Source organism: uncultured Romboutsia sp. (assembly GCF_958366745.1).
Taxonomy (GTDB): Bacteria; Bacillota; Clostridia; order Peptostreptococcales; family Peptostreptococcaceae; genus Romboutsia; species Romboutsia timonensis.
Genome location: NZ_CATXCO010000001.1, coordinates 1 through 57,671 on the forward strand (window position 1 = coordinate 1; position 57,671 = coordinate 57,671).

A 57,671-nucleotide genomic window follows, 5' to 3' on the forward strand; every position below is an offset into this window, starting at 1 on the left:
CAAGAGCCTTGAAGAATCTATTTACGAACTTTTTTAAGTTCGACTACTATAACTAGCACAAGGAGTTTATTAATAATTTTTTTAAAAAAAGTTTTTACAAAATAAAATATATTTTATGAAAAAAGTAAATATTAAAAGAGTATCTTATCTTTTATATTATAAGATACTCTTTTAATATTTTATTTAAATCATAAATGTAGCTCCATCAAGAGATTGGAAAATTTGGAAGTTAGGTTTATTACCTAAGCCATAGAAACTATACACCCTTCCAGGATTTATAGTTACTCTTATTTGCCTAATTAATTGACCATTTTCATTTAATAATACATCTACTTGATATGTTTTAGGGTCTACATCTGTATATGGAGTTACTTCTTTATACTCAACATCCTCTAAAACCATTTCTTTATCTAATAGTATATCTACTGGTCTTCCATTTGGAACTAAATGTATAAATCTTGCCCTAGATTTATTACCTGTTGGTGTTTCCATTTCTTCTTTTATTTGTAGTATTTCTATTGTCTTATCAGACTCACCTGTAATTGCTATAGTAATTAGTTCACCTGGACTAACCTCTATAGTTCCTGTAACAATTGGATTTTCCTTTTGATCTCTTGGAAAAACTTCTACTGTATATTTTCCTTCTGGTACATATACATATGGTGTAAAATCGGTAAATTTAATATTATAAAAAAATGGATTTCCATTTAAATATATATCTACGGTATCTCCACCTACTACTGCATGTAATCCTCTGACTAAAGAGTAATTTTCGTTGAAATTTCTCACTTTGTATCCCCCTTAAGTTTAAAATATCATACTACTATCATAATATTAACCATTTGCCTTTTTGACTCTATTTAAATTCTCTATATATCTGTATCCCTTATTTCTATTTCTGTACCTTCTGGAGCCTTTATTTTAAATAATTTTTCACCTTCAACTTCATATACAATTTGTCCATTTTTTAATTTAAAGTCTGTATACCCCAAATTCTTAATTCTATCGTATTCTTTTTGTACATCATCAACTAAAAAACCTAAATGTACAGGTCCTGCATTTGATGAACTCCATTTATGTAAAGTGTCATTAGATTTAGCAGTTTGTAACTCTATCATAAATTCGCCAAATTTTATCCAAGTATTATAATCTCTAGTATGGAAATCTTTACTCTCTCTAATCACTTTAAATCCTAGTACATTTGTATAAAAGTCTAATGATTCCTTATATTTATCAGTTTGTATACACACATGGTGTAACATTTTTATACACATTTTAGTTCTCCTTATAGCTTTTTTATCATTTATTTTATACACATAGTAACAATCATTTTGTTATTATGTGTATAATTTTATGTCTAATATTAATAAATCATATCTTATTTTTATTATATAGTTTAACCCGTTTTAATAATTAAATATAATTATTGAAAATACTAAAACCTAAAAATATACATTTTTCATATGTAAAAAACTTTATATAGTAATTTCAATATAATCAGCAAAATAACTAGAACAATAGTTTAATTTACTTAAGTCAGATCCTCTATCTACTTATACAAAAAAGTTGCTCATTTCGAGCAACTTTTTTATTATCTATCTTCATTTGTAACATTAAATACGTAAGGTATATTTCTATAATAGTCTCCGTAGTTTAATCCGTATCCGACAACGAATTTATCCTCTATTTCAAATCCACAGTAATCAGGTACTAATTCTACCTTTCTTCTGCTTGGCTTATCAAGTAATACACAAGATTTTACACTGTTAGGATTTTTAGCTTTTAAATGATTCATAACGTGGTGCATAGTAAGTGCTGTGTCTGTTATGTCATCAACTATTAATACATCGTATCCTTCTAAGTCACAGTTAACATCCGATACTACTTTTACATTTCCTGTACTTACTTCTCCATGTCCGTAACTTGAAGTAGTCATAAATTCAATTTTAACTGGTACAGTTATATTTCTTACTAAGTCTGCACAGAATATGAAGCTTCCCTTTAATAAAGATACTACTAAAAGTTTTTTTCCTTCATAGTCTTTAGATATTTGAGCTCCTAATTCTTTAAGTCTTGATGCTATTTGCTCTTCAGAACATAAAACTTCCCACTTTTTAGTTTCTATATTCATAGTTTAACCCTCCACTAATATGATGATATTATTCATTTTATAGGAGATTAAATAGTTTTGCAAGATAATTACTTAACCTTGTTCATATCATCCATTACATTTATTATAACCTCATCTGTGACTGTCATTCCTTTATCACTTACTCTACCTAAATTTTGTATACTTTCTTCTACACTTGAACCTACTATTCCATTTTTAGATGGTACGAAACAATTTTGATTTGCAATTATAGCACTTTGTACTGCTGCTGATGCTGCTGATGCTAATTTTACTGCACAACCAGATTTAGCTCCATCACATATCATACCACTTAAACTAGCTACTATATGTTCCATAGCTCCTTCAACTTTCTTTATGTCTCCACTCATTAGCCACGCTATAGCTGCTGTAGCTCCTGTTGATGCAGCAACACCACATCCACATACGGCAGATAATCTACCAGTATAGTTTTTAACATACGCTGTTACTAAGTGAGATATTGCTAATGCTTTAGCTAATTTTTCATCAGTTTGTGGGAATTTTTTATTATAAGCAACTATTGGAAGTATAGCTGTTATACCATGGTTTCCACTACCATTTGAACTCATAACTGGCATTTTTACCCCTGCCATTCTAGCATCTGCCGCAGCTGCTGTTATCATCATAGAGTTATTTAATAAATCATCTCCAAGTAATCCATCTTCCATAGACTTCTTTATTCCGTATCCTACACCTATACCTACTTTATGATTTAATCCATAATTAGATATTTCTTCATTCATAGCTATTCCTTCTAATAAGAATTCTATATCTTTAAAATCTAATTCATCTACATTTTCAACTAATTCTTTTATAGTTATTGTATCTAATATATTTTCTTCATTTTCAACTGTAATTGCTACTTCTACTGGTTGTTCTTCATCTAATAGTACCTCTCCATTAGCTTCTAAATAAACAAAATTATCATGCTTTGTTCTTATTACAACTTTTGAAGTTCTTGTAGCACCTTGTAAAGAAACTTCTATATATACCTTTTCCTTAGTATCAGCAGGTGATATATCTATCGGAGTATTATCCATATACTCCTCTGCAAGCTTAACTTCTTCTGGTGTTAAAGTTTCTAATACCCTTAATCCATTTTCAGAGTGTCCACCTATAAATCCTAAAGCTACTGATATCTTAAGACCTAATCTTTCTGTTCCTGGTATTCCTACGCACATTCCATTTTTATATACATTTGGACTAACTAATACAGAGTGTTTTACTATTTCTTCCCCTAATAATTCTTTAGCTTTCGCACAAGCTAGTGCTACAGCAACTGGCTCAGTACATCCTAATGCTGGTTTTACCTCCGCATTTAATATATTAACTAATTGTTCTTTTACATTTCTCATAATTTTATCCCTCCAAAATATTTTTGATATATTTATATCAAGCAATAATCATGCCAACTTTTTATTTTTAATATAATTTTTATGACATTTAGTTATAAAATAATAGTTTACTGCATCTAAATTCAGAAACTTAATATGTGTAATATAGTTATTTAAAGATTTATCTAAATTTGTCATAAAAAAATATTTTTATTTATTAATTTTATTTTATACAAAAAATAAATTTTATGCATTATTAAAATTATATATTTGTATCAAAATGATAAAAAAAAATCTCAAAATGATATTTTGTCTCATTTTGAGATTATGTTATATTTATCTAATTTTCGATATAAAGTAGCTCTTGATATTCCTAAAGCCTTAGCTACTAAATCTTTATCCTTTTTATAGTCCTTATATTTATTTAAGGCTTTTATTATCTCTCTTCTTTCTAGTTCATCCAAAGTTTCTATATCTTCAATCTCCATCGATACTTGATTTTTTGGCTTTTGCTTTATTTGGCTTGGTAATATATCAACGGTAATTCTATTAGAGGATGACATGTTTACACTATATTCTATTATATTTTGTAGTTCTCTAATATTGCCTGGCCATTTATATTTTATTAAAGTTTCTAATACACTTTCATCAACATATTCTACATCTTTATCAAGCTTTTTAGCATACTCTTTAACCATAAAATCTATCAATAAAGGTATATCTTCTTTCCGTTCTCTTAAACTTGGTAAATTTATAGGTATAACATTTAATCTATAGTATAAATCTTCTCTAAATAATCCATTGCTGACCATATTTTCTAGATTTTTATTTGTAGCCGCTATTACCCTTACATCTATTGATTTATTTAAATTAGATCCTATTTTATTAAGTTCCTTTTCTTGTAGAACTCTAAGTAATTTAGCTTGCAAGTGAAGGCTCATATCTCCTATTTCATCTAAGAAAATAGTACCTTTATCAGCTAGTTCAAACTTTCCTAAATTTCCCCCCTTTTTAGCACCAGTAAATGCTCCTTCTTCATATCCAAATAGTTCACTTTCTAGTAAATTATCTGGTATAGCAGCGCAATTTACTGCTATAAAAGGATTCTCACTCCTTTGACTGTGGTTATGTATAGCTCTCGCAAATAATTCTTTACCTGTCCCACTTTCTCCTATTATTAATACAGTAGATGTTGATTTTGATGCCATCAATGCTTCACTTTTTGTATTTTTTATAATTTGACTTTCTCCTATTATATTATCAAGCATTATCTTATATTCTTTATTAATTTTATTATAATTTTTTATAGCATCCTTTTTATCTATAAAATCTATAACATATCCCTTAAGTTCATTATTTAATACTATCTTATTTATATTATATATTCCTCTTAAAGTATACTTTCCTTTTTTATAATAAAAACTATAGGATTTCTCTTTTTCAAATTTATTAATCGGTGTTGCTCCCATAAAATCTAATATGTTAAAAATATTTTCACTACATACTGGATTACTTAATTTAAATATTTCTTTAAACTTCGAATTATATCTATCTATGTTTCCTTTCACGTCAATAGATACTATAGCCTTATCCATACTGTCTAATAATGTTTCTAGCTTTTTCTTTTCTAGCTCTAATTCATAAGCTTTAATCTGAGCTTTTAATTTATTAGATATTAAGTCTGCCATTTTCCCTAAAAAGTTGATAAGGTTTTCATGATCTTTATTTATTCTATCTGCTTGCTCACTATCAAAAGCTATAAGACCTATTACTCCATATGATTTTCCTTCACATACTATTGGGCAACACATTTCCGAAAACTCTCTACAATCTGACCTTGAGTAACATTCTTTACATATTTCATTGCAACTTGGGTCAGTTATTAATATATTTGATTGTTCAATTATTGATTTTTTAAAGGCTGAGTATCCATTAACCTTTTTTCCGATTTTTTCTACATATATACCAGTTCCAGCAACTCTTACTAAATTCTCATCAACTATAGTTACATCTATTTCTAAAACAGCCTCTATAGCTTCTGCTATTTTTTGTATTTCATCTTTTATATATTTTAGAGTTATCATAGTTATTTATCCTTAATTTTTTTTAGGTTAAGTATTTCTTTAATTTCTTTTAATAATACATATATTTTATTTAATGTAAATTGAATAGACATAAGTACTATAAAAAGCATAACTACTATTACTAAATTATAATTTATTGTCATAAGTATATTTTCTCCTATTTTATTATTTTAAATATAAAAGACCAGGTAAAACCTAGTCTTTATATACTATATTACTATCTATTTCTCTTACCTATATAAATATATCTTTCGTTCTCTATTTCCTTCATTATTCCTTTAATGTTGACCTTTGAAAATAAATCAATGATCTCATTAGGGTAGTGATAATTTATATTTTCACCACAAAGTTTATGCTTTAGATTCTTTAATTTAACTTTTATGTTCTTTAAATTTAAATCTTCTAGTATAACTTCTCCGTTTACTTTTAATACTCTATTTATTTCACTTATCACTCTCTCACTGTCAGTTGTATGATTAAAATGATCTAATATAATTACTTTATCAAAATATTTATCTTCAAATGGTAAAAACTCTAAGCTACCTTTTACAACATTGCAATTAACATTTTTTATTAAAGAATAACATATATCCTCATAACAAGTATTTTCTAGTATTGTAACAGAAACTCCGAGCATTCTTAATCTGTTACCTAAGTTACCTATATCTCCAACAAGTAATATATTATTACCTATAGTATACTTTATCTTATCTAAAAAACAAGTTATATCATCAGAAGTATCTGTTAAATCCGCATTAGGCTCATAATTGTGATATAGTATGCTTTTCACAGTTCTCCCCCTCTTTATTTTATCATTTCATAAAATAAATTATAATAAATTGGAGGTAACTATTCAATAGGTAAATTCTAAGGTAAAGAAATTTTAATCATTATTATTTTCTGACATTTTTTTAATCGTTGAAATAGAAACTTCATACGCAACCTTCTTAATTGGTTCTCCATCTTCACGTTTCTTTTCATACTCTCTACTTTGTACTCTTCCCCATATTTGTATTCTATCACCAACTTTTAAGCTCTTAGCAAATTTTGCATTTCTCCCCCATACTATTGATGGTATATAATCAGATTTGTTATATGGTCTATTTATAGCTACTAATAAATCAGTTATTTCCCTTCCCAGTGGAGTTTTTCTATATATTGGTTCTTTACATACATATCCATCTAAAAATATGCTATTCGGATCTTTATTATCTTCTTCTTCTTGCTTTATATCTCTTACGAATATAGTTAATACTAGTCTATTTTTATTATCTATATTTTTATTGTAAGATCTTAATTGTCCTGTAACTTTAACCAATTTATTTTCATTTAAATCTACTTCTTCTAATAATCTCTCTGATATAGTTATAGGTAAAACATCATATGATTCACTAAGTCTATTTATTTTTATTTTTGTAGTATAAAATTTTTCTCCAAATATTTCATGACTAAATTGTAAATTATTTTCTATCGTCCCTTTTAAATTAACTATGTTAGTATCTTCTTTTACAGCTATCATTTTTATCCCCCCAAAATTGTTAATTAATATCTTTTTATCAGAATTTTTAAATCTATATAATAAATATATTTATATATAATATTTTTTATTACAACTTACTTTTTTATTTTTTGAACACCATTACTATCTACAGTATAATTATCTTGATATATTAATTCTGATACTGGTACCATTTCATAATTCTCTTCTTCTAATTTAGTCAATATATCATCTAAATAATATTTCACACCATTTACATTTGCATGAAATAATACTATAGATCCTGGCTGTGAACTTCTAACAACTCTATCTATTATATGGTGTGATCCTATTTCCTTCCAATCTAATGAGTCTATATCCCACTTCACAACTTGATAACCCAATGACTTACATATTTCCATAGTTTTATCATCTACCTCACCAAATGGTGGTCTATATAAACTTACTTCTTCTCCAACTAACTTTGATATTTTATCTGTAGTTAACTGAATTTCTTCTACTATATCCTTATCTGATAAAACTGTAGTATTTGAATGGGTATTGGAATGATTTCCTAATTCATGACCTTTACTATGTATCTTTTTTACTAATTCTTCATTGTCATCTACCCAACTTCCTACTAAAAAGAAAGTTGATTTTACATTATGTTTATCTAATATTTCTAAAATATCATCTATATTATTTGAACCCCAAGCAACGTCAAAACTCAGGCTTATTTTTTTATCATCTGTATCTACCTTGTATATAGGCATATTTGTATCTCCCTGCTTATAACAAACGTATCTTATTCCATAAACCATTCCAAATAGCAATACCATGGTTAACATTAAAAAAAATACACTTGAAAATAAAGATTTAGTTCTACCCAGTTTAAATTTCATATTACACCCCCCTTTAAAAAATCATATACTAAAATTTATTTTTTTAATTTCAAAAAATTACTATAAAAATAAATTATTTATTTGGGCAACTTAAAAGTAATCTTAAATAAAGGTGGTGTATTTTATGTCAAATATTAGAAGTGAATTTGGTAATCTTAAAGGTCATCAAGTAGAAACTGCAAGGAAAACTCTAAAATTTGAGAATAGGCACTATTATAGAGAAGCCCATGGAATACAAGATGGGATACGTAAGGATAAAAAATTAAAAATGGATAAAAAATATTAATAGTTTTTTAAACTTATGTATATTTTCTAAAATTTAAGGGAACATTATAAACAACAACACAAGATGTTGTTAACTATCATCTAAGGAGGAAATTTACTATGTCAAACAATAATAGAACTGTAGTTCCAGAAGCTAAGGCTGCTTTAAACCAAATGAAGTTAGAAATAGCTAACGAAATAGGATTAGCAAACTACGATACTGTTGACAAAGGAAACTTAACAGCTAGACAAAATGGATATGTTGGCGGTTATATGACTAAAAAATTAGTTGAATTAGCTGAACAACAAATGGCTGGTAAGTAGTATAGTAGATTTTGACATCTAAGTAAAAAAGGCTACCAATTGGTAGCCTTTTTGTTTCTAAAATAAATAAAATTTCATGTATCTTAATTACTATCGAATAAATTTTTATATAAATTTTTAATCAAAATAAAAAATTAAACTTAATTATTTAGAATAATTATTACATAAAATATACTTATAATAATATATAAATTCTACTTTTATTTTTATATATTTTAGTTTAATATATTATATAGAAATAGTTTACGGAGGATGATATTATGTTTGAAAACTCATCTGAAGAATTAGCTTCTCATAAGCTTTTAATTTTATATATTTTAGATAAAATTAATATGGATTTAACTAATTCTCAAATAACGCAAGTTGTTCTAGAAACTGAAATGATGAATTATTTTTCTCTTCAACAGTTTTTATCTCAGCTTATGGAATCTAAATTTTTAACTACATATAAAGAATCTGATAGAGAATACTACTCTCTTACTCAAAAAGGACTTGAAATTTTAGAATACTTTTTATCTAGAATTCCAGAAGATCTTACTAAGAAAATAGATGAGTATGTTGCTCTTAACAAACAAAGTTTACTATCTGATACAGAAGTAAAATCCAGTTTTATTCAACAAAATAATAATGAGTTTATTGTTAACTTAAGAGTTATAGAAAATCAATCTAACTTAATAGATTTAAACTTAAATGTTTCTTCAGAGAAACAAGCTCAACAAATCTGTAATAATTGGAAAAATAATGCATCTTATATGTATGCAGAAATTATAGACTTATTAATAAAGGAAAATCACTAAGCCTACATACAAAGTATTGTTGTAGGCTCTTTTCCTACTTCTATATTTTTTATCAATGTATTGTCTGATGTGTTATATACCTTTATTAAATTATTTTTAGTATCTGATATAAATAATAATTTATAATCATTTGATATCTGAATTCCTTGAGGATCTCCATCTATATTTATATAATCTAATACTTTTCCAGTGTCATAATCTAATATCATCACTTTTTTATAACCCATATCTGCTACATATATTTTTTTAGCTTCATAATTAAAACAAATTTGAACAGGCAATAAAAACTCATCTATTATCTTTATTATTTTTAAACTTTCTTCATCTATTACTACAACTTTTCCATCTAGCGTTGACGTATATATTTCCTTTTTATTTCTATCTAATTTTACATGCCATGATTTAAAATCTGTATCAATTTTTTTGCATATACTTTTACTTATTGTATCTATACAAATTATAGAATTTATACAAGCTACATATAACCTATTATTAATAGAATCTATATCAAATCCATGTGGCATATTATCTACACCAATTACACCTATAGGGTTCGATGTTTTTACATCTAATATATATATACTATTTGAATCTTCATTTGATATAAATAATTCGTCATTACATAACGCTATATTAGTCAATTTCCCTCCAATAGATATATTATCTATAATTTTTCCTATAGATAAATCAAGTACATATAACTCACCGTCTAATGAGCTTGGTATATATGCTAATTGCTGTCTATTATCTATACAAAAGTTATGTGGATATATATTTTCATCTAGCTTTATATCTCTTTCAAATTCCAAAGTTGAGTAATCTAGTATACTAATGCTTCTTGATAGATAGTTAGAAACATATACCTTCAAGTAATCACCCTCCCTCCTACAATATATACTATAGAAATATATTAGATATAGTGCTTGTATTATGCATTTCTTTTGTGTATCATTATGTTAACTATATTATTATAATTAGGAGTTTGTTTTATGAAAATTACATTTAAACCTAGTGGTGTTTGCTGTAGAGAAATGTCTTTCGAGGTTGATGATAATAATATCATAACTGATATCGATTTTATAGGAGGGTGTCCTGGTAATCTTTTAGGACTTAAAAGTTTAGTAATTGGTCAAAATGCACATGATGTTGCTAATAAACTAGCTAATATACCATGTGGTGGAAAGGTTACATCTTGCCCAGATCAATTATCTAAAGCTATAAACGAAAACATAAAGTAAATACTAATATTAAAAATATAAATTGAATATTTATACAATTTTTCAAATTTATATTTTAAATACTAAAATAAAAAAGGTGGTTGATACCACCCTATTTATTTTAGTAACTCAACATTATCATATCATTTAATAATGTTCTAACTGTTCCTATCATATATAAAGATCCTGCACTTATGATTATATCGTCTTCTTTTGCATTTTTTAAAGTATAGTTTACTGCCTCTTCTATATTTTCTTTAGATATAACATTATCTACATACTTGGATATTTTTTCCTTTAAAATCTCACAGTTCATTGCTCTATCATTATCTGGCGTAGTTGTTATTACCTTATCAAAATAAGGCATAAGTATTTCTAAAACAGCATCTATGTCTTTATCTTCTAACATCCCTATTAAAAGAGTTGCTTTTTTACCTTTAAAGTTTTTTTCTATTGCTTTAGCTAAAGATCTTGCTCCGTCTTCATTGTGCGCTCCATCTATTATAAATGTAGGTCTATTAAGTATTTTTTCTATTCTACCTGGCCATCTTGTATTTATAAGTCCACGTCTTATATCATCTTTATTTATATTTAAGTGTTTTAATTGATTTAAAATCTCAATTGCACTTAAAGCTAGTACAGAATTGTTTACTTGATGATCTCCTATTAATTTTATTTCTAAATCTTTGTATCTTTGTCCTATTATAGTACAGTCAAATACTTGAGAATTTATGTTAGATTTCTTTATATTTATATCATCAAATTTTACTTCTATGTATTTTGCATTCTTTTCTTTACATATGTCTTTTATTACATTTTTAGCTTCATCACTTTGATCATAAACTACAACTACTCCATTTTCCTTTATTATTCCAGCCTTTTCATAGGCAATTTTAGCAACTGTGTCTCCTAGTATTCCTACATGGTCTAAGCTTATAGATGTTATAACACTTAAATCAGATTTTTTTATTATATTTGTAGCATCATATCTACCACCTAGTCCAACTTCAAGAGCTACAAAATCAACACCTTGTTCATAATAATAGTAAAATGCCATTGTAGTTACTATTTCAAATTCAGTTGGATAACTATACCCTTCTGATACCATTTGTTCTATTTTTTCTTTTATCAAAGTAACTATTCTAGCCACATCTTTTTCTGGGATATTTTCACCATTTATTCTTATTCTTTCTGTAAAAGTTTCTAAATATGGAGATGTATATAATCCTACTTTATATCCAGCTTCTTTTAGTATGCTAGTTATAAATGAACATGTTGATCCTTTACCATTAGTTCCTGCAACATGAATTATATTTAATTTATCTTGTGGATTTCCTAAAAGTTCTAATAGTTTAGACATATTATCTAAACCTAGCCTAATTCCAAATTTATGAGTTTCTTCTATATATTTTAATGATTCTTTATAATCCATTTTTCCTCCCTTAAGTGTTTTACTCAGATAATGTATTATATAATTTATAAGTTTTCTATACATTTTATTATAGTATATTTTTATAAGTTTTGCATTTGGTGTATAAAAATGTATAATGTATATAGAATATATTTTATTGGGAGGATTTAATGGAAAGTACTTTAAAATTTGACAAAACTAATTTAAAACTTAGAATAGTATTTTTCTTAGTTGGACTTCTTATTATGGCTCTTGGTATCTCTATTATAGCTATTTCTAACTTTGGAAATGGACCTTGGGATGCTGTAAATATTGGATTAAGTGAGAAAACAGGCTTATCAATTGGACTATGTATGAATATTGTTGCATTTATACAAATAATTATAGGTGGAATAATTAGAAAAGAATTTCCTAATATAGCCACTATGATAACTTCTATATTTTTAGGATTATTTGTAGATTTCTGGATGTTATTTTTAGGCAATATTGTTATAACTGAAACTTTAATGAAGTTTTCAGTATTTATTTTAGCTTTACCTATAATAAGCATAGGTATATCTATATATTTAGTATCTAAGCTACCTAATACTCCACTTGATTACTTTATGTTAGCAATAAAGTCTAAGCTTAACTTATCTTTAATGATGTCTAAGATTACATCTGAATCAATCGGACTTGTACTTGGATTTATTTTAGGTGGTACTATTGGAATTGGTACAATTATAATCATTTTAGCAATAGGGCCTATGATTCAATATTTACAAAAACCATGTAATTATGTATTTTGTAAATTATCTCAAAAAACAGAAGTAACTGCTGCATAAATTACGTGTATTTTGGTTTATTTTTATATAAAAATAGCAATTACATTAGAAAATTTTCATCTAATGTAATTGCTATTTTCAGTTAATAATATATTTATTGAGTTTAATAATAAAATACTTATTTACTATTAAAATCTATATTATAATTTATATTCCAAAATGAATTATATATTTATTTTCTTCTTTCGCTTGATTAGCTAAATAAATCAAATCTGTATATTCTAATTTATCTTGTAATAATAAGATTTTTATTAATATATCCATTGATTCAGGTGGTATAAGTGTAATACCACAATATGCAAGACCTTTACCTGGATTTTGAAGAGTATGCCAATAACAATCTAATTTTTGTAAATCTATTAAAATCGGTTCAATAAAGTTATCATCAACTACAATACAATCATATTTATTGGGTTCATATTCATCAAATCGTTCTTTATTCATAGGTTGATTTTGCATAATTCCAAATTCATGATTTGCCATATAATTGCCTCCTAAAATTTTATTTAAATCATACTTTATATATTAATTAGTTATTTATATATTTTTCAAAAACATATCCAAAATCTTTGTTGTTGTATTCATTTCTTATATTCTGCATCCAATTAAAGTTAAAATTCGTTAACTCCTTTACTATTTCTGATGCATTTCCTTGTAGTGAACTTCTTGATATTGCTTCATTTGCCATCTTAAGACTATTCATACCATCTTCAATAGATGTACTATTTTTTCCTTGTATTCTTCCTATCTCAACTAATGCTTTATATAAATCTTTCAATTGTTCTAATTGTTTTTTATCAACATCTATACTAAATGAATTATTTCCAAAACTAAATTTTATTTCTATATCTAAATCTATAGTACCTGCAGTTTCTAATGTTACTGAATGTACTTTTTCATAGTAAAAGTCATGTCTCTTTACTACCCTTTTTTTACTTACTGCACTATCCCCATCTACATGTAATAAGCCTCTATTTGTGAATACATACTCATCTGATTTTGATTTTATTACGAAATAGATTTTCTCCCCATCTTCATTCATTATGTAATCATCACCATCAACTTTGTCAAAATCCTTAGGCGATATTATTTTTCCTATATCTGATAATCCTAATGTATCTGCTGCCATTTTTCCAAATAAATTTCCTGCCATTTTACTCCTCCTATTTTTAATAACTTAATACCTCTAACTTATTATATCATAATGAATTTAATCATTTTTATTGTGATTTATGTCAACTGGAATTTGTATTTCTGTAACAAATTCATTTATATCTTCAGTTTCATGAATATCAATTTTGTATATTTCTATAGGGTCAGATATAATTTTATATCCCTTTTCTTCTATATATTTAAACATCTTATTAATATGATGTTTATTATTTTTATACTCCCCTTTATATGTTAATGTCAAGTAATACCCTTCATTGAATATAATATTATAAATTTCTTCTTCATCTTCTAAAAAACAGAACACCGACTTAAATTCATTATATATACCTTGTTTTATTTTATCTAAGCAGAAGCTAGATCCTATGTTATTGTTTCCTAATATGGCGAACCTATTTTCATAATCTTTCTGTAGTTTTTGTATTAGAAAATCAAACTCTTCATCTTTCGTTATATTAGCATTTAATTCTAATGCCTTTCTTTTATTTATATACACTAGCTCTATCTCGTATAATTTTAGATTTTTTAACTCATAACTTATAGTATCTAGTCTCTTCATAATATTTTCTTTATAACTTAAGAGCTCTTCTATTTTTTCATCTATTAAACTTATTTCTGTATTTAATATCTCCTTAGTACTCTCAATATTTCTATCATCTAAATATTCCTTTATCTTCTTCATTGGAAAGTTTAAACTTCTAAGTTCTTTTATTAGGTTTAGTCTCCATATATCAGATAACTTATACATTCTATATCCATTTTTATCTCTAAATGGCTTTAGTATTCCTATATCTTCATAATACATAAGTGAATCTCTACCAATACCATATATTTTTGATATTTCACCGATTTTATAATAATCTTTCATAGTTAATTATTCTTCTCTCCCTTTATTTATGCATAAAGCTATGAGTATAAACTCATAGCTTTATATTATTCATATATAATTTCATCATCTATTTCTTCTATATTATCTTTATTGTCCTCATCATCTTTATAAATTATACTTATAATTTTTCCACTTATTGTAACTGCTATTATTGAGAAAAATACTTGTTTTATATCTAAGTAAACTAATGACATTAAAAGAACTATTGCATCTGTTGCTAAATAAACATGGTTAACTTTTAGTTTAAGAAGTTTATTACCTAAAAGAGCTATTACATCATCGCCACCAGAGGCTCCTCCTCCTCTAACTACAAGTCCAACACCAACTCCTACACCTATACCAGCTAATATACTTGCTATTAACATGTTATTTGTAAAACTCGGGACTAAAAAGCCTATTTTTTCCCATATCTTATAGGTAGATGAGAACGTAATCGTAGATAAAATAGAGTATAATAAAAATTTCTTTCCAAAGAATTTTGATCCTATTGTAAACAATGAAAAATCTATTACTACACTAGTTATTGATGGTGATATATTAAAAACATGCTGTAATAATAATAATAAGCCTAAAACTCCACCTTCTGTAACATTATTTTGATAATTAAAGTTATAACTCCCAAATGATAAAATTGTTGCTCCTATTATTATTAGCAATATGCTTTTCAATGTTCCATTTTTTATATACCGCAAAGTATCACTCCTAATATTTATTATTTATACATAATATTATATACCTTAGTATAATACCAATGTATATAATAAATTTTTATTTATATTTATTAATACTATTAAAAAAATCCCTAGCTAAGATATATTTATTATACTTTAGCTAGAGATTTATATGTTTTTACCCTAAATTATTTTATTTTAGCTTCTATGTTTGCTATTCTTTCAAGAACTGAATTCATCATTTCTTCAAATTTAGCTTTTTTAGCTTTTTCTTCATTAACTAAGCTTTCTGGAGCCTTAGCTAAGAATCCTTGGTTTGAAAGTTTTCCGTTAACTCTCTTTATTTCACCTTCTAATTTAGCTTTTTCTTTATTTAATCTGTCTAATTCTTTAGAGAAGTCAACTAATTCATCAAGTGGTATAAATATCTTAACTCCTTCTATAACAACACTTACTGCATCTTCAGGTATGTTGTTTTCATTATCAACTATTTCAACAACTGATGCAGATGCTAATGTTACAAAGTAATCCTTACCTGCTTCCATAGCTTCTTTCTTTTCAGCTGTAGGAACTATTATAACCTTAGCTTTCTTTGATGGTGGTACATTCATCTCAGCTCTTACGTTTCTTATGTTTCTTATACCATCCATTGTTAAGTTCATCATTTCTTCTTCTTTAGCCATGTTATCAGCTTCGTTATAGTGAGGGAACTGTGCTATAACTATACTTCCTTCTACTGTTGGAAGGTGAGTGTATATTTCCTCTGTTATAAATGGCATATATGGGTGAAGAAGTTTTAATATCTTCTCTAATACATATGTTAATGTGTATAAAGCAGTTTGCTTAGCAAGCGTATCATCAGAATATAATCTTGGCTTAACTATTTCTATATACCAGTCACAGTATTCAGACCATGCAAAGTCGTATATCTTTTGAGCAGCTATTCCAAGGTCAAACTTATCCATGTTGTCTGTAACTTCTTTAACAACATTGTTTGCTCTTGATATTATCCACTTATCAGCTAAAGTCATATTAGCTTCAACTGATTCTCTAGTTACACCATTCATTATCTCTTCATCTATATTCATGAATACAAATCTTGATGCATTCCATAATTTATTTGCAAAGTTTCTAGCAGCTTCAACTCTTTCCATGTAGAATCTCATATCATTTCCTGGTGAGTTTCCTGTAGCTAACATGAATCTTAATGCATCTGCTCCATATTGGTCTATTACTTCTAATGGATCTATACCATTTCCTAAAGATTTACTCATCTTTCTACCTTCAGAGTCTCTAACAAGTCCATGTATTAATACATGCTTGAATGGAGTTTCTCCCATACAGAACATTCCTGCAAATGCCATTCTTACTACCCAGAAGAATATTATATCGTATCCAGTAACAAGTACACTTGTTGGATAGTAGTAATTTAATTCTTCTGTATTATGTGGCCATCCTAATGTTGAGAAAGGCCATAATGCAGAAGAGAACCATGTATCAAGTACATCTTCATCTTGTTTGAAGTGAGTATGTCCACACTTACATTCTTTTGGCATTTCTTTAGCTACTACTACTTCACCACATTCTTGACAGTAATAAGCTGGTATTTGGTGACCCCACCATAATTGTCTCGATATACACCAATCTCTTATATTTTCTAACCATTGAGTATAAGTTTTATCAAATTTATCAGGAACGAATTGTAAATCCTTATTTCTAAGTATTTCTAAAGCTGGTTTAGCTAATTCATCCATCTTAACGAACCATTGATCTGATAATCTTGGCTCAACAACAGTTCTACATCTGTAGCAAGAACCTACATTGTGGTTATGGTCTTTTATCGCTATTAAGTATCCTGCTTCATCTAAGTCAGCTATAAGTTGCTTTCTGCACTCATATCTGTCCATACCTTCGTACTTACCAGCTAACTTATTCATTGTTCCATCTTCGTTCATTACATTTATCTTTTCAAGATTATGTCTTTGACCTACTTCAAAGTCATTAGGGTCGTGAGCTGGAGTCATTTTAACTGCTCCTGTACCAAACTCTAAATCTACATAATCATCAGCAACTATTATAAGTTCTCTACCTATTAAAGGAAGTATAGCATGCTTACCTACCAAATGCTTATATCTTTCATCTTCTGGATTTACAGCTATACCAGTATCTCCTAACATTGTTTCTGGTCTAGTTGTAGCTATTTCTAAGAATTCATCACTACCTGCTATTGGATACTTTAAGTGATAGAACTTTCCATCATGTTCTTCATGTTCAACTTCAGCATCTGATAAAGTTGTTTTACAATCTGGACACCAGTTTATTATTCTATTTCCTCTGTATATCTGACCTTTTTCATAAAGTTTCACAAAGAACTCAGTAACTGCTTCGTTACATCCTTCATCCATTGTAAATCTTTCTCTATCCCAGTCACAAGAATCTCCTAACTGTTTCATTTGGTCTACTATTTTTCTACCAAATTCATTTCTCCAGTCCATAGCTCTCTTTAAGAATTCTTCTCTTCCTAATTCGTACTTTGTTTTTCCTTCTTGTTCTTTTATTCTTTCAACAACCTTAACTTCTGTTGCTATAGAAGCATGGTCAGTTCCTGGTTGCCATAATGTTTCATATCCATCCATTCTCTTCCATCTTACAAGTATATCTTGTAAAGTATGGTCAAGAGCATGTCCCATATGTAATTGTCCTGTTATATTTGGCGGTGGAAGCATTATTGTAAATGGCTTCTTATTTGGGTTTGGCTTAGATTTAAATAATCCATCTTCAACCCACTTTGAATATAATCTTGATTCAAAGTCTTTTGGATTATACGTTTTTGGTAAATTAGTATTTTCCATTTCATTTCCTCCTTAGTTTTATGTAATAAATTACTTTGTTTCATATTTATTAGTGAAATCTATTTTACTCAAATATATTGAGCATAAAAAAGAGCTTTTCATCCTATAAATAAGGACGAAAAGCTCGCGTTACCACCTTAATTCCATGCTTATATATTTATTATATAATAAATAATAAAATCATGACTCTCAATAGATTTTATCGATTCTCACCGTCTAAACTTACTATTATTTCAGTCTAGAAACTCCGAAGCTACCTTCTGTAAACCTATACTTGAAAAATTTTTCAGCCTACGAATTTTTCTCTCTTTTAGTAGTATTTACATACTCCTCTTCATCAACGTCTTATATTTAATTTATTTCTTAATTATATCTAATTAACATTATTATTGTCAATTATTTATGATAATATATCTTATTTTGAAAATATATATTTATAAGTTTTTATTCCAAAAATTCATAGCCTCTTTCTCTTCTGTTATCGGAAGTATTTTATATCCTCTTTCTTTTAATATCATTATAATACCATCTAATGCTTCAACTGTTTGCTCTTTCTCATGTACTAATAAGACTAATTCATCTTTATTTCTTCCATTTAAAAGAACATTACTTACAATATTATCAGTTGTAGATTTCCAGTCTTCTGTATCTAAATTCCAATCCCATACTAAAAATCCATTTTCGACTAATATTTTATATGATTCTTCTGGAGTATTTGGTTTACTTCCATATGGAATTCTTATTAAATTTGAAGTTTCACCCGTTATTTCTTCAAATGTATTCCTACATATAGAAAACTCCTCAAGTGTAGATTGTGGTGTCTTATATAATGTTTTTACATCATGACTTACACTATGAAATCCAGCTCCATGTCCTTCTTGTTGTATTCTCTTAACTTCGTCTTTATATGTATTCATATTTCTATTTATCATAAAAAAAGTAGCCTTAACATCATTTTTATCTAGTATATCCAATATTTGATTTGTAAACTTTGACGGTCCATCATCAATAGTTATATAAGCTACTTTATCATAAGTTATATTGCTACTTTTCACTGAACTTTCTAAGTCTTGATTAATTATTTCAGTTATAGTCCTAGTTTTTATAGTCCTATAAACCTCATTATTATAATAACTTACATCTTCTTTTAAAAAAATTTTTTTTAATACTAATGAACATAGTACCATTATTAATAAAGAAATAAATATTAATTTTGAATTCCCCTTAAAATTGGCTTTCATCCCCCAACGCTCCTTCTCTAACTCCTAAAACTAATTGCATCTTGTATATTTAAAAATATAGATTAAAAATATAAGCAATTTGTTTTTACTTATTTTTCCCATAAAAATTCTATTCTCTTTAAAAATAGTTATGCTAATTATTTATTAAACATTCTTAATTTCTAAGTTATTAACATTATGATTATTGATTTGATACAATGTTCTAATATAATTTCTCATAAAAAATACAGTACATCATAAATCTATACTTTTAAGACTTATGATATACTGTATTTTCAATCTATATTTTTTAATCTATCTATTATATTTATTTCTTCTAATATCTTTGATAAATGATAGTTGAATACTGGACTTTTTTCATTATCTATCTTCCAATTTAAAATATCTACATTATACATTTCTTTAATTTTTAAATAATTATCATTATTTATATATATATCTTCATCAATAAGCTGTATAGATTTAATATGATGATTTATTGATTTATATAGTAAAATCTCATTTTCTATTATATCTATATTTACTTGATTTTTAGTATATTTCATTTCATCAACTAACTTTTGATATATCGTCTCTAATTTACTAATTTTCTTTCTTAGTCTCTCTCTATCGAAAACTCCATTATTTATTATTCCAGATTTAATACACTCTCCTACAATTCTCCTAGCATTTTTTAAGCTTTTATCAGTTATTTCTAAGTAATCAGGTCTTGCTAATACATAATTTATAATTACACCTATAACAACGCCTACAGATGTGTCCATTACTCTCTGTATAGAATAATAAGCTGGGTTTGAATCTATAATGCCTAAATGTATAGATAAGAACGTGACACTAGAAACTATTATTCCAGAATTTATCCCAAGTGCTGTACAACTATATATAGTAGTCATTATTCCAATACCAGCTAATATAGGGTTACCTGGGCTAATCAGTACGCATAAAAAACCTACTAATCCACCTATCATCGTTCCCTTTACCCTATTAAATCCTAACTTTAAAGACCCTTTTACCGTATCTTGTACTGATGCTACACACCCTACGCCTGCAAACATTGGATTTTCCACTAAATACTGTGCCAATAATGTACAAAGAGAAACAGCTATACCTGTTTTAACAGTTCTCATACCGATCTTCTGCAACTTCACCTTGTTTCCTCCTAATGATATAAATACTTTGTCAACTATTTATTTTACTATAATAATATAAATAATTCATTTAAATCTTAATCTTTAACAATTTTTTCATGTTTATATATCCTAATATAAGAAGTTTACAGCAAATATAAAGAAGCAATTAAGTATTTTTTAGATAGAAAATATAAATATTATGTGAAGTATACAAAATTGAGAGTTTTATCGAAAACTCATATGAAGGTTAGCCTTATTTTCTTATGCATATGCCTAAAAAATTGACTAATTTGATGTATAAAGATACATCCAGTAAGTTGAGTCTAACTTCTATATTTAGTATCTTATAAATAAAAATCTTCATAAAAAAAGAAATAGCCATTTTATGCAAATTAAAAATGGCTATTTATCTACAATATAGCTAAAAAAATACTATAATAGTATTTTTATTACTTTTCTACCGTACTTTTTAATATATTTATATAATTTAACAAGTCTGATATTCTTATTATTGCTTCTTCTTTAAACTTACTTATATTATATCTTTCGCTTTCCCATACTTCCTTAAAGAATCTTTTAAATATATTATCTAACCTATTATCTCTTATTATTAGATATTTATTTTCATATTCTGAGTATTCATCAAAATTTCCTTTTATAATATTAATATTTCTAGATAAATAAGCTGTTGGATTTTCCTTATTTTTAAAATCATCTACTAAATTTCCATTTATCAATTTTATATCAATATCTTCATTTTCTTTAAGAATCTTTTCCATATACTCTATATGCCTTTGCCTTTGTTTTAAAGATAAGGTTATGGTTGTATTAAAGAAACTTAGTCTACCATTAGATATATATTGTCTAATAGCATTTTCGTACATAAGTATTTGTATATCTGATTTATATATAGCATTTTGAAGTATAGCATCTATATTTTTTAATTCATCAACTATTTCTTTTGATTCTCCAAAGACTATTTTACCTATTTCTAAGAATAAATCTGATGGCATAAATAATTCACTCATATTTCCTATCAACCATCTTAAATCTCTTCCTATCATATATTCTATATAATTCTTTTCTAATATAATCTCTCTTGGATTTTTTTCTAAAAATGTAATTCTAGACCTAGTCTCTATCATTTCTTCAAGAGATTCATATATATCTTGTACTACTTTCGGATCTTGTGAAACATTTGTAAACAAGCATTGTTTAGTATCTGTATATACAGTATAAGTAAAGCTATTTTCTTTTATTACTGATGTTAGTGAGTATTGAGCATGTTTACAACTATAAAATGTAAAGTTAATATTTGAATAAATTTTAATCATATTCATAAGTAATATTGTATTAAAAATTATATCCTCTGCATTTTCATCAAAACTTATTAAAAATCTAATTCTTACATTTTTCATTTCTGTTTTTATAGTAGAACCACTTCTTATTCCTGCAATATGAAGTTTATCATCTTTTCCTAGAGAAAATAAATCAGCTAATAAGATTACATCATTTTTTATTTCTTTTTTAGTCAAATCTATAATCTCTTCATCTAAATGTTTCTTTAATAATCTTGGTTTTATATATAATAAACTATTACATTGCTCTGTATTTTCTTTTCCTACTTTGATATAATTTTTATTAGCTTTCTTCTGACTACTAAATAAATATGATTCATTAAGCATATCTTGTATATACTGTATTATACTTTCATCACTACTATACTTATTTATATCTAGTTTATAATACGCTAAAATTTCACACTTATGTATTTCTGTTGCATTATCTACTACAAATTTAGCAGTCTTCTCACAAATATTTTTTATATTCTTTGATGCAGGAAGCATTGCACCACTTATCCACTTACTTATATAAGATACGTCATATCCTAATTCTTTTGCTAATGAGTAATTCTTTTGACCTGAAAATTGTATCAATTTCTCAATATTTTTACCAAATTCCATGTTTACCATATTTGGACTCCTTTGATTTGAATATACAACTTATATATATGTATAATAACATACTTTCATACAAAACCAAATATTGAATACTTATACATACATTGAATCAGTTGAGTCAATATATATCAATTGATTCACATTTCATCAGTTGTTGTCGAATAACGTCGTATGATAATATGTATATATTGTCTAAATTTATTTAATTTTGCTTAATATAGTTAAATTTAAAACACAATAATTTATAGGAGGATGATATTGTGGATAAGAAAAAAATTATATCTAGTACAATAGTATTTTTCATTACAACTTCTATTGTTCTATTATTTTCAGGTATATTTGGAGGAGAAAACGTATTAGTTGGTGTTCAAGGTACTGCAGCGGTATTATTTCTTTTAACTATTGACTTCAGTCTAAATCCAGTTAAAAACACTATATATTTTGTACTTCTTGAATTGACTATTGGTTTAGCTGCATATATAGCTTCTTTAAATCCTTACTTAGCAATAATAAGTACATTTTTAATGATGTTTTATATATTTTATACTTTCACTTACAATACAAAAAAACCTGCTTTTCTACCATTTTCATTAGCATTCATTTATATGCTTTATGATCCTGTAACTGCTCAACAGTTACCAAAAAGATTCCTAGGTTTAATTGTTTGTGGACTTGCTATAATGTTATTACAAATATTAGCTAACAAAGATAGACTAAAAAAAGAATCTGTATCTAAATTAAACAATGCTTTAGAATCTATTAATAAACAAATAGAATTAGTAAACACTAATTCTACAGAAAGATTAAGCTTAAATAAAGATGCTGAAGTAAATTTAAATCAATTAATAGAATCTTTTACATTTGCTATTAACCAAAATAAATCTAAAGTATCTATAGATTTACTTAAATATTTATCTATTGCTCAATTTTTAGATAGTTTAAATATAGAGTTAAATAAAACTAATAAATTTACAAATACAGAAGATTTATCAGCTTTACTTAATAGCATAAAATTATATGTAAATAATGAATCAAATATAGATAGTATTTTAGATAATATATCTGTATACGAGTCTAAAAATCTAGAAAACTACAATAATAATTTAAATTTAGTAGTATATCCTTATGTTGCAAAATTAAAAAGAGACTTACAACAAACTAACGCTGATAAAATTATCAATGAATACTCTAGAAGTAAATTCTTTGAAAACTTTAACTTAAAAAATGATTTATCTTTTAAATCTGCTAAATTTACTTTTGCTTTTAGAGGTGCTTTACTTTTAAGTATTGGAGTATTCTTAGTAGCTTTATTTAATATAGAAAACGGTAAGTGGATAATCTTTACTTTAGCAGCTATAAATCAACCTTATTTAGATAAGGCTAATATAAAACTTCGTGATAGAATGATTGGTACTCTTGTAGGTGCTGCAATATTCTTTGTTGTTTACTCTATAGTTAAAGATGATTCAGTTAGAATGGCACTTCTACTTCCTGTAGGATATGCTATGACTTATATTACTAAGTATACATATAGTGTAATATGTATTACATTATTCGCATTAGGATCTATATCTGTTGGTGCTAATATACCTTTTATAGCTATACAAAGATTAATCTTTGTATTAATAGGTTGTGTTATTGCTATAATTGCAGATAGACTTATATTCCCAACTTATGCTTATAAGTATACGCAATCAGCTATCAATAAATCAATTGCTACTAATAAAGAAATAGTTGATTTATTATCTAAAAAAGATATATCTGTTGAAACATTTGCTAAAAATGTACAACCTTTAATAATTAGAAATACATGGCTTAATAAATATATAGCTTACAACAATACTACTTTAAATTCTAAAGATGTGGATGAATTTATTTATAATCAAAATATTTTTATAAATGATGTAATAGCTTTCGAAAGTTTACTTTACACTCATGATAAAAATTCAATTGATAAAGCTAGTTTAGAAAAAGATTTTAATTATATTATAAATAATAACTTATCTAATGACGATGTTGTTAGACTTATGGATGCAAAAGATTGTCATTTTAATAAACTTATTTTAAATAATTTTATCAATATTAAAAATAATTTATCTCATTCAAATAATTTAAGTAATAATGCTATTAAATCAATTTAATTAAAAATAAAGAGGTTATTATTATGATTAAATCATATATAATCCCTTTTTTCAGAGCGTAGACAAAGCCTACGCTCTTTTATTTTTTAATACACTTTATTAGTTTATAAATAAAAAAATAATAGATAAAATATCAGATTTTTATCTATTATTTTTATATTGTAATTATATTATTCCTTGGCTCATCATTGCATCTGCTACTTTTTAGCAACGGATTTATCCGCAGCGGCAGCAAAGATATATCGTTGGCGATCTTTATTAATACATTAACCTAATTATAAAATTAAGCTACTATACTATCCCTTGACTTACCATAGCATCTGCTACTTTTAAGAATCCTGCTATATTGGCTCCAATTACATAATTTCCTGGAGCTCCATAGTTTTCAGCTGCATCTTTAGATACTTTAAATATATTTTTCATTATTATCTGTAATTTTTCATCTACTTCTTCAAACGTCCAAGATAACCTCATACTATTTTGAGACATTTCAAGTGCTGAAGTTGCAACTCCACCTGCATTTGCAGCCTTGGCTGGAGCTACTAATAATCCTTTTTCTAAGAAATATTTTACAGCTTCGTTTGTACAAGGCATGTTAGCACCTTCTCCTATTACTGTAGTTCCATTTTCAACTAATATTTTAGCATCATCTAAGTTTATATCATTTTGAGTAGCACATGGAAGAGCTATATCGCACTTAACTGTCCATATTCCCTTCTGACCTTCAAAATACTGAGCTCCCTCTTTTCTAGCTATATATTCTTTTATTCTATTTCTTTCTACTTCTTTTATTTGTTTAACTATACTTAAATCTATTCCATTTTCATCTACTATATATCCAGATGAGTCACACATTGCAACTACTTTAGCTCCATAGTCTATAGCTTTCTCAGCTGCATATATTGCAACATTACCAGAGCCTGAAATTACAACTCTCTTATTTTCAAAACTTTGGCCATGATAATTTAACATTTCATTTACAAAATATATAACGCCAAATCCTGTAGCTTCTTTTCTAGCTAAAGACCCACCATAAGCTAATCCTTTGCCGGTTAAGACACCAGCATCATAAGAATTTCTTAATCTTTTATATTGTCCAAATAAATATCCTATTTCCCTTGCTCCAACACCTATGTCTCCAGCTGGAACATCTAAGTTTGGACCTATATGTCTACATAATTCAGTCATAAAGCTTTGACAGAATCTCATTATTTCATTATCTGACTTTCCTTTAGGGTTAAAATCTGAACCACCTTTACCACCACCTATAGGTAAACCTGTCAAAGAATTTTTAAATATTTGCTCAAATCCTAGAAACTTTATTATGCTTAAGTTAACTGATGGATGAAATCTAAGTCCACCTTTGTATGGTCCTATAGCATTGTTAAATTGTACTCGAAACCCTCTGTTAACTTGAACATTTCCATTATCATCTACCCAAGGAACTCTAAACATTATTTGTCTATCAGGTTCAACTATTCTCCCTAATATATTTTGCTTTATATACTCTGGATGCTTAACTAATACAGGTTCTAATGAATGTAGTACTTCTTCTATTGTTTGGTGAAATTCACTCTCACCTATATTTCTAGCCTTTACTTGATTTATAATTTTCTCTATAGTTTCTTTAGCTTGTGCTTCAATAGTGTTTCCTAATACATCTTTATTTTCAAATCCCATTTTAATAGCCCCCTTTTATATAAAAGCACCTTTCAAGTAAATTCTATTATTTCTTAAAAACATTTTTAATATGTTTTTATTAAAATTTATTTAAATCTTCCTATTAAAGCTTTTCTATATTTAAATAAATTTTTTTGAAAAATACCTTATTTAAATAAGTATTATTTACTTTATTTTATAATTAGTTTATGCATTTACCTATATTACTTAATCATAATATAAAATATTTTTTTATTATTTAAATAGATTTTTTAAACATATCTATTTCAGTAATTCTTCTATTTATAGTTGTTTCTATTGTAATTATTGTAAAATTATTCATATACTATATAATTTCTAAATATATAAAAATAGGATAAAGCTAACGCTTTATCCTATTTCTGTCATTTCTCCGTTAATTGCAAAGATTATCATTTCGCATATATTAGTTATATGATCTCCTATTCTTTCAAGATATCTTCCTATAAATAAAAGATTTACACCTTGATTTATAGTCTGAGGATTCGCATTCATTACTCTTAAACAATCCTCTTGTACTCTATTATATAAACTATCTATTTTATCATCCTGTAAAGCTATCTCTCTAGCTAAATCTTCATTTTCATTTTCTAAGGATTCTTTTACTTCTAAAATCATCTTTTTACATTCTTCATACATCTTAGGTATATCGATTAAATCTTTTATATATTCGTCTTGACATATCTTTATAGTTTCTTCTGCTATATTTACTGCATAATCACCTATACGCTCTAATTCTAGTGCTATAAATCCTAATGCATATATATATCTTAAATCTCTAGCCATTGGCTGCTTTAATACTAACAGTTCAATACTTCTATCTCTTATATATTCTCTTAATTCATCTATTTTATCATCTTGTTTTATTACTTTTTTACATCCTTCAATGTCTTGTTTTAACATACACTCAACTGATAAATCTAGTATACTAACACATTCTTCTATCATATTTATAGTATATTGTTTTAAAGTGTCTATACTCAGTCCTAAATTTGTATTCAGCATATTGCCCCCTTTAACTCATTTAATTTATAATTGTTATCATTCAAATTTTATCCAAATCTTCCTGTTATATAATCTTCCGTTCTCTTATCCTTAGGAGCAGTAAACATATCTTTTGTTTCACTATATTCTACTAATACTCCATTTAGGAAAAATGCAGTATCATCAGATATACGAGCAGCTTGTTGCATATTGTGAGTTACTATTACAATAGTATAATCTTTTTTTAGCTCTTCTATTAATTCCTCAACTTTAGATGTTGAAATTGGGTCTAGAGCAGATGTAGGTTCATCCATTAATATTACTTCTGGTTTCATAGCTATAGCTCTTGCTATACATATACGTTGCTGTTGTCCTCCAGATAATCCAAGTGCAGATGTTTTTAATCTATCCTTTACTTCATCCCATATAGCTGCACCTCTTAGACTTTCTTCAACTATTTTATCTAAAATTTTCTTATCTCTTATACCATGTATACGAGGGCCATAAGCTATATTATCATATATACTCATTGGAAATGGATTTGGCTTTTGAAATACCATCCCTACTTTAGTACGTAATTTTATAACATCTTCAGTTTGATATATATCTTCGCCATCAACCTCAATTTTCCCTTTTATTGTTACATTTTCTATTAAATCATTCATTCTATTTAATGTTCTTAAAAAAGTTGACTTTCCACATCCAGAAGGACCTATTAAAGCTGTAACTTTATTTTCTTTTATATCTATATTTATATCTTTTAATGCTTGATTATCTCCATAGAATAAATCTAAATTCTTTATACTTAATTTAACATTATCTAAACTCATATTTACACCTCGTAAAATCTTCTTTAATAATTTGCTTTATTTAATTTCTTTGCTACAAACTTAGCAACTGTATTTAAAAATAACACTATAAATATTAAAACAATACCTATACTAGCAGCTGATGCTATATCTCCTTTCTCTTTAGTTAAAAGATATGCATGTACAGTTAAGTTTCTAGCACTATCAAATATACCTCCTGGCATTTGTGCTACTGTACCAGATGTTAATAATATTGCAGCTGACTCTCCAACTACACGCCCTACTGATAAAATTACACCCGATAATATTCCTGGTATTGCACTTGGTAATACTACTTTGTATAATGTTTGGAATTTAGTTGAACCTAAGGCTAAAGATGCTTCTCTGTATCCATCTTGAACTGTTTTTAAAGCTTCTTCTGTTGTTCTTATTATTACTGGTAATATTATTATCGCTACGGTAAGAGCTCCTGATAATATTGAATATTTTAAATTTAAAACTACTACGAAGAATATTCCACCAAACAATCCGTATATTATAGATGGTATCCCTGCTAAACTTTCTGTAGCAAATCTTATTGCGTTTACTACTTTTCCTTTTTTAGCATATTCTTGTAAGTATATAGCAGATAAAATTCCTATAGGTGTAGCTATTGCTATAGAAAGTATAACTGTATATACGGTTGTAACTATCATTGGAAGTATTCCTCCACTTCCATCTGCTGAATAATCACTAGTTAAGAATGATAGATTTACTCCACCAATTCCTTTTATAAATATATACCCTACAATTACTACAAGCATTGATACAGTGAAAAATGCTGATAGATAAATTAATGACTTTAATAAATTTTCTTTTAACTTTCTCATATTAATTTCCCGCCTTGTTTGAAAGTTTATTTAATACTAAATTTAATATTAGTATGAACGTAAATAACACAACACCTGTTGCAAATAGCATTTCTTGATGAGTTCCAAATGCGTATCCCATCTCTAACGCTATATTAGTCGTAAGTGGTCTTACACTATCCATTAATGATGATGGCATAACTGGTGAATTTCCTGCTACAAGTATAACTGCCATTGTTTCACCTAAAGCCCTACCAATTCCTAATACTATAGCTGCTAAAATTCCTGACTTAGCTGCTGGTAATACAACTTTAAATATTGTTTCTATCTTAGATGCTCCAAGTGCTAAAGAACCTTCTTTATAAGCCTTTGGAACTGCTCTTATTGCTGTTTCTGATACTGATATTATTGTTGGTAACATCATTATCGATAAAACTATTATTACAGCAAGTAAACTTTGTCCCTTTGGTAAATTAAATATATTTTGTATATTAGGCACTATAACTGCTAATCCAAATATTCCGTATAATACTGATGGTATACCTGCTAATAATTCAACTGCTGGTGATATAATTTTCGCTACCTTCTTTGGAGCAACTTCAGCTATAAATACTGCTGTTAATATTCCAATTGGAACCCCTATTATAAGTGCTCCTACTGTAGCAACTATTGATGCTACAACCATCGTTGCTATACCAAATTTATCACTTCCTGGCAACCAATCGCTTCCAGTAAAGAAATCTATGAAAGAATATCCCTTGAATATAAATGGTGTTAATCCTTTATAAAATACAAATCCGATTATTAACAGTAAGCTTAAAACTGCTATTAATGAACTTATAAAGAATATATTCTTTGATACTTTCTCTAAAATGTATTTATTTTTATTCCTATTGTATATATTCTCAATTTCTGTTGATTGAGTTTTTTCCAACATAAATCAATCTCTCCTTTAAATTAATTCTATTAATTTTCTATAATTAAATAATAACTTTTAAAAGTTAAATCTATATTAGGTTTATGTTAGATTTATGTTATAAAGTTAAGTTTATGTTAAGTTTTTAATCCAATTGAATGAGTATATTACAAACGATAAAATGTAAATTACTTTAAATATAAAAAAGTACTATACAATATTAATTGCATAGTACTTTATGTATATTAGTTTACACTTATAAATCCATTTTCTTCTACTACATTTTGTCCTTCTTCACTTAATATGAAATCTATGAAATTTTTACCTTGTTCAGTTATTACATCTTCTTTATTAGCAAATAAGAATGGTCTCGCTATAGCATAGCTATCATTTTTTACATTTTCAGCATTTAATTCAACACCATCTATAGTTAATGCATTTACATTTTCATCAACATATCCAAAAGAAATATATCCTATTGCATTTTCATTTCCTTCAACTATTGATTTTATATTTCCTGAACCATCACTTATTTGAGCATCCTTAGTTAATTCTTCTGATTCGAATCCAACATTTTCTTGGAATCCATCACGAGTTCCAGAACCATCTTCTCTAGATACAACTACTATAGGAGCATCATTTCCTCCAACTTCTTTCCAGTTAGTTATTTTTCCTGTATATATGTCTTTTACTTGCTCTAAAGTTAAATCTTTTACTGTATTATTTTTATTAGTTATAACAGCTATTCCATCTATAGCTATTTGAGTTTCTTTTAATCCTGCTGCCTTTTCTTCATCTTTTAAATCTCTTGATGCCATACCTATTTGTGAAGTTCCATCTATAGCATTTTTTATACCTGCTGAAGAACCTATTTGTTGAACTTCTATACTTACACCTTCATTTTTAGCTTCAAAATCTTCTCCTAATATTTCAACTACTGGTCCTACTGATGTTGACCCTGATATTGTAATCTTGTTTGAATTTGAACTATCTGATGAACCACATCCTACCGCTAATGATCCCATTAATATAGTCCCTATTAAAAGTGTTGCTACTCTCTTATTTAACATTTTAAATTCCTCCAATTAATTTTAAATTTATTTCAAGTTTTTTAATTTCTTATTCTTATGCTTTAATATTACAATTATTTTGTTAAGTAATTATTATGAATTGGTTAAGTAAATGTAAATAATGTTAAATCTATGTAAACAAAAATTCGCTTCGCTCATTTCGCCAACGATATATCCTTGCTCACGCTACGGATACATCCGTTGCTCAAAAACATAATTTCATTGTAAGAAAAAAGATGCCTTATATAAGACATCTTTCATTTATCTAATATTCTTTTTCTAATTTATCTACTAATTCTTTAAATACTTCTAATGCTTTATCCACAGATTCTTTCTTTTCCATATCAACACCAGCTGCTTTTAATTGATTAAGTGGATAATCAGAACCTCCACTCTTTAAAAATTCTATATATTTATCAACAGCTACTTTACCTTCTGTTAATATCTTTTGACTTAATGCACTTGCTGCAGAGAATCCTGTAGCATACTTATACACATAGAAATTTGAATAGAAATGAGGTATTCTAGCCCATTCTAGTGCAATTTGTTCATCAACTACAGTTGAATTTCCATAGTATTTTTTATTTAAATCATAGTATATATCGTTAAATTCTTTAGCTGTTAGAGGATTTCCGTCCTCTACACTAACATGAGTTAATTTTTCAAACTCAGCAAACATTGTTTGTCTATATACAGTTGTTCTAAACTGCTCTAAGTAATAATTTAGAAGATATACTCTTTCTTCTTTTGAATCTGCTTTTTCTAATAAATAATTTATTAAAAGCAATTCATTTAATGTAGATGCAACTTCGGCTACAAATATTTTATAACCTGAATATAGATAAGGCTGAGTTTTCTTAGAATAATAACTGTGCATAGAATGTCCTAACTCATGTATTAATGTAAATAAAGAGTTTAGGTCGTCCTTATAATTCATTAATATATAAGGATGTGAATCATAACTTCCCCAAGAATAAGCTCCACCTTGTTTTCCTTCATTTTCGTAAACATCTATCCAATTTTCTTCAAAAGCTCTTTTTATTAATCCTAAATACTCTTCACCTAAAGGTTTTAATGCATTTAGTACTATTTCTTGTGCTTCTTCATAAGGTATTTTCATATCAAAGCTTTCAGTTAAAGGAACATACAAGTCATACATATGTATATCCTCTAATCCTAAAAACTTCTTTTTGATATCTACATATCTATTTAATGTATCTAAATTTTCATCAACTGCTTTTATAAGGTTGTTGTAAACATCAACGCTTATATCATCTTGGAATAAAGATGCGTATAAAGCAGATTCATATTTTCTAGTTTTAGAATAGAATATTTCTGACTTTATACCTCCATATAGCATAGATGCAAAAGTATTTTTATACTTGTCATATGTTTTATACATTGCATCAAAAGCATTTTTTCTAACTTTATTATTTTTACTTTTTAAGAATGTTGAAAAATTAGAGTGAGTAAGTTTAACCATTTCTCCATCTTCATTTTCTATTTTTGGAAAATCCATATCAGCATAAGATAACATATCATAAGCATTTTCTGGAACTGATGTTAAATCTGAAACTGCGGCTAATATTTCCTCTTCCTTTTCTGATAATGTATGTGGTTTTTCTCTTAATATCTCCTCTATATATTTTTTATAGAATGATAGCTTTTCATCTTCTAAATATTCTTTAAGTTTAGATTCATCTATGGCTATTATTTCTGGAACCATATATGATGATGCTGTAGATAGCTCTGTAGATAACATATCTGTTTTAGTTGCCATCGCTTGGTTTTCATTTATTCTAGTATCTTCATGTTGTTTCATATGTGTATACACATATAAATTTTGTAATAGTTGTGAAGCTTTTTCATATATATTAAGCGCTTCATACATATTTTCTTTACTTTGTGATAATTTACCCTTGTACTCTTTTATTTCATTTATATAGGATTTTATCTTTGATATATCTTTATCAATAGATTCTTGGCTTGAATACATTAAATCTATTTTCCATTTATATTTATCATCTATATCTTTTCTATCTATTCCCATATTCTCACTCCTTATCGACAATTTTATAATACAGCTACTAATATAGCTCCTTCTGCTGTAAATGTTCCCATTATAGGGCCTATACTAGCAATTAATACTTCCTTAAAGTTTGAATCTTCTTCTATTATAGATTTTATTTTATGTGCTTTTTCAGGACAATTTGCATGAGCTATTATAATAGTTTTTTCTTTCTCATCATTTACATGAGATTTTACATAGTCTAGAGCTTTCTTTATACTATTTACTCCACCTCTAGCCTTATCTATAGGTTTAACTAAACCTTCATCTATTCTAATTATTACTTTTAAGTTTAGTGCATTCATTACTTTTCCTGCTAAAGGATTTACTCTACCACCTTTTATTGCATTCTCTAAAGTATCTAGTGCACCAAAGAATATAATGTCCTTTTTATATTTTTCTATTTCATTTAATATTTCATCCATAGTTTTTCCTTGTTCTATCAGTTCATTACATTTTAGCATCATTAATGCAACACCTATAGAACCACTTTGTGTATCGATTACTTCAATTCTTTTTTCAGGATGTTCTTCTAAATACATAGTTTTAGCTAATACCGCATTACTATGTGTTCCTGAAAGCTTAGATGTTAAAGTAAATACTAATATTTCATCTTCTTCACATTTATAAGCTTCTATAAATCTATCTGGTGAGGGACTTGATGTTTTAGGTAATTCTTTAGATACTTTCATTTTTTCATAAAAAGTTTTATCATCAATTTCTACTCCACCTATATAACTTTCTTCACCAAAGCAAACATTTATACCTATAATACCAGGATTTACCCTTTCAATAACTTCTTTAGGTAAATCACATGATCCGTCTGTTATAATTTTTATATGTCTTTTCATTTGTGCACCTCTACTTTAATTATGACTATATCTTATTTTATATTATTTTAATGTAAATAATCTACACTTATTATATTTTTTGAATTATTTAGTTCATTTACAAGTTCATCTAGTATTATTCTTCTATCATATACTATAAAAAAACTTAACTTCCAATATATATCTTCTACATTTTCTATATCTATATTTTTAACACTAATTTGAGATTTTTGAAATATATTATATAACATAGTTATAACATTTATATTATCTACCTTTACACTAAATATAGTTTGCTTTTTCTTAAAAATTATTTTATCAATTTTTTTTAAAATATAAAGAGTTATCATTACCAGTGACCATGCACAAATACTTAGTACATAGTATCCATATCCTACTGCTATACCTATGCAAGCTGTAGCCCAAATCCCTGCTGCTGTAGTTAATCCTCTTATACCATTTGATGTTTTCAAAATTGCTCCAGCTCCTAAAAAACCAATACCTGATAATACCTGGGCTGTTAATCTAGCTGGATCAATACTAGCTTGTGAACTATACTGAACAAATAATGATAATGATGTTATAGCTGTTATACATGAGCCTACAGCTACTAATATATGAGTTCTAAATCCTGCAAATTGATGTGATTTTTCTCTTTCTAATCCAGTCAATCCTCCTATAATTAAAGCAATTATTAATCTTATTATTATAGCACCATTACTTATAATAATAATTACCTCCTATCTATTTATATAATCCTCTTTAGTAAAGAAGTATTTAATATAAAATTTATATGCTTGAATAAATAATATATGACTAGTCTCAGTTACTTTTTAAAAACCTGCAAATATATTTTAAAATTGTAATTTGAATAAAAAAAAGTCCACTAATGTGGACTATTTACTCGTTAAAGCCATGTATTTATTTATTAATATATCGATTTTACTACTTGATTCTAATAATTCATCTCTAAAAATTTCTGGATATTCCATATATGCATATATCTGTTCCCTCAATGCATCTATTTCTTGTTTTAACATCTCTAATTCACTATTCACCATATAATCACCACGGTCACCAATTTATCTCTTTCTTTGTTTATATAATAACAAATTTTTACATACTATGTCAATAATCTTAACTATAAAATGAAGTCTTATAAAATATGATTTTATTTTATAAATCCAATACATTTATATACTTTGACTCATTTGTTAAGTACTTGTCCTTAATTGACAGTTAAATTTATTATTGTTATAATATTTTTGATAATGAATTTCATTAGGAGGTATCACTCATGACTGTTTGTGATTTAAAAGTAGGCCAAAAAGGAATCATTGATAATATATATGGAAATGAAAAATTAGTTAAGAGATTATTAGCTTTAGGATGTATAAGTAATACAGAAATAGAAGTTAAGAAAATTGCCCCATTAGGAGATCCAATTGTAGTTAGATTTAGAGGCTTTGATCTTGCTCTTAGAAAATCTGATGCTAAGAATATATCACTAAAGTAAGACAGGAGGCTATATAATGATTAATGTTGCTTTATTTGGTAACCCAAATGTCGGTAAAACTACAGTTTTTAACTTACTTACCGGTTCAAACCAATATGTAGGTAACTGGCCTGGTGTTACTATCGATAAAAAAGAAGGTTTTTTAGGTAAGGACATAAAGATAGTCGACTTACCTGGTATATATGCTATGGATACTTTCTCTAATGAAGAAAAAGTATCAAAAGAATTTTTGGAAACTGGAGATGTGGATGTTATAGTTAACATTGTAGATGCATCCAATTTATCTAGAAACCTTTATCTAACAACTCAGCTTATAGAATTTAATAAGCCCATTGTTATTTTGCTTAACATGTTAGATGTAGCAGAATCTAAAGGTATATATATCGATTCTGATAATCTTTCAAAGGAACTTGGAGTTACTGTAGTTCCTATAATAGCTAAGAAAAAAAATGGAGTAGATAAAATATCTTTAGCTATAAAAAATTCAGTAAATAAAACTGTAAATTATGATATAAATTTTGGAAATGAAGTTCAAACATATAAAAAATTAGAAGATATATTATCTAGATGCACAAAGATTAATTCAGATAAAAAAATATCTATAAGTGATAAAATAGATAATATAGTTTTAAACCCAATTTTAGCGTATCCTATTTTTATAGGTGCACTATTACTATTATTTAAATTTACATTTGATTGGGTTGGAGGACCTTTACAAGAAGGTTTAGGTACTTTAATAGAGACATATATATCATCTCCAATTAATGATATGCTAGTAAATTCTAGTCCTTGGTTTAGATCACTTATTGTTGATGGTATATTAGGTGGTGTTTGCGGTACTTTACCATTTTTCCCATTAATATTCACATTATTTTTTGGTATATCATTATTTGAAGATAGCGGTTATATGTCTAGAGCTGCTTTCTTAATGGATAATATAATGAGAAAAGTAGGTCTATCTGGTAAAGCATTCATACCTATGGTTATGGGGCTTGGTTGTTCGTCTCCAGCTATAATGGCTACTAGAACTTTAGAAAGTGAAAAAGATAGAAAAATAACCGCACTTATTTCACCACTTATGACTTGTGGTGCTAAGTTACCTATATATGCAGTTTTTGTTGCTATATTTTTCCCAAAAAATGCTGCACTTGTTACTACATCTTTATATTTACTTGGAATTGTAGTAGCTATATTAGTTGCTCTAGTTTTAAATAGAACATCATTTAAAAATGATATAGAACCATTTATACTAGAATTGCCTGAATATAAATTACCTACATTAAGTGCATTACTAAAAAATACTTGGAATAAGTCTAAAGGATTTTTAATAAGAGTTGTAACTGTAATGTTTGCAATGTCAGTTGCTATATGGTTATTATCATCATTTAACTTTAACGGTTTTACAGAAAATATGAATGATAGTTTCTTAGCATACTTAGGTAAGCTTATAGCACCTTTATTTGCACCTTTAGGATTCGGTGACTGGAGAGCTTCAGTTTCTATATTAACTGGTCTTGGTGCCAAAGAAATAGTTATATCTACTATGGAAGTACTTTACGGTAATTTAGATAAAGTTTTACCAACAGTATTTACTGGAGTTACAGCGTATGGTTTCTTAGTATTTAGTGCATTATATACTCCATGTATAGCAGCACTTGCTACTATGAGAAAAGAATACGGAAATAAAATGATGTTTACATCACTTATATATCAATTCGTTCTTGCTTGGATAGGAGCATTTATAGTCAGAATTATAGGTGGAGCTATATTCTCTCATAGTCCTGCTTCTTTAACTGAATTTGTTATAGCAGGTATAATATTATTAGCTTCTACAATTATACTTTTAAGAATGTTTAATAAAAAATCATCTGGTTGTAGTAGCTGCTCTAGCTGTAGTAGCAAAGGTAATTGTTCTATTCAAGTAGAAGAGAAATCTAAAGATGCACAATAATAATTTTTACTATTATCTAAATTAAGCAATATATAACCTTCATATAAAAAATAAAGAGCTCATCTATTGATTATTTTAATCTTATAGATGAGCTCTTATTTTATTTATTAAAATTTAATATCTACTGTTACTTCTTTTCCACTTCTATTTACAGTTACCTTAGTACTTTGACCAGATTTATATTTATATAAAACTTTATTAAGGTCTGTCATAGTTGGAGTTTCATCATTCCCCACCTTAACTATTACATCACCTGCTTGTATACCTGATTTTTGAGCTGGTGTATCTGATACAACTTCAACTATATATACACCTTCATCTGCTGCTAAATCAGTTCCTGTTGATGATTCAAATGTAGTTACATCTATACCTTTTATACCTAAAGTAACTTTTTCAAAGTTTCCTGATTTTATAACTTGTTCTATTATGGGTTTTGCTGTATTTATAGGTATAGAAAATCCTATACCTTCAGCTGAAGATACCTTAGCTGAGTTTATACCTATTACTTGACCTTTTTCATTTAATAGTGGTCCACCACTATTTCCTGGATTTATACTTGCATCAGTTTGCATAAGTCCTGTCATAGTTTCTTTTTCTGTTTGAATTGTTCTATCTAATCCACTTATTATACCTTGTGTAACAGATTTTTGGAATTCAAGACCAAGTGGATTTCCTATTGCTATTGCTATATCTCCTACTCTTACCTGATCACTATCACCTAATTCAGCAGCTGTTAGGCCTGTTTTATCCACCTTAACCATCGCTAAATCTAATTTTGCATCATTCCATAAAACTTTACCTTGTGTAGTACTACCATCATTGAATAATACTTTAACATCTACAGCTTGACCATCTGATACAACATGTGAATTTGTAAGTATATAACCTTTTGAATCAACTATAACACCTGTTCCTACACCTTCTGATTGAGTTGGTATAGCAAATATATTATTATTACTTATAGTTGTTGTCGTTATCCCTACAACAGAAGGCATTGCTTTATCACTAACCGCATGATATATATTTTGACTTTTTCCACTGTCATTTACTACAATTTCCTTTGAAACTGAATTTTGATTAGTATCTCCTATATTATTTTTCATAACTACTATTGTAAGTAAACTAGTAAGTACACTTGTTATTATGCATACAAGCACTGTTAAACCAATTCCTCTTTTATTTGACATAAATACCCTCCTAATAAATTTAATTAACTTAAATATTATTACTTATTATTTACAATATCTATTGTTTGATAACAATAAATATTATAAATGATTTTTCCTTAACTAATAGATATTTAATCTTAGTATATATTGATATGTATATTAAGTACTACTTTCTCAATCTATTAGTAAACTCTTTTTCTAATTTTATCAAATTTCATCTTTCAGCTTTATATTTATATTAATAATAACATAATAAATATTACACAAATAAAAAATGAAACCACCAACTAGATATATTATCTTATTGATGATTTCATTATATTACGTTATTCTTAACTTAACCTTAACTACTAAAGTCTTTTTTCTAATTCTTCTTTTTCCTTTTCAAATCCTGGTTTACCTAATAAAGCAAACATGTTTTTCTTATATGCTTCAACACCTGGTTGATCAAATGGATTAACACCTAATATATATCCACTTAATGCACAAGCTTTTTCAAAGAAGTATACTAAGTATCCAAAGTTATATTCATCTAATTTTGGAATATTAACTATTAAGTTTGGAACATTACCATCTGTATGTGCTAATAAAGTTCCTTGGAATGCCTTCTTATTAACAAAATCTACAGTTTTTCCAGCTAAATAGTTTAATCCATCTAAATCCACATCAACTTCATCTATTGTTATTTCTCTCTTAGCATTTTCTACATTTAAAACTGTTTCAAATAATATTCTCTTACCTTCTTGTATATATTGACCCATAGAATGTAAATCTGTTGAGAAGTCTACAGCTGCTGGGAATATACCTTTATTATCTTTTCCTTCACTTTCACCATATAACTGCTTCCACCATTCTCCCACGTAATGTAATTGAGGTTCATAGTTTACTAATAATTCTATATCTTTTCCTTTTCTATGTAATACATTTCTAACTACTGCATACTGATAACTATCATTAGTCTTTAAATCTGATGATTTAAATTCTTCACAAGCATCAGCTGCACCTTGCATCATCGCATCTATATCTAAACCTGCGCAAGCTATAGGTAGTAATCCTACTGGTGTTAACACAGAAAAACGTCCACCTACATCATCAGGTATTATGAATGTTTCATATCCTTCTTCATCTGCTAATTTTCTAAGTGCACCTTTTGATGAATCTGTAGTTGCATATATTCTTTTACTTGCTTCTTCTTTTCCATATTTCTTTTCTAAAAATTCTTTAAATATTCTAAATGCAATTGCAGGCTCAGTTGTTGTTCCTGATTTTGATATAACATTTATAGATACATCTTTGTCTTTTATTACATCTAATAAATCCATCATATATGTAGAGCTTATATTCTGTCCTACAAAGTATATTTCTGGAGATTTTCTATCTTCTTTTGATAAGTTGTTTCTAAATGAATGGCTTGCCATTTCTATAGCAGCTCTTGCACCTAAGTAAGATCCCCCTATACCTATAACTAAAAGTACATCTGAATCAGATTTTACTTTTTCTGCTGCTTTCTTTATTCTAGAAAACTCTTCTTTATTATAGTTCTTTGGTAGGTCTACCCATCCTAAAAAATCATTTCCTAACCCTGTTTTTTCATGAATCATTTTATGAGCTTGATCTACATAAGATTGCATACAATCTATTTCATGCTGTTTTATAAAACCTATTACTTTACTATAATCAAATTTAACACTTCCCATAATTCTACCTCTCTCCTTCTTTAAGTATAAGAAAATTATAACATAAATTTCCATTATAATTAATCCTAAAATTAAATCGATTTCTTTAATTAATTTATTTTTATAAAGTGTATATTATTGTTTAATAATTACTTTTATAAAAAATTAATTATCTTAAAATCAAATACCCTTATTTATATTTGACTAATAACATATTTATCAAACATAAATAAAAAATTCGCTTCGCTCATGTCGCCAACGACTTCGTCCGTTGCTCAAAATCTTTTTTACGCTCAAAAACAATTTATTCATATTACTTACATTCAGAAGTTATCCACATTTTTTAAAGTATTATAATATCCTTAAGCATAAAAAAGTTGTCCAAAATAAGACAACTTTTTTATTCTATAACTATTTATTTACTATTCTTCCTGCAATAACTTGCTGTGCTATATTAACAGCATGATCTGATACTCTTTCTAAGTTAGATATTATATCTAAATATATAACTCCACTTTCTATACTACATGAACTACTGTTTAATCTATTCATATGGTTTGCTCTGCATGATTTTTCCATCATATCTACTTGCTCTTCCATCTTTATAACCTTACAAGCTAACTCAACATTTGATGTTCTCATAGCTTCTAATGCATATGTGTAAGTAGATACAACTTTATTATACATATCTTTAAGCTCACCTATACCTACATCTGAGAAAGATATTTCTAAATCTACTATATCTTTTGCTAATTCAGCTATATTCTCAGCATGATCTCCTATTCTTTCTATATCATTAACTGTGTTGAATAGAGCATCTACTGTCTCTCTTGAGTCTTCGTTTAACGAAGCCTTAGATAATTTAAGTAAGTAGTTTAATATTGATTTTTGTAATTCATTTATAAGTTTTTCTCTTTTAAATGATAATTCTATCTTTTCTTTAGATTTATCTACAATTCCATCCATTGCTGCATTTAAGCTTTCTTTAGATTTTTCACCCATTCTTAGAGTTTCTTTTATTATATTAGCTAATGCTATTGATGGAGTTTCTATCATTCTATCATCTATATATTTAACAACTTTGTCATCATCGTCTTGCTCACCTTTAGTTTCAGGAACTAACTTTAATGCTAATTTAACTATTAATTTATTAAATGGTAATAATACTATAACATTTAATATGTTGAATAGTGTATGTGCATTTGCTATTTGTCTAGCTGCATCTGTTGGATCTATAGCAGTAACTATAGCTACTATAGGTTTGCTTAATATAAACATAAATATCATAGATCCTAACACATTAAAAGTTAAATGCATTATAGCTGCTCTTCTTGCATTTCTACTTGCACCTATACTAGAAATTAATGAAGTTACACATGTACCTATATTCTCACCATATAGTATTGGTAAAGCTGCTGTTATAGGTATTAATCCTTGAGAAGCAAGGGCTATTAACATACCCATTGAAGCACTTGAACTTTGTACTATAGCTGTTATAGCAAATCCCATTAATACTCCTAATATCGGATGATGCCCAAAGCTTAATAACATATCTGTAAATCCTTGATATCCTGCTAATGGCTTAACAGCTTCTTTCATGAAATCCATACCAGTGAATAATATACCAAATCCTATAAGTATTTCTGCTATATTCTTATGTTTTGGTTTATTAGAGAACATATATATAACTATACCTATCCCTAACGCTACTGGCGCAAGGAAATCAACATCTAGTGATACTAACTGAGCTGTTATAGTTGTACCTATATTAGCACCCATTATAACACCTATTGCTTGAGTTAAACTCATTATTCCTGCGTTAACAAATCCAACTACCATTACTGTAGTAGCACTACTACTTTGTATTACCATAGTAACTACCATACCAACTAAAACACCCATTATTACGTTACTAGTAAGTAGTTCTATTATTCTTTTAAGCTTTGACCCTGCTGACTTTTGAAGTCCATCTCCCATAAGGTTCATACCATATAAGAATAGACCAAGACCTCCCATAATTCCTATTGCTATATCCAACTTCCTTATTCCTCCTTGATATGTGATGATTAACTTATTAATATTTATTCCTATTGTATTTTAACAAAATTTTTACAAATTTTGTGTTAAGATTATGTTAAATATTATAAATATATTAAAATCATGTAAAACACAAGTAAAATCTATATTTATAAGCTAGAATATTTCTCTATAATCTTCTCCGCACACTTTATTCCATCTACTGCTGCTGTAACAATTCCACCTGCATATCCAGCACCTTCTCCACAAGGATATAAATTTTTAGTATTTATAGACTGTAAAGTCTCTTCATCTCTAACTATTCTTATCGGCGCTGATGATCTTGTTTCAACTCCTGTTAATACTGCATCATGCATTGCAAAGCCATTTAATTTATTGTCTAGTTTTTGTAAAGCTTCCTTCATAGTTGAAGTAACAAATTCAGGTAAGCATTCTCTTAAATCAACAAATGTATATCCTGGTTTATATGATGGTTCTACATTTCCTAAAGATATAGATACTTTGTCGTTTAGGAAATCTCCTACTAATTGAACTGGAGCATTGTAATTTTTACCACCTAATTCATAAGCAAGTCTTTCATATTTTTCTTGGAAATAAACTCCTGCAAGAGGATCTTCACTTCCAAAGTCAGAAGGTATAACATTTACTAGGAATGCACTATTTGCATTTACCTTATCCCTAGCATGCTCACTCATCCCATTTGTTACGACCTCAAATTCATTTGATGCAGATGCTATAACACTTCCTCCTGGGCACATACAGAAAGTATACGCTGTTCTAAGATTTGATGTGTGCTCTATTAATCTATAATCTGCAGCTCCAAGTCTTGGATGATTATAAAATTCTTTGTATTGAGATTTATTTATTAACTCTTGAGGATGTTCTATTCTAGCACCTATTGCAAATGGTTTTTGAATTATTGTAACTCCTCTATTGTAAAGCATTTTATAAGTATCTCTAGCACTATGACCTATAGCTAGTATAACAACTTCTGACTCTATAGTCTCATTGTTATTTACAACTACTCCCTTTATACTTCCATTTTCAGTTATTATATCTGTAACTAATGTATCGAATCTAACTTCTCCACCTAGTCTAATTATTTCATTTCTTATATTTTTAACTACATTTTTTAATATGTCTGTTCCAACATGAGGTTTATGAGAGTATAATATTTCTTCTGGCGAACCAAAATTAACTAACTCATCTAATACCTTTCTACATCTAATATCTTTTATTCTAGTTGTAAGCTTTCCATCAGAGAAAGTTCCAGCTCCACCTTCTCCAAATTGTACATTTGAATTATTTTTAAACTTTCTATTATTCCAAAAATCATTTATGTCATTTGTTCTATTATCTACATCGAGTCCTCTTTCAAGCATTATTGGATTAAATCCTCTTTGAGCTAGTACTAAAGCTGCAAATAAACCAGCTGGACCACTTCCTACTATTACAGGCCTATGTTTTAGCTTTTCACTTCCCATCTCAACACCTATATAATTACGTTGCTTTATTTCTACAACATCCTTTATAGAATTTTTTAAAATTTTATTCTCATTTTTAACTTCTACATCAACTGTATATACAAAGTCTATTCTTCCTCTTTTTCTTGCATCTATAGATTCTTTATATATAAAGTACTTTATAAGTTCATTTTCTTTTATTTTAAGTTTTTTTAGTATAAGCTTTTTTAATAAAGAAATATCTTCATCTATACCTAATTTTAAGTTTGATACTCTTAACATTTTTTTCTCCTTTATATAAATAATTTTTATTTTTTAGCAACATAAAAGCTAGGATATAAACCTAGCTTTCTATAAACATTAGCTCTATATTCTCTTTTTATATACCCATTCTAAATCTAGTCTATAAATATTTTTAAGTCAAAGAAAGTTACTATATATTTTTTAATTTATATCTTTGACTAAAGCTAATACTTCCATATCTAGAATCAATTTTCTTTATAAATCACAAATTTATGTTTTGCTTAAATCTATTTCTTATTATACTTATAGATTTTAAGTTTACATAAACCTTGATATACCGTTGTTATTTAATGACTATAAGACTTGTATATTAATCTTTTTTAGTTATAAGACCTCTTATAACCTTCATGTTATTGAATACTTTTTCTAAGAAGTTCTCAGCTTCTTCATTATCTAAAAGCGCTATTTCTAATTGTTCATCATTTGGTATGTTTTTAGATTCACAATATTGTTTAGCTATATCTATTAATTCATTCTTTTCATCTATATTTAAGTTGAACTCTTTATAATCTATTATTATGTATTGTTTAGTTTTTTGAGATGCTACTTCACTATACCCTATTTCTACATGATATATAACAGCATATAAGTTATTTGGATTTTCTTCTCCCTTGTATACAGGCACTGCTGGATTAGATTTTATAAAGTTTGTTGATACCGCTATTGCATTTCCTAAACTAAGACTCATAACTATACCTCTTTCTATTCTTTTTATATATCTACTATTTTATACATTATTCGCATATATTAAAACCTTTTTTTACGATTTTATAAAATTTAATTACAAAATAACGTTACTTTATTTAATATCTTTAAGGTTAATCTATTTCTAAACTATAATTTATTAAAATTTAAAAATAGATTAAATAAAAAAATTTAGGAATCATATTAAAATACAACTCCTAAATTCCATATTAAATATTAAGATATTTTTAAGTCTTTATATCTCTTTCCTAAAGTACTTGGGCTTATTTCATATTTTTTAGATATTTGAGCTTGTGTTATAACTTGTCCCGCAACCTTTTTTATATGATATTCTACAGCTGCAGCCCATCCATTTTCAGAACCTTTTACTTCTCCATTAGCTTCCTTGAACTCATTCCAGAAATCTATACAAGAATTTAAATATTCAGCTTCAACATTTTGTTTAAGTACTGTACACACTTTACAATCATCTTCAGTAACAGCCACTTCAGCTAATTTATCCATTTTCTCTTCTTTTTGCTTCTTTAAATAATCAGCTATACTTGGCTCTAATAATTGTTGCATGTATTTATATAGTATATGAGTATGATGTATTAAGAAAGTCTTCATATCTTTATATAAATCTTCATATTGACCAAATAAAGTTTTTATATCATTAACTATAACCTCTTTAACTGCATCTGATATACTTATAGTTATGTCTATTAATATGCTAGTGTCTTCAACATCTACTATTCTAGCTATCATAGAGCTTCCTACTTTGAAATCTGCTAATAGTTTTACATCTTCTGTATAAACTTCTCTTTCAGTTAAACAATCTTTTAATAATATTTTTCCGTCTAGTACTTCCTTAACTTCATAAACACTTACATATGATTCAAATAAGTTTCTTAATATTTTAACTTCATTTGTATTAACTTTATCTCTATTATCTTCATAGAAAGCAACTGTCATAACTTTTTTACTTTCCATTATATGATCTTGTATAAAGTAAGTATTGAAGAATCTATCAAACTTTGAGTTTAATGCTTCATCATCCACTATATAAAACATTTCTTTAGCTTTTTCATATTCTTCTTTAAACTTATCTTGTCTTGAATACTCATATATTCTAGTATATAATTCTGAATATTGTTTTTGAGCTGTACCAACTTTTCTACCCGCTCTGTCTACTACAACATCTTTATTTAAACAACATCTTTTATATTTTTTGCCACTTCCACAGGGGCATAACTCGTTTCTCCCTAGCAATGTGAGTTTCACTCCTTTGTTTTTAATTTAAAAGTACAATTTATTATTATACCATTTTTTATTAAATGATTCTATATTTATCATATTATTTTCTTATTTTTATGTATAGTGTTAAGTTTTGGCATAATGTTTCGTTCTACTTCAATTATAAACTTTCTATGCTAAGATATTATAATCCTCTTTGTTTTTTTCAGTAAATTAATATAAATTGTGATTAAATTTGTCATAGTTTTTTATAATTACTATATTTAGCGGATTATTTTTTATTAATTGACACTAATTATTGATATATTTCTAATTTATTATTCTAAACTACTATCTTCATTTTTGTCATTTGATATCTCTTCATTTTTTAGTTTAGGATAAAATATAACCTCACCTTCGTTCCCTAAGTCACATAATACTCTTAACTCTTCATTTTTCTTTCCATCTTCTTCTACCTCAACAATTTTAATAACAAACTCTTTATTTTGACTTTGAGATTTTGGTATAGAATTTATATATCCTTCTTTTTTTAGTTCATCTATACTAATAGTTTTATTATTTACATCTATATTTGGATTTTCTAATAAATATAAATTAGCTGCTGTTGCTAGATTAGCTGCAGCTGCATAATCAGCATTTTTTCTTGATGTTTCTTGTACATTTCCAAATTTCATAAATCCTATTCCCGATAAAATTCCTAGTATAGTGACTACTATAACCATCTCTACTAACGTAAATCCTGCTCTTTTTTTCTTTTGTAAACTTTTAAATTTCATATAACTTCTCCTTAAAATATTTAATTTTTATATTATTGGATTGAATTTATTGCATCAAACATCGGTATAACCATAGCAATTATAAACAATCCTATAATTAATCCTATTACTAACGTTATTATAGGCTCTACTGATTTCATAGCTTTTTCAATTTTTATATTTAATTCTTCACTATAAAAATCATTAGTTACACTTAAAGTCTCATCTAAGCTACCACTTTCTTCTCCTATTCGTAACATTGATATAAATGAATTTGAAAAAACTTCTGATTTACTTATGGAGTAACTTATCTCATTTCCTCTTCTTATATGCTCTCTTGATATTGAAAGTTTTTCATATACTATAATGTTGTCTAAAGCTCTTGATGATATATCTATGGCATCTACAATTTGAACACCACTTTCAACTAATATGTTTAATGTTCTACAAAATCTAGTTGTAATTACTAATATCATCATTTGATTTATAAATGGAATTTTTAACTTTAATTTATCCTTAATATATTTTACTTTTGGACTGTATTTGATTAGATAACAAACTAGTAGAATTGAAATCAAAGATATAAAAAATATATATAGATACTTTTCTCTAACAAAAACTGATGTACCTATAAGTATCTTAGTTAATAATGGTGGATTTATACCATTAGCTTCAAATATCATTTCAAAATTAGGAATTATAAATACTAATATAAAAAATCCTGATACCATAGACATTATTATTAGAATTATTGGATATATAGATATACTAATAATCTTAGATTTAAGCCTTTCTTCACTATCGTAGTATTTGGCTAAATCATTCATAATCTTATCTAGATTTCCACTTAACTCTCCTGCTTGTAACATATTTACAAAAAAACTTGAAAATAAATTTGTTTTTTCAAATGATTCAGTTATATTATTACCATTTTGAATATTTATAGAAACTTCTTCTATCGCCCTTTTCAATTTTTTATTTGATTGTTCATAAAGTATATTTAGTATTCTTGTGATTTCACATCCTGATTTGAGTAATATGCTCATTTGTTTACATAGTACCTTTAGCTCTTTAGATTTTATTTTTTGATTAGATTTTTTTAAATTAGATTTACTTTTGATATTATCTCTATTTATATAATTAGTTTTTTGCATATCATATACCCTCTAATAGGCCACACTCTTCTTGTGTAGTTATATGATTTTCTATTAAATATCTAGCACTATCTTCAAAGGTTATCATTTCATTTCCAATTGCAATACTTGCTATATTACAACTATTAGTCCAATTATTTATATAGTGTTTTAAATTTTCATTTATTTCTAAAATTTCATATATAGCAGTCCTTCCATAATATCCGGTATCTTCACATTTATCACATCCTAGTTCCGTATTTATATTTATTTCTTCATCTACGTCATTTTTTATAACAATACCGTGATTACAATTGTTACATATCTTTCTTACTAATTTTTGTGATATTACTCCTATTAGAGTTGAGCTTATTAAGTATGGTGGTAATTTCATTTCCATAAGCCTATTAATTGATGATATAGCATTATTAGTATGCATCGTACTTATTACTAAATGTCCCGTTGAAGCAGCTCTTATTGCTATTTTAGCTGTTTCTACATCTCTTATTTCTCCAATCATTATAATATCAGGATCTTGTCTAAGTATGGATCTAAGACCTACATCAAATGTTAAACCTATTTTATCATTCACTTGTATTTGATTTATACCCTTTATTTTATACTCTACTGGATCTTCTATTGTCATTATATTTTTCTTGCTATTTAATAGATCATTTAGTATTGAATAAACCGTTGTCGTCTTTCCACTTCCTGTTGATCCAGTTACTAATAATATTCCTGATTTCTTATTTATTATATTTTCTATTTTTTCTATTGCTGGTTTTGAAAATCCTAATTCAGACTTCTCTTTTATAAGGGATTGTCTATTTAATATTCTAAGAACCATCTTTTCTCCATATATTGTTGGTATAGTTGATGATCTAATATCTACTATAATATCATCTATTTTTTTCTCCATTCTACCATCTTGGGGTAATCTTTTCTCTGCAATATTCATACCCGAGTCCAATTTTATAACAGTTAATAAAAATGAATATGATTCTGTAGCTATAGTCAATATTTTACTTAATTGACCATCAACTCGAATTCTTATTACTATCTCGTCCTCAAATGGTTCTATGTGTATATCACTTGCACCTTTATGAATAGCTTCTGTTAAAATTTCTTTAAATTGAATTCTTGCATAATCTTCATGTAAGTTTGAAGTAATACTTTTATATTCTTTGCTATTTTCTAATTCAAAATCTTTATTAATATTTTGAATAGTTAATAATTTGTTCCGCTTTAATAACTTTTCACTTTTTAAAACAGGTAATGTATGTTTTTCTAATATAATATTATTCACCCTCTATATATTCTAATTTATTTATTATACTCATTTTTTCTATAGTTATATTTTTTTCAATTTTAGTTTCAACTTTTAATTGATAATTCTTTCCTATGCTATCTAGATATGTATTTTTTTTATTAATATAATCAGTTAATTCATCAATATCTCCTATTACATTAATATTATATGGTTGTGCTATTGGTGTAGAATTTATATTTATATGACTTCCCGCTAAAGAAATTTCTGAATATTGATTCAATCTCTGATTATTTATAGATATGTACTCTCCTCCATTTACTTTTATTTCATTGACTATGTTTAATAAAATTTTATTGTAATCTACAAAGTTTGCTATATTTCCTATTTCATCATTAATTGCATCTATCTTTATTAGTAAACCACTTCCTTTTACATCAACATATCCTAAAACTTCTTTTAGAGTATTTATTTGATTCGCCACTTTAGAATCTTGATTTTTTGATTTTAAATTTTCTATTTCTTTCTCCATTTTTTTCTTTTCTTTACTCATAACCTTGATGTTTTTTTGAGTACTTTTTATCTCTTTCTTAATAAGCTTGTCCTTATTTATATATAAATACTCTTGTTTATAATAATCTTTAATTAAGATTCCACTTAATAATCCTATTATAAATACAATAAATATTATAGACATATAATTCCTTTTCATACTACTTACCTCTTACATTTTATTTTTATTATTCTATTTTTTAAGTATTAAATATTGCCTAGAATTAAAATAAATTCATCTGTTGAATTCTACTTAATTGTAACTATATTTATAAAAGGCTATGCAACTAATTTATTTAACATAGCCTTTTATAAATAGTATTATATTTTTAATTTACATTCTTATTATTAATTATTTTCATATTTTAATATTCTTTTTACTAGATCTTCTCTTAATTTTTCTATTTCAGCAAAATTCATATTTGGTACATAACATGCTTCTATTATATCATGTTTAGCTTTAGCCCTTTTTAAGTTTGATATTGCATAATTTATTAGTTCATTAAAAATCTTTTTATCAAAATCTATTTCTTCTTGATATTTAGATAACTTATCTTTATCTATAAATTGATTAAGATCTATCTTTTCCCTATCTTCAAATATGCGACTTACTGTTATAGCTATGTCTAAATCTTTTATTATTATAGTTTCTATTTTTTCTTTAATTAATGGATAGTGGTATACTTCTACACTCATACCTTTTTGGACTGCTTTCTCATATACCTTTGTTAGGAATGTAGTTTTCCCAGTTCCTATTTCCCCATCTAAATAATATACCTTTTTAACTTGACTCAGTATACTATCAGTATAGTCTATATGACCAATTGGTGTTATAGCTGTTCCAAATAAATGTCTTTCCTTTTTATATTGCCCAGAATTAGATGTTTTTTTAAATAACTTTTCTATAAATTCATCTACTAATAAATTAACCTTTCCAAAATTCATAGAATTACTATATTTTTCTTCTATATCAAAATATATTGGTTCCGCAGCTTTTAAAAATTTATATGCTCTTCTAAAGGATGCACTAATATCCTTTCCTACTTTTATTATTTCATCTTTATTTTTTTCTAAATTCTCTACATTCCAAAATTCACCCAAGTTAACTATTTCATCAACAGCACCTGGATTTTTAGGGTCTACAATATGAGGTGAAGTCCCATCTAACAAAACTACTCCTAATTTTTTTATTAGTAAAGCATCTAACGAACTTGGATCAGATGGACAATGGTGTAATTCAACATCATATCCCCTATCAATAAATTCTTGAGCAATCTTTTTCATTAATGATGATTTCCCTACCCCTGGTCCCCCTTTAAAGCAAAATATTCTATTTATATCACCTTGAATTATATTGTCAAAGAAATTAAATGATCCGTTAGCTGTATTTGCACCTGGAAATATCTTTCTTATTTTACCTTCCATATATAAACCTCCTAGATTTTATATCTATTCTAAAATATTAATTATAATCTCAATTTGTTACTCCTATTATATATTTATTAATCATTTTAAATTGTTTATCTATAATAAAAAAATAACTTATAAAATTTTTCTAATATTATTTACTATTATTTTTCTCTCATATACAATTATATAAATTTTGAATATGGGGTGAATTATATGTATTGTGGAGAAAAAGTTCGTTTAAGGGCTTATAAAGAAGAAGATATTCCTCTAGCAACTAAGTTTGTTAATGATAGAGAATTAAAAAAATTATTGGTTACAAATATCCCATTTCCTATGACAAATTGGGAGGAAGAATCTTGGATAAAATCTCAGAAATCAAATGATAATGGTCAATATAATTTTGCTATAGAAGATATAGAGACAGGTAAGTATATTGGTGGATGCGGGATACAAAATGTAAATTGGTTATCTAGAGTTGCTTTAGTAGGAATAATGATTGGAGATAAAGACTATTGGGGTAAAGGATATGGTACTGATGCTATGAAAACTTTAGTAACTTTTATATTTAATAATATGAATATAAATAAAATAAGACTAAGTACTTTTTCATTTAATGAAAGAGCTATAAAATCTTATAAGAAATGTGGATTTACAGTTGAAGGTGTATTAAAAAATGAAATTTTTAAAGATGGAAAATATTACGATGAAATAATAATGTCAATATTTAAAGACTAACTTTAAAAGAGTACCTCTAATATAAAAATATTATACGGTACTCTTATTATTATGCTGATACTTTATTATTATTTTGATTTGAGTTCTTTTTCTTCATATATTCATAAACAGGTAATCCTATTAACGTTATTATTAAACCTACTATAGAATTCTTAGGTTGTGTTATTAATGTACTTACAACTACAAATACACCACCTACAATAGCAATTATAGGAATTATAGGATATAATGGAACCTTATAAGGTCTTTCCATTTGTGGTTTAGTTTTTCTAAGTTTCATAACACCGACAAATAACATCGTATAGAATATCCATATAACAAATATAGCTAAATCAGTTAATAAATTAAACTGACCTGATAATGAGTATAAAATTGATAAACCTACTATTAACCAAGTTCCATTTAATGGTACTCCATTATTATTTAATTTACTAAATATATTAGAGAAAGGTATTCTATTTTCACTTGCCATTGTATATGGAATTCTTCCTCCTGTTAATATAAATCCATTTAATGTTCCAAATACAGAAATTAATATTCCGATACTTATTAATTTTGCTCCTACTGGACCAAATAATTTACTTGCAACTAATGTTGCTGGTGCACTTACTAATGCCATCTCAGATGCTGGTACTACTCTTAAGTACGCTACGTTTATTATAAGGTAAACTGCCATAACTAAAGATATACCACCTACAATAGCCATTGGTAAATGCTTAGATGGATTTTTCATTTCTCCAGCTAATGCTCCAACATATATCCATCCATCATATGCAAATAAAGTTGCTATAAGAATCTGAGATAATACTGATATAATATTAGCTCCTTCTCCTACTAAAGGAGTCATCATAGGTGCTGCTGAGTCACCTTTTATTAATCCAAATATAATTATAACCGCTAAAGGTAATAATTTACATATAGTAGACGCAGTTTGAATTGCCCCACCAAATTTTGCTCCTAATGAATTTAATGAAACAATAAAAACTATTACTCCTATAGCAATAGCTATAACATTTAATTCATTATTTAAACCTAATAAGCTAACACATTCTTGGGCAAATATAATTCCTAGTGCTGCAACTATTGCTGGTACGAATAATATTAGTTGCATCCAACCTGTTAAAAATCCTATTCGTTCTCCATATATTTCTTCTAAATATACCATTAAACCACCTGGTTTTATTATACTTGCTGATACTTCTGCTGCAGTAAGTCCTGCTGCAATAGTTATAAGTCCACCTATTAACCATGCTAAAAGTCCTAAACCTGGCCCTCCATTAGTTGCACTATATATAGCTTGTGGTTTGAAAAACACACCTGAGCCTATTAATATACCAACTACTGTAGAAAGTGCTGCATTAAAACCTATAGTTTTTCTTAGTTGTTGATTTGAATTTTCATTCATTAAATACACCTCCTATATATTTATATAAATTTCTTTAATTAACTCATTTTTTCATATTTTACTATTATATCAATAATTTTTCAATATACCTAATAGACTTTTTAAATTTATAATAATTTAGCTTAGCTATAATTTATCACTACTTATTCTATATTTTTATTTACGACTAGTTTATGAAAAAATTTATATCTATTTTATAATTAAATAATATAGATTAATAAAAAGAGTAGCAATTTGCTACTCTTTTTATTAATCTACAGTTATTTCATAACCATGTTCTCTATATTGTCTTATTATTTCATCCCATACTTCTTCCACTCCAGTTTTCTTTAAAGAAGATATAGGTATTATTTTTTCATCTTTTTCTAATTGTAATTTTTTTCTTATGATGTTAAAGTGCTTTTGATACTGCCCTCTAGATATTTTATCTGCTTTAGTCGCTATTACAACACAGTTATATCCAAAGTGTTTAATCCATTCATACATCATAACATCATCATTAGTTGGCTCGTGTCTTATATCTACAAGTAAGAATATTGCACATAATTCTGGTCTATCTTGTAAATATCTTTCCATTATAACTCCCCATTTATCTTTTTCAGACTTGGCTATTTTTGCATATCCATAACCAGGAAGGTCTACAAAGAAAAATTCTTTATTTATAAGATAGAAGTTTATAGTTCTAGTCTTACCTGGAGTTTGACTTGTTCTTGCAAAGTTTCTTCTATTTAGTAGTGTATTTACTGTAGATGATTTTCCTACATTAGATCTTCCAACTAACGCTATTTCAGGTATTCCATCAGCTGGATATTGAGATCTATTTATTGCACTCATTGTTATTTCCGAGCTTCTTATTTTCATTATTGTTCACCATTCCTTAATAATGCATGTTCTAACACTTCATCCATATGTTCAACAAGCACAAATTCCATTTGTTCTTTTACATTTTGAGGTATTTCTTCTAAATCTGCTTCGCATTCTTTAGGAAGTAATACTTTTGTTATTCCTGCTCTATGAGCAGCTAATAATTTTTCTTTTATACCACCAACTGCTAATACTCTTCCTCTTAAAGTTATTTCTCCAGTCATTGCAACATTATTTCTTACTGGTATGTTAGTTAATGCTGAAAGCACTGCTAAGGCCATAGTTATACCTGCTGATGGTCCATCTTTTGGTACTGCACCTTCTGGAAGATGTATATGTATATCATTTTTAGTATAGAAATCAGGGTCTATATCAAATCGATCTGCTATAGATCTTATGTATGATATACCAGTTTGAGCAGATTCCTTCATAACAGTTCCTAACTTACCTGTTAGAACAACTTGTCCTTTTCCTTTTAAAACATTAACCTCTGCAGTTAAAGTTTCTCCACCAACAGCCGTCCATGCAAGACCTGTTACAATACCAACTTCTGGTTTAGTACCGGCTAATTGATGTCTATATCTATTTTTACCTAAATATTCATCTAAGTCCGCTTTAGTAATAACTACACCCTCTAAAGAAGGATTTTCTACATATTTTTTAGCTACTTTTCTGCATATTTTACCTATAGTTCTTTCTAAATTTCTTACACCAGCTTCTCTTGTATATGAGTCTATTATATCTCTTATAACTTCATCATCCATTTTTATAAAATCTGCTTCTAAAGCATGTTCTTTTAATTGCTTTGGAAGTAAATACTTTTTAACTATATTTAGTTTTTCCTCTTCTATATATCCAGATACCTCTATTATTTCCATTCTATCTAACAGTGGTCTCGGTATAGTACTTAAACTATTTGCAGTAGTAACAAATAATATTTTAGATAAATCGAAAGGCACTTCTACATAATGATCTACAAAGTCCTTATTTTGCCCTGGATCTAATACTTCTAGCATTGCAGAAGCTGGATCCCCTTTATAATCGGAAGACATTTTATCTATTTCATCTAATAAAAATACTGGATTTTTAGTTTGAGCTTCTTTTAATCCATTTATTATTCTACCTGGTATTGCTCCAACATAAGTTCTTCTATGTCCTCTTATTTCAGCTTCATCTCTAACTCCACCTAAAGAGATTCTTACAAATTTTCTTCCTAAAGAATCTGCTATTGATTTAGCTATCGATGTTTTACCAACACCTGGAGGTCCAACTAAACATATAATAGGACTTTTTAATGATTTAGATAATTTTCTTATAGCTAAATATTCTAATATTCTTTCTTTAACTTTTTCTAAACCATAATGTTCATCATCTAGTATTTCTTTAGCTTTTTCTAAATCAATCTTATCTCTAGTTTCTTTATTCCAAGGTAATGAGAATACTGTGTCTAAATATGTTCTACTAACAGAAACATCTGGCGACATAGGAGATATTTTAGAGAATTTATTTATTTCTTTTGCTATTTTTTCTTTTGTTTCCTTAGGAGCTTTTATTTTATTAAGCTTTTCTCTATATTCATCAGCCTCAGAGTTTATATCTTCGTCATCTCCTAACTCTTTTTGTATAGCCTTTAGTTGTTCTCTTAAATAATATTCCTTTTGAACTTTATTCATTTGCTTTTTAACTCTTAGAGTTATTTTCTTTTCTATTTTTAATATTTCTATTTCTTCTAATAATATAGTATATATTAACTCTAATCTTTTCTTAACATCAAACTCTTCTAGTATTGATTGCTTTTGATCTGGTTTTAAGTATATATTTGCAGCTATAGTATCTATAAAACGATCTACATTATCTATATCTGCTAAAGATATTAATATTTCTGGAGAAACTCTATTTCCTATATTTATGTACTCTTCAAAAGCATCAAAAACATTTCTTACAAACGCTTCAACCTCAGCATCTTCATCTGCATTTTCCGCATCATATGCAACTTCTTCTATAATTGCTTTAAAGTAGCCTTCTTCTTCATCCATTCCTACTTCTTTTATTTTACCTCTTGAAATACCTTCTACTAATACACGCACTGTATTTCCTGGTAATTTAATCATTTGTTTTATTTTACATATTGTTCCTACATGATAGAAATCATCCGTAGTAGGTTCATCTGTCTCAGCTTCTTTTTGAGAAGTTAAAAATACTAAATCATCATTTAAAGCTCCAGCATCTAAAGCTTTTAACGAAATTTCTCTACCTACATCAAAGTTTAATATCATATATGGAAATATCGCTAATCCTCTAAGTGGAATTAACGGTAATTCATGTTCAATCTTAGTATAATTCTGTTCCACCAATATCACTCCTTATTAAAGTGCTAGATTTTATTGCTTTATATATTATATATTTACAATCCTTAATTTTCAACATTAATAATAATCTATAATATATTTTGCCCTTATTTCATAATGTATAAACTCTTTAATATTTATTATACACTATATTTTAATTTACACAAATTAATAAGCACTTAAGGGACTTATTTATAGTATATATATATCTATTTTGTCATTTATTTTAAATTATATTATAATAAAAAACAGCCTAATTTTTAGGCTGTTTTTAAATAATTATTATGCAGATTCTTCTTCATCCTTAGATACTAAAATAGGTTGTTCTGTTCCTTCTACTGCTTCTTTTGTTACTATAACTTTTTTAACATCATCTCTAGAAGGTACTTCATACATACACTCCATCATAGTATTTTCAACTATACTTCTAAGACCTCTTGCACCAGTATTTCTTTCTATAGCCTTTTTAGCAATTGCTCTAAGAGCATCATCTCTAAATTCTAATTCAACATCATCAAGTTCTAATAACTTTTGATATTGTTTTACTAAAGCATTTTTAGGCTCCTTAAGAATTTGCATTAATGCTTCTTCGTCTAGTAAGTCTAATGTTGCTACAACTGGTATCCTTCCTATAAATTCTGGTATTATACCAAACTTTAATAAATCTTCAGGAAGAACTTGTGCATATATTTTTCCTAAATCTATGTCTTTTTTGCTCTCTATTTTAGCTCCAAAACCAAGTGTTTTCTCACCACCACGTTTTTGGATTATTTTTTCTATTCCATCAAAAGCTCCACCTAATATAAATAATACATTAGTAGTATCTATTTTTAAGAATTCTTGATGTGGATGTTTTCTTCCACCTTGAGGTGGAACATTAGCAACAGTTCCTTCTAATATCTTTAGTAGAGCTTGCTGAACACCTTCTCCACTAACATCTCTTGTTATTGATGGATTTTCTGATTTTCTAGCAATTTTATCTATCTCATCTATATATATTATTCCTCTTTCAGCTTTTTCTATATCAAAATCAGCAGCTTGAATAAGTTTTAAAAGAATATTTTCAACATCTTCTCCCACGTATC

At 27.1% G+C, this 57,671-nt stretch carries 53 protein-coding genes and 1 other annotated feature (1 of these 54 running past the window's edge); of the genes, 9 read left to right on the forward strand and 44 right to left on the reverse strand.

Going from position 1 to position 57,671, the window contains the following annotated elements:
* Positions 1 to 183: 183 nt before the first annotated feature.
* From Q5F54_RS00005 to Q5F54_RS00045, 9 genes are all read right to left on the reverse strand, one after another.
* Complete coding sequence (locus tag Q5F54_RS00005; RefSeq protein ID WP_281538763.1) at positions 184 to 789, reverse strand: DUF4397 domain-containing protein; 606 nt, start codon at positions 787 to 789, stop codon at positions 184 to 186.
* Between the two features lie 80 nt (positions 790 to 869).
* Complete coding sequence (locus Q5F54_RS00010) at positions 870 to 1,274, reverse strand: VOC family protein (RefSeq protein WP_277231369.1); 405 nt, start codon at positions 1,272 to 1,274, stop codon at positions 870 to 872.
* A 317-nt stretch (positions 1,275 to 1,591) separates the two neighbouring features.
* Positions 1,592 to 2,131 carry a hypoxanthine phosphoribosyltransferase gene (gene hpt / locus Q5F54_RS00015; protein WP_281538764.1) on the reverse strand — a complete coding sequence of 180 codons (540 nt, stop codon included), beginning with the start codon at positions 2,129 to 2,131 and terminating at the stop codon, positions 1,592 to 1,594.
* 68 nt (positions 2,132 to 2,199) lie between these two features.
* Positions 2,200 to 3,504: a serine dehydratase subunit alpha family protein gene (locus tag Q5F54_RS00020; RefSeq protein ID WP_281538765.1), complete on the reverse strand. Its 1,305-nt coding sequence runs from the start codon at positions 3,502 to 3,504 to the stop codon at positions 2,200 to 2,202.
* A 293-nt stretch (positions 3,505 to 3,797) separates the two neighbouring features.
* Positions 3,798 to 5,567, reverse strand: a complete 1,770-nt coding sequence (locus tag Q5F54_RS00025; RefSeq protein WP_281538766.1) for a sigma 54-interacting transcriptional regulator — start codon at positions 5,565 to 5,567, stop codon at positions 3,798 to 3,800.
* Between the two features lie 2 nt (positions 5,568 to 5,569).
* Positions 5,570 to 5,710 carry a hypothetical protein gene (locus tag Q5F54_RS00030; protein WP_195906787.1) on the reverse strand — a complete coding sequence of 47 codons (141 nt, stop codon included), beginning with the start codon at positions 5,708 to 5,710 and terminating at the stop codon, positions 5,570 to 5,572.
* Positions 5,711 to 5,784: 74 nt separating this feature from the next.
* Positions 5,785 to 6,357: a methyltransferase domain-containing protein gene (locus Q5F54_RS00035; RefSeq protein ID WP_071119160.1), complete on the reverse strand. Its 573-nt coding sequence runs from the start codon at positions 6,355 to 6,357 to the stop codon at positions 5,785 to 5,787.
* Between the two features lie 93 nt (positions 6,358 to 6,450).
* Complete coding sequence (locus Q5F54_RS00040) at positions 6,451 to 7,086, reverse strand: single-stranded DNA-binding protein (RefSeq protein WP_302333856.1); 636 nt, start codon at positions 7,084 to 7,086, stop codon at positions 6,451 to 6,453.
* A gap of 95 nt (positions 7,087 to 7,181) precedes the next feature.
* Positions 7,182 to 7,946, reverse strand: a complete 765-nt coding sequence (locus Q5F54_RS00045) for a polysaccharide deacetylase family protein (protein WP_071119158.1) — start codon at positions 7,944 to 7,946, stop codon at positions 7,182 to 7,184.
* A 124-nt stretch (positions 7,947 to 8,070) separates the two neighbouring features.
* Between Q5F54_RS00045 and Q5F54_RS00050 the strand changes: the two genes are divergently transcribed.
* The 3 genes from Q5F54_RS00050 (at position 8,071) to Q5F54_RS00060 (ending at position 9,331) form a co-directional block, all read left to right on the forward strand.
* Positions 8,071 to 8,232: a hypothetical protein gene (locus tag Q5F54_RS00050; RefSeq protein ID WP_154665231.1), complete on the forward strand. Its 162-nt coding sequence runs from the start codon at positions 8,071 to 8,073 to the stop codon at positions 8,230 to 8,232.
* Positions 8,233 to 8,330: 98 nt separating this feature from the next.
* Positions 8,331 to 8,534 carry an alpha/beta-type small acid-soluble spore protein gene (locus Q5F54_RS00055; RefSeq protein WP_071119157.1) on the forward strand — a complete coding sequence of 68 codons (204 nt, stop codon included), beginning with the start codon at positions 8,331 to 8,333 and terminating at the stop codon, positions 8,532 to 8,534.
* Positions 8,535 to 8,794: 260 nt separating this feature from the next.
* Positions 8,795 to 9,331 (forward strand): DUF4364 family protein, encoded by a 537-nt coding sequence (locus Q5F54_RS00060; protein WP_281538856.1) that lies wholly within the window; start codon positions 8,795 to 8,797, stop codon positions 9,329 to 9,331.
* Between the two features lie 2 nt (positions 9,332 to 9,333).
* Here the strand turns inward: Q5F54_RS00060 and Q5F54_RS00065 are convergent, their stop codons facing one another.
* Positions 9,334 to 10,200, reverse strand: a complete 867-nt coding sequence (locus Q5F54_RS00065; RefSeq protein ID WP_281538857.1) for a YncE family protein — start codon at positions 10,198 to 10,200, stop codon at positions 9,334 to 9,336.
* Between the two features lie 120 nt (positions 10,201 to 10,320).
* On the opposite strand from Q5F54_RS00065, the gene Q5F54_RS00070 reads away from it, so the two are divergent.
* Positions 10,321 to 10,569: a TIGR03905 family TSCPD domain-containing protein gene (locus Q5F54_RS00070; RefSeq protein WP_071119154.1), complete on the forward strand. Its 249-nt coding sequence runs from the start codon at positions 10,321 to 10,323 to the stop codon at positions 10,567 to 10,569.
* Positions 10,570 to 10,669: 100 nt separating this feature from the next.
* On the opposite strand, the gene Q5F54_RS00075 is transcribed toward Q5F54_RS00070, so the two are convergent.
* On the reverse strand, positions 10,670 to 11,980 hold the full coding sequence (locus tag Q5F54_RS00075) for a folylpolyglutamate synthase/dihydrofolate synthase family protein (protein ID WP_281538858.1): 1,311 nt from the start codon (positions 11,978 to 11,980) through the stop codon (positions 10,670 to 10,672).
* A gap of 149 nt (positions 11,981 to 12,129) precedes the next feature.
* On the opposite strand from Q5F54_RS00075, the gene Q5F54_RS00080 reads away from it, so the two are divergent.
* Entirely contained in the window at positions 12,130 to 12,783 is a 654-nt protein-coding gene (locus tag Q5F54_RS00080) for a YitT family protein (protein WP_071119152.1), read from the forward strand.
* Between the two features lie 147 nt (positions 12,784 to 12,930).
* Here Q5F54_RS00080 and Q5F54_RS00085 read toward each other — a convergent pair whose 3' ends face one another.
* The 8 genes from Q5F54_RS00085 to Q5F54_RS00120 form a co-directional block, all read right to left on the reverse strand.
* The gene (locus Q5F54_RS00085) at positions 12,931 to 13,266 is read right to left on the reverse strand and encodes a hypothetical protein (protein WP_281538859.1); all 336 of its coding nucleotides are present in this window, start codon (positions 13,264 to 13,266) and stop codon (positions 12,931 to 12,933) included.
* A 46-nt stretch (positions 13,267 to 13,312) separates the two neighbouring features.
* Entirely contained in the window at positions 13,313 to 13,936 is a 624-nt protein-coding gene (locus Q5F54_RS00090; protein WP_281538860.1) for a PH domain-containing protein, read from the reverse strand.
* Positions 13,937 to 13,993: 57 nt separating this feature from the next.
* Complete coding sequence (locus tag Q5F54_RS00095; RefSeq protein ID WP_281538861.1) at positions 13,994 to 14,821, reverse strand: MerR family transcriptional regulator; 828 nt, start codon at positions 14,819 to 14,821, stop codon at positions 13,994 to 13,996.
* A gap of 65 nt (positions 14,822 to 14,886) precedes the next feature.
* A complete protein-coding gene (locus tag Q5F54_RS00100; protein WP_277232216.1) occupies positions 14,887 to 15,534 on the reverse strand; it encodes a YitT family protein in 648 nt (215 codons plus the stop codon).
* A gap of 167 nt (positions 15,535 to 15,701) precedes the next feature.
* Positions 15,702 to 18,365, reverse strand: a complete 2,664-nt coding sequence (locus Q5F54_RS00105; RefSeq protein ID WP_281538862.1) for a valine--tRNA ligase — start codon at positions 18,363 to 18,365, stop codon at positions 15,702 to 15,704.
* 108 nt (positions 18,366 to 18,473) lie between these two features.
* Positions 18,474 to 18,715: a binding site (T-box leader), on the reverse strand.
* A gap of 84 nt (positions 18,716 to 18,799) precedes the next feature.
* Entirely contained in the window at positions 18,800 to 19,606 is an 807-nt protein-coding gene (locus Q5F54_RS00110; RefSeq protein WP_071119147.1) for a polysaccharide deacetylase family protein, read from the reverse strand.
* Between the two features lie 275 nt (positions 19,607 to 19,881).
* Entirely contained in the window at positions 19,882 to 20,754 is an 873-nt protein-coding gene (locus tag Q5F54_RS00115) for an aromatic acid exporter family protein (RefSeq protein ID WP_281538973.1), read from the reverse strand.
* 431 nt (positions 20,755 to 21,185) lie between these two features.
* Positions 21,186 to 22,709 (reverse strand): hypothetical protein, encoded by a 1,524-nt coding sequence (locus tag Q5F54_RS00120; protein ID WP_288526055.1) that lies wholly within the window; start codon positions 22,707 to 22,709, stop codon positions 21,186 to 21,188.
* Between the two features lie 248 nt (positions 22,710 to 22,957).
* On the opposite strand from Q5F54_RS00120, the gene Q5F54_RS00125 reads away from it, so the two are divergent.
* Positions 22,958 to 24,838, forward strand: a complete 1,881-nt coding sequence (locus tag Q5F54_RS00125; protein WP_302169596.1) for an FUSC family protein — start codon at positions 22,958 to 22,960, stop codon at positions 24,836 to 24,838.
* Between the two features lie 291 nt (positions 24,839 to 25,129).
* On the opposite strand, the gene gdhA is transcribed toward Q5F54_RS00125, so the two are convergent.
* The 10 genes from gdhA to Q5F54_RS00175 all read right to left on the reverse strand — a co-directional run bounded on the left by gdhA (position 25,130) and on the right by Q5F54_RS00175 (position 35,122).
* Positions 25,130 to 26,518 carry an NADP-specific glutamate dehydrogenase gene (gene gdhA, locus Q5F54_RS00130; protein WP_281537498.1) on the reverse strand — a complete coding sequence of 463 codons (1,389 nt, stop codon included), beginning with the start codon at positions 26,516 to 26,518 and terminating at the stop codon, positions 25,130 to 25,132.
* Positions 26,519 to 26,887: 369 nt separating this feature from the next.
* Positions 26,888 to 27,541: a phosphate signaling complex protein PhoU gene (phoU, locus tag Q5F54_RS00135; protein WP_281537497.1), complete on the reverse strand. Its 654-nt coding sequence runs from the start codon at positions 27,539 to 27,541 to the stop codon at positions 26,888 to 26,890.
* Between the two features lie 47 nt (positions 27,542 to 27,588).
* Positions 27,589 to 28,350 carry a phosphate ABC transporter ATP-binding protein PstB gene (pstB, locus tag Q5F54_RS00140; RefSeq protein ID WP_071119141.1) on the reverse strand — a complete coding sequence of 254 codons (762 nt, stop codon included), beginning with the start codon at positions 28,348 to 28,350 and terminating at the stop codon, positions 27,589 to 27,591.
* Between the two features lie 23 nt (positions 28,351 to 28,373).
* Positions 28,374 to 29,198: a phosphate ABC transporter permease PstA gene (gene pstA / locus Q5F54_RS00145; RefSeq protein ID WP_302333857.1), complete on the reverse strand. Its 825-nt coding sequence runs from the start codon at positions 29,196 to 29,198 to the stop codon at positions 28,374 to 28,376.
* Between the two features lies 1 nt (position 29,199).
* Positions 29,200 to 30,114 (reverse strand): phosphate ABC transporter permease subunit PstC, encoded by a 915-nt coding sequence (pstC, locus tag Q5F54_RS00150; protein ID WP_281537496.1) that lies wholly within the window; start codon positions 30,112 to 30,114, stop codon positions 29,200 to 29,202.
* A 224-nt stretch (positions 30,115 to 30,338) separates the two neighbouring features.
* Entirely contained in the window at positions 30,339 to 31,163 is an 825-nt protein-coding gene (locus Q5F54_RS00155; protein ID WP_281537495.1) for a phosphate ABC transporter substrate-binding protein, read from the reverse strand.
* A 265-nt stretch (positions 31,164 to 31,428) separates the two neighbouring features.
* Positions 31,429 to 33,213 carry an oligoendopeptidase F gene (gene pepF, locus Q5F54_RS00160; RefSeq protein WP_281537494.1) on the reverse strand — a complete coding sequence of 595 codons (1,785 nt, stop codon included), beginning with the start codon at positions 33,211 to 33,213 and terminating at the stop codon, positions 31,429 to 31,431.
* 23 nt (positions 33,214 to 33,236) lie between these two features.
* Positions 33,237 to 34,082, reverse strand: coding sequence for a DegV family protein (locus Q5F54_RS00165; protein ID WP_071119132.1), 846 nt, complete (start codon positions 34,080 to 34,082; stop codon positions 33,237 to 33,239).
* 47 nt (positions 34,083 to 34,129) lie between these two features.
* Positions 34,130 to 34,795, reverse strand: coding sequence for an MgtC/SapB family protein (locus tag Q5F54_RS00170; RefSeq protein ID WP_083334975.1), 666 nt, complete (start codon positions 34,793 to 34,795; stop codon positions 34,130 to 34,132).
* A gap of 162 nt (positions 34,796 to 34,957) precedes the next feature.
* Positions 34,958 to 35,122: an aspartyl-phosphate phosphatase Spo0E family protein gene (locus tag Q5F54_RS00175; protein WP_074010945.1), complete on the reverse strand. Its 165-nt coding sequence runs from the start codon at positions 35,120 to 35,122 to the stop codon at positions 34,958 to 34,960.
* 236 nt (positions 35,123 to 35,358) lie between these two features.
* On the opposite strand from Q5F54_RS00175, the gene Q5F54_RS00180 reads away from it, so the two are divergent.
* Both Q5F54_RS00180 and feoB read left to right on the forward strand, forming a co-directional pair.
* On the forward strand, positions 35,359 to 35,577 hold the full coding sequence (locus Q5F54_RS00180; RefSeq protein ID WP_071119130.1) for a ferrous iron transport protein A: 219 nt from the start codon (positions 35,359 to 35,361) through the stop codon (positions 35,575 to 35,577).
* Between the two features lie 16 nt (positions 35,578 to 35,593).
* On the forward strand, positions 35,594 to 37,528 hold the full coding sequence (feoB, locus tag Q5F54_RS00185; protein WP_288525857.1) for a ferrous iron transport protein B: 1,935 nt from the start codon (positions 35,594 to 35,596) through the stop codon (positions 37,526 to 37,528).
* A 107-nt stretch (positions 37,529 to 37,635) separates the two neighbouring features.
* On the opposite strand, the gene Q5F54_RS00190 is transcribed toward feoB, so the two are convergent.
* The 11 genes from Q5F54_RS00190 to Q5F54_RS00240 form a co-directional block, all read right to left on the reverse strand.
* Complete coding sequence (locus Q5F54_RS00190) at positions 37,636 to 38,715, reverse strand: S1C family serine protease (RefSeq protein ID WP_071119128.1); 1,080 nt, start codon at positions 38,713 to 38,715, stop codon at positions 37,636 to 37,638.
* Positions 38,716 to 39,047: 332 nt separating this feature from the next.
* The gene (locus Q5F54_RS00195; protein ID WP_071119127.1) at positions 39,048 to 40,394 is read right to left on the reverse strand and encodes a glucose-6-phosphate isomerase; all 1,347 of its coding nucleotides are present in this window, start codon (positions 40,392 to 40,394) and stop codon (positions 39,048 to 39,050) included.
* Between the two features lie 390 nt (positions 40,395 to 40,784).
* Complete coding sequence (locus tag Q5F54_RS00200) at positions 40,785 to 42,410, reverse strand: Na/Pi cotransporter family protein (protein WP_281537490.1); 1,626 nt, start codon at positions 42,408 to 42,410, stop codon at positions 40,785 to 40,787.
* 149 nt (positions 42,411 to 42,559) lie between these two features.
* Positions 42,560 to 44,155 carry an NAD(P)/FAD-dependent oxidoreductase gene (locus tag Q5F54_RS00205; RefSeq protein ID WP_288525860.1) on the reverse strand — a complete coding sequence of 532 codons (1,596 nt, stop codon included), beginning with the start codon at positions 44,153 to 44,155 and terminating at the stop codon, positions 42,560 to 42,562.
* 331 nt (positions 44,156 to 44,486) lie between these two features.
* Positions 44,487 to 44,864: a hypothetical protein gene (locus tag Q5F54_RS00210; RefSeq protein WP_288525862.1), complete on the reverse strand. Its 378-nt coding sequence runs from the start codon at positions 44,862 to 44,864 to the stop codon at positions 44,487 to 44,489.
* A 233-nt stretch (positions 44,865 to 45,097) separates the two neighbouring features.
* Positions 45,098 to 46,132, reverse strand: coding sequence for a YecA family protein (locus tag Q5F54_RS00215; protein WP_288247402.1), 1,035 nt, complete (start codon positions 46,130 to 46,132; stop codon positions 45,098 to 45,100).
* A gap of 302 nt (positions 46,133 to 46,434) precedes the next feature.
* Positions 46,435 to 46,893, reverse strand: coding sequence for a type II secretion system protein (locus Q5F54_RS00220; RefSeq protein WP_071119122.1), 459 nt, complete (start codon positions 46,891 to 46,893; stop codon positions 46,435 to 46,437).
* A gap of 32 nt (positions 46,894 to 46,925) precedes the next feature.
* Complete coding sequence (locus Q5F54_RS00225) at positions 46,926 to 48,026, reverse strand: type II secretion system F family protein (protein ID WP_288523289.1); 1,101 nt, start codon at positions 48,024 to 48,026, stop codon at positions 46,926 to 46,928.
* 1 nt (position 48,027) lies between these two features.
* Complete coding sequence (locus Q5F54_RS00230) at positions 48,028 to 49,311, reverse strand: GspE/PulE family protein (protein ID WP_071119121.1); 1,284 nt, start codon at positions 49,309 to 49,311, stop codon at positions 48,028 to 48,030.
* Entirely contained in the window at positions 49,304 to 49,984 is a 681-nt protein-coding gene (locus Q5F54_RS00235) for a DUF881 domain-containing protein (RefSeq protein ID WP_071119120.1), read from the reverse strand. Before Q5F54_RS00235 ends, Q5F54_RS00230 begins: the two co-directional genes overlap by 8 nt.
* Positions 49,985 to 50,172: 188 nt before the next feature.
* Complete coding sequence (locus Q5F54_RS00240; protein WP_071119119.1) at positions 50,173 to 51,249, reverse strand: ATP-binding protein; 1,077 nt, start codon at positions 51,247 to 51,249, stop codon at positions 50,173 to 50,175.
* Positions 51,250 to 51,447: 198 nt separating this feature from the next.
* Here Q5F54_RS00240 and Q5F54_RS00245 point away from each other — a divergent pair, with 198 nt between their 5' ends.
* A complete protein-coding gene (locus Q5F54_RS00245) occupies positions 51,448 to 51,969 on the forward strand; it encodes a GNAT family N-acetyltransferase (protein WP_071119118.1) in 522 nt (173 codons plus the stop codon).
* A 49-nt stretch (positions 51,970 to 52,018) separates the two neighbouring features.
* On the opposite strand, the gene Q5F54_RS00250 is transcribed toward Q5F54_RS00245, so the two are convergent.
* From Q5F54_RS00250 to clpX, 4 genes are all read right to left on the reverse strand, one after another.
* Entirely contained in the window at positions 52,019 to 53,374 is a 1,356-nt protein-coding gene (locus Q5F54_RS00250; RefSeq protein WP_302333858.1) for an APC family permease, read from the reverse strand.
* Between the two features lie 249 nt (positions 53,375 to 53,623).
* Complete coding sequence (yihA, locus tag Q5F54_RS00255) at positions 53,624 to 54,235, reverse strand: ribosome biogenesis GTP-binding protein YihA/YsxC (protein ID WP_071119116.1); 612 nt, start codon at positions 54,233 to 54,235, stop codon at positions 53,624 to 53,626.
* Positions 54,235 to 56,589, reverse strand: coding sequence for an endopeptidase La (lon, locus tag Q5F54_RS00260; RefSeq protein ID WP_071119115.1), 2,355 nt, complete (start codon positions 56,587 to 56,589; stop codon positions 54,235 to 54,237). Before lon ends, yihA begins: the two co-directional genes overlap by 1 nt.
* 279 nt (positions 56,590 to 56,868) lie before the next feature.
* Positions 56,869 to 57,671: the 3' portion of an ATP-dependent Clp protease ATP-binding subunit ClpX gene (gene clpX, locus Q5F54_RS00265; protein WP_071119114.1), read on the reverse strand. Its footprint extends 445 nt past the window's final position; 803 of the gene's 1,248 nt are visible here — the last part of the coding sequence; its start codon lies beyond the right edge, outside the window; it ends in the stop codon at positions 56,869 to 56,871.

Bases quoted from the DNA above. Each gene is read 5' to 3' on its own strand.
- Q5F54_RS00010 (WP_277231369.1), bottom strand. From the start codon at position 1,274: ATGTGTATAAAAATGTTACACCATGTGTGTATACAAACTGATAAATAT.
- hpt (WP_281538764.1), bottom strand. From the start codon at position 2,131: ATGAATATAGAAACTAAAAAGTGGGAAGTTTTATGTTCTGAAGAGCAA.
- Q5F54_RS00020 (WP_281538765.1), bottom strand. From the start codon at position 3,504: ATGAGAAATGTAAAAGAACAATTAGTTAATATATTAAATGCGGAGGTA.
- Q5F54_RS00025 (WP_281538766.1), bottom strand. From the start codon at position 5,567: ATGATAACTCTAAAATATATAAAAGATGAAATACAAAAAATAGCAGAA.
- Q5F54_RS00030 (WP_195906787.1), bottom strand. From the start codon at position 5,710: ATGACAATAAATTATAATTTAGTAATAGTAGTTATGCTTTTTATAGTA.
- Q5F54_RS00040 (WP_302333856.1), bottom strand. From the start codon at position 7,086: ATGATAGCTGTAAAAGAAGATACTAACATAGTTAATTTAAAAGGGACG.
- Q5F54_RS00045 (WP_071119158.1), bottom strand. From the start codon at position 7,946: ATGAAATTTAAACTGGGTAGAACTAAATCTTTATTTTCAAGTGTATTT.
- Q5F54_RS00050 (WP_154665231.1), top strand. From the start codon at position 8,071: ATGTCAAATATTAGAAGTGAATTTGGTAATCTTAAAGGTCATCAAGTA.
- Q5F54_RS00055 (WP_071119157.1), top strand. From the start codon at position 8,331: ATGTCAAACAATAATAGAACTGTAGTTCCAGAAGCTAAGGCTGCTTTA.
- Q5F54_RS00060 (WP_281538856.1), top strand. From the start codon at position 8,795: ATGTTTGAAAACTCATCTGAAGAATTAGCTTCTCATAAGCTTTTAATT.
- Q5F54_RS00070 (WP_071119154.1), top strand. From the start codon at position 10,321: ATGAAAATTACATTTAAACCTAGTGGTGTTTGCTGTAGAGAAATGTCT.
- Q5F54_RS00075 (WP_281538858.1), bottom strand. From the start codon at position 11,980: ATGGATTATAAAGAATCATTAAAATATATAGAAGAAACTCATAAATTT.
- Q5F54_RS00080 (WP_071119152.1), top strand. From the start codon at position 12,130: ATGGAAAGTACTTTAAAATTTGACAAAACTAATTTAAAACTTAGAATA.
- Q5F54_RS00085 (WP_281538859.1), bottom strand. From the start codon at position 13,266: ATGGCAAATCATGAATTTGGAATTATGCAAAATCAACCTATGAATAAA.
- Q5F54_RS00090 (WP_281538860.1), bottom strand. From the start codon at position 13,936: ATGGCAGGAAATTTATTTGGAAAAATGGCAGCAGATACATTAGGATTA.
- Q5F54_RS00095 (WP_281538861.1), bottom strand. From the start codon at position 14,821: ATGAAAGATTATTATAAAATCGGTGAAATATCAAAAATATATGGTATT.
- Q5F54_RS00105 (WP_281538862.1), bottom strand. From the start codon at position 18,365: ATGGAAAATACTAATTTACCAAAAACGTATAATCCAAAAGACTTTGAA.
- Q5F54_RS00110 (WP_071119147.1), bottom strand. From the start codon at position 19,606: ATGAAAGCCAATTTTAAGGGGAATTCAAAATTAATATTTATTTCTTTA.
- Q5F54_RS00120 (WP_288526055.1), bottom strand. From the start codon at position 22,709: ATGGTAAACATGGAATTTGGTAAAAATATTGAGAAATTGATACAATTT.
- gdhA (WP_281537498.1), bottom strand. From the start codon at position 26,518: ATGGGATTTGAAAATAAAGATGTATTAGGAAACACTATTGAAGCACAA.
- phoU (WP_281537497.1), bottom strand. From the start codon at position 27,541: ATGCTGAATACAAATTTAGGACTGAGTATAGACACTTTAAAACAATAT.
- pstB (WP_071119141.1), bottom strand. From the start codon at position 28,350: ATGAGTTTAGATAATGTTAAATTAAGTATAAAGAATTTAGATTTATTC.
- pstA (WP_302333857.1), bottom strand. From the start codon at position 29,198: ATGAGAAAGTTAAAAGAAAATTTATTAAAGTCATTAATTTATCTATCA.
- pstC (WP_281537496.1), bottom strand. From the start codon at position 30,114: ATGTTGGAAAAAACTCAATCAACAGAAATTGAGAATATATACAATAGG.
- Q5F54_RS00155 (WP_281537495.1), bottom strand. From the start codon at position 31,163: ATGTTAAATAAGAGAGTAGCAACACTTTTAATAGGGACTATATTAATG.
- pepF (WP_281537494.1), bottom strand. From the start codon at position 33,213: ATGGGAATAGATAGAAAAGATATAGATGATAAATATAAATGGAAAATA.
- Q5F54_RS00165 (WP_071119132.1), bottom strand. From the start codon at position 34,082: ATGAAAAGACATATAAAAATTATAACAGACGGATCATGTGATTTACCT.
- Q5F54_RS00175 (WP_074010945.1), bottom strand. From the start codon at position 35,122: ATGGTGAATAGTGAATTAGAGATGTTAAAACAAGAAATAGATGCATTG.
- Q5F54_RS00180 (WP_071119130.1), top strand. From the start codon at position 35,359: ATGACTGTTTGTGATTTAAAAGTAGGCCAAAAAGGAATCATTGATAAT.
- feoB (WP_288525857.1), top strand. From the start codon at position 35,594: ATGATTAATGTTGCTTTATTTGGTAACCCAAATGTCGGTAAAACTACA.
- Q5F54_RS00190 (WP_071119128.1), bottom strand. From the start codon at position 38,715: ATGTCAAATAAAAGAGGAATTGGTTTAACAGTGCTTGTATGCATAATA.
- Q5F54_RS00195 (WP_071119127.1), bottom strand. From the start codon at position 40,394: ATGGGAAGTGTTAAATTTGATTATAGTAAAGTAATAGGTTTTATAAAA.
- Q5F54_RS00205 (WP_288525860.1), bottom strand. From the start codon at position 44,155: ATGTTAAGAGTATCAAACTTAAAATTAGGTATAGATGAAGATATTTCT.
- Q5F54_RS00210 (WP_288525862.1), bottom strand. From the start codon at position 44,864: ATGAGTCTTAGTTTAGGAAATGCAATAGCGGTATCAACAAACTTTATA.
- Q5F54_RS00220 (WP_071119122.1), bottom strand. From the start codon at position 46,893: ATGAAATTTAAAAGTTTACAAAAGAAAAAAAGAGCAGGATTTACGTTA.
- Q5F54_RS00225 (WP_288523289.1), bottom strand. From the start codon at position 48,026: ATGCAAAAAACTAATTATATAAATAGAGATAATATCAAAAGTAAATCT.
- Q5F54_RS00235 (WP_071119120.1), bottom strand. From the start codon at position 49,984: ATGAAAAGGAATTATATGTCTATAATATTTATTGTATTTATAATAGGA.
- Q5F54_RS00240 (WP_071119119.1), bottom strand. From the start codon at position 51,249: ATGGAAGGTAAAATAAGAAAGATATTTCCAGGTGCAAATACAGCTAAC.
- Q5F54_RS00245 (WP_071119118.1), top strand. From the start codon at position 51,448: ATGTATTGTGGAGAAAAAGTTCGTTTAAGGGCTTATAAAGAAGAAGAT.
- Q5F54_RS00250 (WP_302333858.1), bottom strand. From the start codon at position 53,374: ATGAATGAAAATTCAAATCAACAACTAAGAAAAACTATAGGTTTTAAT.
- yihA (WP_071119116.1), bottom strand. From the start codon at position 54,235: ATGAAAATAAGAAGCTCGGAAATAACAATGAGTGCAATAAATAGATCT.